Origin of the sequence: Paenibacillus sp. CF095, assembly GCF_900101225.1 — a bacterium.
Taxonomy (GTDB): domain Bacteria; phylum Bacillota; class Bacilli; order Paenibacillales; family Paenibacillaceae; genus Paenibacillus.
In genome coordinates, this window is sequence record NZ_FMZN01000005.1 from 57,672 (window position 1) to 115,342 (window position 57,671).

Genomic DNA, 57,671 nt, shown 5'->3' on the forward strand with positions numbered 1-57,671 from the left:
ACCCAACGGTTTCATCAGGCTGGATTGCAGCACCAAGTCGTTCAGCTTCACTGCTGACCAGTGCGGTGTAATGCTCTATCCAGTCTTCGGCAGCCTGCTCTCGACCTATAATTCGTCCGATGAGTTGAACAGTCTCCAGTCGATTTAACTGGTCCCATGGCAGGACCATAACCGGAGCAATCTGTTCCAGTTGTTCGAGCTTATGGGGCAAATAGTATAGATAATCTGGCGCAATGATCAGATCAGGTGGTTCAGTTCGGAGGACTTCTTCCACACCATGTTCATCCAAATCCAGCACATCATGCAACTCGTCTTGGATCAGCGGTGACATCGCCCAGGGTAGGAATGAGGCGGCAATGGGTTGAACGCCTAAGGCTAACAGATCTCCTGTGTACTGTACGGTAGCAATTCGTCTTGCGCGGGGCTGTAGTCGGTATTCACTTGGGCTAATCCCAGTAAACTGCTTAAATTTTCGACTTAGGTATAAACCATCGGAGTACCCCACAAGCAGAGCAATTTCATTCAAGGTGGCCTGCGTAGACAACAGATATTGCTTCGTCTTGTCCATACGAACTCGGGTCAAGTGAGCCTGGAAGCTGCGTCCAACCTGTTTTTGAAAGAACCTGGAGAAGTAGCTCGCATTAAACCCGGTTAATCTGGCGAGTTCTTCACGGGTGAGATGGCTGTCATAGTGATGGTTAATATAGCGAAGTGCTTCACGAATTATACTGTCTACCATCTCTGTAGAAGGTTTAATCGCCAGCTTGAATAATTCAAGCAATTCACTCAGCAGATAATGGGATCTGGCTTCTTCGGTCTGGGCACTTCCTGTCCTCGTTTCGGAAAGCTCCTGGATGATTGCGAGCATTCGCAGAACCTGTGGACTTGCTCCGGTCTTCGAACCATGTGAGGGCAAGTTCACTGATGTAAGCTGATAAACACGCTTGTCAGGACTCTCTTCCGTTAATGCGTAATCCTGAAAACCGATATGATACAAGGTGAAGGCAGAAGGCGGGATATGGATAAGCTCCAGGGAGCACTGGGAATGTAGAAAAAGTAACTGCCCTTTATGTAAAACACCGTGCTCATTACCATATCTATAGTCCACCGTCGCTGTGCAGGTAACCAATGAAGGCGTTGTTATGGAAATGGTACTGTTGTGCTGTGTGGATTCCCATGGAATAACACTGGCATTTGTCAGTACAAACATATCTGTAGCCTCCTTAGCTGTATATACTATCTATGAATATATGAATGTATGGACTCGATTATATCAATCTGTGTGAGTGACGTCGATGTATACAGATGAGCGAAGACAGGTGAACAGACTAAGGCTTGCTCCGCTGTGAATAACGATAATAAAAAAGCCTTGGTACTCCCCTAAGGAAATAACAAGACTTCTTCCATATGAAAGACAGATGTCGTTATCCATATACGTGCGGCTGAAGATGTAGAGCGACTTGCTCCGTCTGCCGGACCATGTCCGATGAGAAGGTGCAAGGCAGTCTGCTGCCAACGAGCAGCACGGCGCCAGGCACGCTTCCTTCATGGAACACAGGTACCGCTATGGCACTTACCAACCGCTCAGCAAGCATTAACGGGCAACGACCGGGTGTATGCTCCCCGGTGGATTGTGCATCAGATCGGGCTGTGCGTCCAGTCCGAAGGGCTGTGCCCACCAGATCTTGTCCGGGGCGCATTTCCATGCGTTTCACCCGTTCATTACTAGCCCCGGAGGTATACTTCCAGCGTAGCATCGTCCCGTTCAGACAGGCAAGTCCACAGAAGTCGCTGGATGTGTTCAGGCGCAGGCCGTCGATCATCTCCTGAATGCCGGATGGCAGTTCATCATGCATGAGAGGACACTTCCTTTTTCGGAATTATAACGTACGTAAAGTGGAATCATTATCATTAACCTTTTAGGATCATCTTAAAGTAAGGGTATTACGATGTTAGTTCTATTGTAGACCCTTTCTCGTACATTGTAATTCAGGGAATACCCCTATTTCCGTTCCATAATCTACTGAACCTGGGCAGTGAAGGACTCCTGAATCAGGTGCACCAAGGGATTGAAGAAATGCGAAGGATGAGGCATATCGGTGAAATGTGACTTTTCTCACAGCAAATTCAGGGAGTTTCTCGTCAAGGATCAGGTAATCCCCCGATAACCCTCGCGCTACTTTCGCGGTATGATGGATACATAAGGAATCACCGAGGGGGACGAAGGTTATGGGTACAGTATTTGTAGAAAGAACAACCCAAAGAGCAGAGCAGAAACAAGCGGAGGCGGGCAAAATGACACGGGAAACAGGCGGAATCCTTTCGTTCGTTACATCTGAGCAATGGGACCTGATTGAAGCAAAAATGCAACCCAAACGGGTGAAGTCGGGATATAGTCTCTTTCTCGAAGGCGATGAAGCCGGATATCTGTACTACATTCGTTCGGGACGAGTGAAAATGACCAAGTCGACGGAGGATGGCAAGGAAATTATTTTATCCATTCAGCAAAGCGGCGATCTCATCGGTGAATTCGGTGGCATCGGCGGATTGAATCATAGCTACAGTGCAGAGATGGCGGAAAAAGGGGAACTGGCCATTATCTCGCTTAGCGATCTGGAAAGTATACTCAGCAAACATGGCGACCTTGCCTTGAAATTCTTGCAATGGATGGCACTGTCGCAGCGGATTACCCAGTCGAGATTCCGTGATTTGCTGCTCTATGGCAAGGCGGGTGCCCTCGCTTCGACACTGATCCGTGCCAGCAATTCGTATGGCAGGGTTACACCGGATGGTATTGTGCTGGACATGAAGCTGAACCATACCGATCTTGCCGAGATGATTGGAGCTACCCGGGAGAGCGTAACGCGGATGCTGGGGGCATGGAAAGAACAAGGTACGCTGGATATGATGGACGGCAAACTGATGATTCGGGATCTGGCAGCCTTGCGTTGTATGTGTGGATGTCCGACATTCCCGAGCTGTCCGGTAGAGCTGTGCCGACTGTAAATTAGTTTGTTCAGAGGCTTCACCTCCATTGGCGATTGGGGTCGTTACGGAGAAAAAGAAAAGAAAAGAAAAGAAAAGAAAAGAAAAGAAAAGAAAAGAAAAGCTGGCGTCCCATATATGGGAGTCAGCTTTTTGAGTTTCCGTGAAATTGTTCATGTGCATATTCCTTTGCAAGAATCGAATATAGATACGAATCATGATATTCCCCTTTGTAAAACCAATGCTCTCGCATCAGACCTTCACGCTGCATACCGATCTTCTGCATAACGTTCTCTGAAGCCTTGTTGTTCGGGCGGCATTTCGCATAAATTCGGTGTACACCAATTGTATTGAAGCCAAAGCCAAGTATGGCTCGGGCTGCTTCGGCAGCATACCCTTTTCCCTGATAAACGGGATTAAGGACGTAACCGATCTCAGCGTTCGTGTTTTCGATGTGAAGGCCAACACCACCGATCAGTATGCCCTCACTTTTCAAACATATCGCCAGTTCATAGCCTTCTCGTGGTTTTGTCTGCTGCATGTCCAACACAAACTGCACGTATGCTCGAGTATCCTCTTCGGTATTTGGTCCCCATGCCGTGTGCTGAGTAACTTCTGTCATGGATGTGTAGTTATGTATACTTTCCCAGTCTGTATCCAGAATATCCCTGATGATGAGTCGTTCGGTCTCCAGTTGCATCGTTGTTACCCCTCCTATATAAATTGAACTTAAGAATATTACACTTGCCACTCCGATGACAGAACAACCTTCCGATCGCTGTTATCCCCAGATTTTTTGGATACCCTTTTTCAAAGGGAAAATCCGGGGATAAAGGCGAGATGTATGCTTCCGAAGCAGCTTTCTTTCAGAAAGCTTTTAGCTCCGCTTCTTCAGGTTATTTCTGTCCTCTCCGTTTCTCGTGTAAATGTTTAGTTCAATTACATTGTACAACAAAAATAGCCCATAACAGATTCAACGAATGAATCGGTCATGAGCCATAATGTAGATTTATGATGTATGTGGAATGCTATTGTGGTTGTTTACATTGAACTGCGGGATAAGTATAAGCCAGCTTACGGATAATTTCCTTTTGCCATCTCGTATCACCAAGATTGGTTGCCAGGTTCAGAAGATCCAAATAATCGTCAAGCTGCAGATCAGCCTTTTGCAGAGTTGTATTCATTCGATGTTCGTTCCCCTTTATCTATAAAATCGTAAAATCATGTGCAGTAGAAAGTTACAAAGAGACAAGTTCAAGAATGATAATCATTATCACGTTTATATATTCATTATGCAATGAACGCTGGCAAAATGCAATCCCAAGTCCGCAACGAATTTAACTTTTTTCTGAAAATAGGCTCATCCACAGCACATAGGGAATGTATACACCGAGATATGCAGACGGATACAAGAACCAGCCATTCAGCAGGAGCAGAAGAAATATAGAAACTTCATATAGGTCTCCTTTGGGATACTTTTGTTAATCAGTATGGGCCAATAGACTCAACTTCTAAACTTTTTCATAAACTTTACAAAAAGAAAGAGGAATTCAGCATATGAACAATTAAATTAAAGGAGGATAACCCATTATCAGGTAATTTGGAGGAGGAGAAAGGGAATATGAAGAAGGCGTTATGGCAGCACTGGATCGGGGCATTCCTGGTCTTTATCATGATGGCAACCGCACTGCTGGGGCCGGGTTCGCAAAGTCCGGTACAAGCTGCAGCACCACTTACGGTATCTCAGGCCATCGCTGCCCAGAGCGGTGGAGGAACAGCAACGGTTGAAGGAATCATTGTTGGACATGCTACCGGGTCGCTTACCGCGAAGTTTACATCTCCGTACGCCAATGATTTTAATGTTCTGATTGCAGATTCAGCGTCAGAGCGAACTAACGCCAGATTATTGGATGTACAGATTCCCTCATCTTTCCGTTCGCAATATGGATTGGCGTCCAACCCCAGTCTTGTAGGCAAAAAAATCATCGTAACCGGAACCCTCGGTGCCTACAACAGCTATGCAGGAGTCAAAAACCCAACGTCCATTACATTTTCCTCCGGAACAACCAACCCTGATCCAGAACCGAACCCAGGTACAACATTACCGGACGGTACCGGCAAAAAAGTATTGTTTGATAATACCCACGCCCAGACAGCAGGTGCTGCCGACTGGATTATTGACGGGGCATTTTCGGATTTTGCCAATGGTTTGCGAAACGCAGGCTTTGCCGTGGATCAGCTGGAACGCAGCATCCCGTATACATTCGGTGAGCAAGCCATCACCTATAATAAATTGAAAGATTACGACGTCTTTGTCATTGGCGAAGCCAATGTGCCGTTCAAAGCGACAGAGCAGGCTGCGCTGGTGCAGTACGTGCAGAACGGAGGAAGTGTGTTCTTCATCTCCGACCACTATAATGCAGACCGCAACAAAAACCGCTGGGATTCTTCCGAAGTATTCAACGGTTATCGCCGCGGTGCCTTCCTGAATCCGGCCAAAGGCATGTCTTCGGCTGAAGCCGAATCACCAGCGATGCAGAGTGTGACTAGTTCAGACTGGCTGGCGACGAACTTTGGTGTCCGTTTCCGCTACAATGCCCTTGGAGATGTAAATGCATCGGATATCGTTCCATCTGCACAATCCTTCGGCATTACGGCTGGTGTTAATTCTGTAGCCATGCATGCGGGATCGACCATTGCGATTATAGACCCGAACAAAGCCAAAGGCTTGGTGTATGTACCAAGTGGTGTGTCCAAGTGGGGCAATGCCGTGGATCAGGGCGTATATAACGGTGGTGGACGAGCTGAAGGAGCCTATGCAGCCATTGCAAAGGTTGGTGCGGGCAAAGCCGCATTTATCGGTGACTCTTCACCTGTGGAAGACGCGACTCCGAAATATTTGCGTGAAGAGACCGGTGCTACCAAAAAGACCTATGATGGATTCAAAGAAGTGGATGATGCAACGTTCCTTGTGAATACCGTGAAATGGCTTGCGGTCAAAGAGAGCTACACCAGTCTGGCACAAGTGCCAGGACTGACATTGGATACGGCCACAAGCCTGCTTTCGATGGAAGCTCCGGCTGCATCAACCGAGCCGCAACTTGAGCCATGGGCTGCACCTGCGGCAGGGTACAAATGGTATGATCCGACTACATTTAAGGCAGGTTCATACGGAAAAGCACAATAAGTGAAGTAGACATCAAAATCAATGCGAGAATAGGGCCTGCCCGTGGAAAGTTCGTTTCGCGGGCAGGCTCTTTTTCTGCTTGTTATATCAGTTACATTCATGAACATGATTAGTTCATACCGCCCTGCCATTGCATAAATATCTGCTCCAGAGGGGAAGGTATGGGTACTAATGATGTGGCGTGAAGCCCAAGCCAACCAGAGGAGGCGGCGAATGATGACTCAGCAAGCAGACTGTGACAGTTCCTCGATGAGGCAGAAGCTCAAGGCAGACCTCCATCGTGTAGCGGATCGAATGAACATGACGTTATCCCGTTTTGAAAATGACAGTGTCTGTCTGCTAGGGCAATTTGCAGAGATTCGAGCGGAGATCAAGCAGATTGAGGTGCTCGCCTCTTCGTTTTATCTGGATTGTTATCTGTCACCCTTTACCGAGAAGTTTGCCGAATTAACATCGAGCGTACAGCATCTATCTGACCGGAGATATGGTGCGTTGATTGTGATTGAACGGGAGATTCCGTTGGAGTCGATCATTCACTCAGGCGTGACTGTGGATGCAAGAGTGACACATGCGTTGCTGGAATCGCTGTTTATTCCCGGTGCGCCACTTCATGACGGGGCTGTGTTGATTCGTGGCAATCAGATTGTATCCGCTGGTAATGTGCTGCCGTTGTCGCAAGCGGAAGTGCATGAACGAAAAATAGGGACTCGTCATCGGGCAGCACTGGGACTCAGTGAATTGACGGATGCGGTTGTGCTGGTTGTCTCCGAAGAGACGGGGCAGGCCTCATTCGCTGTAGATGGCGATTTGCATCCAATCAATGTGGTTGAGACGCTCCCTTAAATGTGAACGATCAAGTGGCCTACTTGGGGCGATTAAGATGAGGCTGTTGAGGGAAGTGTACCTTTGTCCTGTAAGGGAGAGAGGTTTTTCTATTGATAGACGATAGAATTATAATCTGAAATTCGACAGCTTTGCTCTCGCAATGTCAGAGAAACATCGATCGATGTTTCTCTGACATTGCGATGTGATTTTGCACAAACTGGGTATTCATGGGTACAATAGAGGATGGTCAATGAATAGAGAACAATGCGATTAGATCGCAAAAATGGTTGGAGGAGACGGTTAGCACATGAGTTGGTTTGAAGCAATGGAGCATCACGATTATGAGGAACTGGTTCTGTGCCAGGATCGAAATTCAGGGTTAAAAGCAATTATCGCCATACACGACACAACACTCGGCCCTGCGCTGGGAGGCACACGGATGTGGACTTACGCTTCAGAAGAAGCCGCCATTGAAGATGCCCTGCGCCTTGCCCGTGGTATGACATATAAGAATGCGGTATCCGGACTGAATCTGGGCGGCGGCAAAACCGTTATTATCGGAGATCCAAGGCGCGACAAAAACGAAGCCATGTTTCGAGCGTTTGGACGATATATTCAAGGGTTGAACGGACGTTATATCACGGCCGAAGATGTGGGAACAACGGAAGAGGACATGAACCTGATCTATCAGGAAACGGACTATGTGACAGGCATCTCACCGAGCTATGGTTCATCCGGTAACCCATCACCTGCAACGGCTTGGGGTGTATATCGGGGGATCAAGGCAGCAGCCAAAGAAGCATTTGGTACCGACCTGCTGGAGGGTAAAACGATAGCGGTCCAAGGTGTCGGCAATGTGGCGATGCATCTGTGCAAATATCTATATGAGGAAGGTGCACATCTGATCGTTACGGATATCCATAAGGACTCGGTGAAACAGGCTGTGGATCGCTTCGGCGCGACAGCTGTTGATCCCGCAGACATTACTAGTGTGGAGTGTGATATCTATGCACCATGTGCACTGGGCGGTACGATTAATGACGATACGCTCAAGACACTTAAGGCGAAGGTTGTAGCGGGCTGTGCCAATAATCAGCTGCTGGAGACCCGTCATGGGGATCAGCTGTATGATATGGGCATCGTTTACGCGCCTGACTATGTTATCAATGCAGGTGGTGTAATTAACATTGCGGATGAGCTAAACGGTTATAATGCGGATCGAGCATGGAGCAAGATCGGAGAGATCTATTCCAATCTGGAGAAAATATTCGAAAGCTCACGTACCGAAGGCATCGCAACCTATGTTGCCGCAGATCGTCTGGCTGAACGACGGATTGAACAGATGAAGAATACGCGCAGTACATTCCTGCAGAATGGCCACCACGCGCTAAGTTCTCGGAGATTGCGTAAGTAAACGTAATTGAATCATTACCAAATTTAAAACGGTCTGTTAGGTAACGGCAACATCCATTCCAAAGATGGATAGTCGATCTGACAGGCCATTTTTTTATGTTGCTATCAGAAAAAAAGAAAACAGTGGCAATATCTCCCTAAATGATCAATTCTACTATGGATTTTTCCGATAATGTATGTACATCGTTCAGATGCATATGGTTCAGGGAAGTGGGGAGAAGTGGGAAATGGGGAAAAGAAAAGGGTTAGGGCATAGGATCAAAAATATGTCGCTTAAAATCAAACTGCCTTTCATGATCAGTGTATTGGTTGTTTTGGTTCTGCTTGGTGCAACGACCACAAGTTATATGATTTCATCTGATGTTGTGGTCAGGAAAAGCAAGGATGAGATTAATGTGATGGCTGACCGCCTTGGGGAAGGGCTTTGGACAGCGATGCAACTTCAGCAACAATTGAGTCATGCGATATCCGTACATAATACCTTCAAGGAACTCTTGGAGCTGCGTAATACAACTGACATGACGGATGAAGAATTTTTCTCGGACGAGAACCCGTATTTCAATAAGGCCAATACGATCTTGACCGACAGTATATCGGAAACGGAAGGAAGCAAGCCAGATCTGTTCGTGTTTGATAAGGAAGGAACCATGGTGGCGGGAACCATGCCAGAAGTCATTGGGCAGTCACGGGGAGATCGGGAATATTTCCAGGAGTCTATACAGGGGAAATCCTTCATCAGTGACGCGGTCGTCTCTAAGACTGGCAAGAAGCTCATTATTGTATTCTCGGAGCCTATCATCGATGAACAGGGGAATATCCTGGGTGTGCTTGCTATGTCGGTGGACAGCAGCTTTTTCCTGGGGCAACTGGGAGACATTAAAATCAATGCCCAAGGCAGAGTTGAAGTGCTGAGCCGGAGCGGCATCATCATGTATGATTCACTGGACCCTTCCATTGTGGGACAAACGCTGGAAGAGGACAAGGAAGCCATGGAACTTATGGAGGCCAGAGCTACCGACAAAGTGAAAATCACTTCAATGGATCGAGATGACATCTACTATCGTATTAATCAGATTCCTGGTGCAGATCTCTCCGTGGTGATTATTGACGATTATGATGATATCAAGCGCCCAATAGAGGATATCCAACGTCAAATGCTTATCGTGACCTTGATCGGAGTTGCTCTGGCTATCGGTGTGGGATTGCTGATTTCTCGTAGTATTACAAGACCTATCATTCGTCTGATCGGGCTGTTCCAACAACTTGCTCAAGGCAATCTGACCGTTAAGGCCAATGGCAGATATAACAGTGAATTCAAGGATCTGGCGGAGAGCTTTAATGGTATGGTGGAGCAGAACAGGAACCTCATTACCGATATGAATAATTCAATCCATGTCCTTCAGGCCAGTACTCAGGAATTGGAGGAGACATCCAGACAGACGGCAAGATCCATTGATGAGACCTCGGCGACGTCCATGGGGATTGCAAAAGCGATGGAGGCTCAATCGGAAGATACCGAGCAGATTGCAAGTAAATTCAACACCTTTGGCGATAAAGTGGCTGCCATGAACAGTAGTGCACAGGATGTGAAGGCAAGAGCGGATGAGATCGAAACGGTATTCCACAATGGGAATGAAGTCGTGAATGAACTGATGCGTATTAATGAAGTGAACGAACGGGAAGTGGAGAAAATCTCTGAGATTACCGTCAAACTTCAAACGAGTTCGGGCAGTATTAGTCAGATCACGGAAGCCATCAGCCAGATTGCGAAGCAGACCAATCTGCTTGCATTGAATGCTTCAATTGAAGCATCACGGGCGGGGGAGCATGGCAGAGGATTTGCGGTTGTGGCCGAGGAGATTCGCAATCTGGCAGAGCAGAGTTCCCGCCAGTCCAAGGAAATCTCCAGCATTATCGAGCAGAATCTGGCCGATGTCGCCGAGAACAACCAAAGTGTTGCAGAGATTCACACCATCTCGTCCAGACAGGATGAGCTTGTCTTGCAGACTCGTCAGGCGTTTGATGTGATTCTGGAGAAGGTATCGGTCATTAATCAACAGATCGCTACAATGGCAGGACAGATGCAAGAGATGTTGCAGAACAAGGATGTTGTACTGGAGTCAGCCCATAGTTTGTCGGCTTCAGGAGAGCAGGTATCTGCTTCGGTTGAAGAGGTAACAGCAACCATGATGGAGCAGTCTTCCACGGTGCAGCAGTTGGCAAACATGGTCGATACGATCGATCAATTGACGCAAAAGCTGGCCGAATCGGCTGCGCGATTCAAGGTGGAGTAAGGGTTAATTGAATAGCTATAAAGGGTAAGAAGGCACAAAGTACTCTTAATGAGTACCTTGTGCCTTCTTTTTTTATGGTCTCGATCAATGTGCTCTAGTCCATTTAGTGATCAAGAAGTTCAGCGGTTGAAAGTGGGGGACTAAGTTATCTATATCAAAACGTAATGCACTTCTGGTTCAGCAGCTTCATGAACTGATCCAGCGCACTGCTGACATACCGATCCTCACCGCGGACAAAGGTTGTCGTGGTATGAGTAAAGCGATCTGCCAGATCAAATACGGAGAAATCATCCGGTTTCTTGTGAATAACGTTGCACGGCATAATGGTAAAAGCAATTCCAGACTCCACACAGCTGAGCAGGTTTTCCATCGTACTCACTTCGATGATATTACGTGCGGACAACCTCTCTTCCTGCAAAAATTCTTCGGTCATTTCACGGTACGGGCAGCCCTCGGGGAAAACAACCCACGATACTTGGCACAGGCTTTCGGGTGGTATGTCTGTCTTCTTGGAGATGATATGAACGGTGTCCTGCATCTCGTATTCCACCTTCAAACCTTCTTTCACACAAGCCCCGCTGATAAAAGCACCATCAATCTCATAGTCCTGTATTTTCTTGCGCAGTACTTTGGGTGAAGTGGAGTTGACGAGTGAAATGGACACCTTCGGGTAGGTTATTTGATATTCATTCAGAATTTCCATAAAGCGGCTGGATGCCGCCGTTTCTACAATGCCGATTTTCAGCGTGCCTGAAGGTTCACCGGGATCGGTCATATCCTGCTTCAGATCGTGCAAAAGGTTGTGAATGCGTGTGGCGTACTGGACGAACTGTTCTCCTTTGGAGGTCAGTACAACACCTTTGGGAAAACGGTTGAACAACTGGATTCGATATTCCTGCTCCAGTTTTTTGATGCGCGTAGTGACATTGGATTGCGCGTAATTCAGTTCTTTGGCAGCCTGTGAGATTTTCCCTGAACGTGCCACCGCGAGAACAATATCGATATCGGAAAGTTCCATGCTGTATCCTCCTGAACGTGGATTAACTTACATTGCTTCCGCAGATGTTGATGTCAGGTATCTCTCTGAGAGATACAACTATATATTTCAATCATTTTACGATATATCAGAGCCACCGTACAATATCCCTAATGACAAAGAGAGTAGGGATATGACATGGATAACATGAATACACGTTCAACACTATTAAGCCCGGTAACGATTCATCAGTGGCAATTAAGGAACCGAATGGTGATGGCTCCGTTGACCCGGGGATTTGCTGATGATCGGGAGGGGACCGTGACGGATGAGATGGTGGCGTATTATGAGCAGCGTGCCCGAGATGGCGTGGGACTGATCATTACCGAGGGTATTAACCCGAATCTGGCAGGCAAAGGCACTTACGGCATCCCCGGTTTATATACAGATGAACAGACGACTTCTTGGAAAAGGGTAACGGATGCTGTTCACAGACATGGCGGCACCATTATTGCTCAACTGTGGCATGTCGGCAGGTTGTCCCATTCCGATCTGATCGGAACCACTCCAGTGGCACCTTCCAGCCTTGCGGCAGAGGGAAGAGTGCATAAGCTGCATAAGCCGTATCAGGTGCCCCAAGCGATGAGTACACAGGATATAGCGGATACGATTCAGCATTTTCAGACGGCGGCCCGCAATGCAGTTCTGGCAGGGTTCGACGGGATCGAGCTGCATGCTGCGCATGGGTATCTGATCGACCAGTTTATTAATGAGAAGACCAACCACAGAACAGATGAATATGGAGGAGACACTGAGGGTAGATTGCGGTTCCTGCGGGATATTATTGTGGCTGTAAAAAAAGGGATCCCTGTGGATCGCATATCGGTACGATTTTCAGAGAAAAAGGATGATGATGCATCCTATGCTTGGGCAGATAAAGCTGGGATGATCGATGCATATCTGAACTTGTTCCGTGAGACGGGAATTACGATCTTGCATCCCTCAACAGATCATTATGCAAAAGCGTGGGATGGTGAGCAGTCCTTTCACGAGCGGATTCGAAGTCAGTGGGATGGAATCATCATTGGTGTGGGGGATCTGGATATTCAGACCGCAGAGCACGCGATTGGTAAGGGAAGCATAGATCTGGCTGCATTCGGCAGACCATTTATTGCAAACCCCGATTTGGTGCGTAAATTGCATGCCGGTGAGCCGTTGGTGGAGTATGATGCAGCTACGCATCTGCCTGTGTTGGTGTAAAAGAAAAAAACGAGTAAGAGAAGAAATCGAAAAAAGGTAAAAACACTACTGACATACTGTTGGCAAGAGCGGTCTTGTATGATCAAGATAACCTAAACAACCAACCCCATATATAAAGGAGATCATTACATTATGTCAGTAATCGGACCGGATTTCATTTCACTTCAAGTGAGCAATCTTGAAGGCTCTGCCGAATTTTATCAAAACTATCTTGGCCTGGTACGCTCACAGGCGGGACCACCTCATGCGGTGGTCTTTGAAACCAAGCCTATTGCATTTGCTCTACGTGACCTATTGCCAGGAACAGAACTCGGTTCAGGTGCTCAGCCAGGACTTGGTGTCGCTCTGTGGCTTCATGCTCCTGATACGCAAGAAATCCACGACAAGCTTGTTGCGGCAGGCGTACAAATTACATCTGCACCAATAGATGGACCATTCGGACGAACCTTTACATTTGCCGATCCAGACGGGTACCAAGTTACCCTTCACAGTAAAGCCTAATACGTAGATGAATCCATCTTAATAACAGTGATACCTTCCTGTCACAGGGAGCCAAGTGAGTATTACAACAATAAGGGCAGAGCTAATCTTGATGATTAGCTCTGCCCTTATTCCGTTATTCGGATTCAGCGATATATTCATTCTATTCATTGCTGACAACTACCGCTTTCTTTTCCGTAAAGTAATACACCAAAGCGAGCAGCGGCATGATCAGGCCAATCAGCGTTGTGAGACTCCAGCCTCCGTGAGCATAAGACCAGCTTCCAAGAGATGAACCAATCGCACCGCCGACAAAAAAGATCGACATGAATATACCATTCACACGCCCTCTCGCTTCACTTCCTAAGGAGTAGATGATGCGTTGACCCAGCACCAGATTTCCTGAGACAGCCATATCCAGTGTGATTGCCACGATAACAAGCAGGATCAATGCAAACGTGGAGTGGCTCTGGAACACATAGGCAAGACCGAATGAAGCAGCAGCGATCACCATGGCAGCACCCGTCAGAATACGCGTTAGTCCGCGATCAGCCAGTCTTCCGGCAATGGGAGCGGCAATAGCACCTCCGACACCAGCCAGAGCGAACCAGGCAATGCCTTGCTGTGACATGCCAAAATCGTTAGCCAGTCTCAGCGGAACCGTGGTCCAGAACAAGCTGAAAGCACCAAACAGACTGGCCTGATAAAACGCCCGGCGGCGCAGCAGCGGCATCGTTCTGAACAGTGTGCCCAAGGACACGATTAATTGCCCGTATTTCAAGGTGGGTTCAGGCTGGCGAGCAGGAAGAGCACGTGACAGAAGCAGCATTAGAAGTGTTATGACAATGGCGGAGAATACAAAGACGGTCTGCCATCCGAAGAGGCTGGTGATAAAGCTTGCGACAGGACGAGCCAGCATGATGCCCAGCAACAGACCACTCATTACATTGCCAACAACCCGTCCGCGCTGTTCTTCGGAAGTAAGATATGTCGCATAGGGCACCAGAATTTGAGCGACCACAGAACCTATACCAATGAATAGAGAGGCAGTCAGAAATACAACAGCGGTGGGTGAGAAAGCCGCAGCAATCAGGGCAACGACCAGTGCGATGAGGAAAAGCACGACCAGACGCCGATTCTCGGTAATGTCACTGAGCGGCACGATGAATAACAAACCAATAACATAACCAATCTGAGTCAACGTTACGATCAATCCGGCAGCGGCAGAAGAAAGACCCGTGGTTATGCTGATCGGTCCGATAACGGTCTGAGCATAATACAAGTTTGCCACGATCAATCCACAAGCGGATGCCAACAAAAAAATAATCCATGTGGGCACAGGTGCCTTCTTCACTTGTTGTCTCATATCCATATCCATATCCATGATAATCATCCTCCACAATTCTACATTTGTATTCGCAATAAACAGTTAATATTAAAATCGTCAATTACTAAACGTTGTGTTCATTAATTACAAATATATAATAAACTAAACGTATAGTATTGTAAATAGGCTCTACATATTTTAATGAGAAAGTTAATGAGGATGAAAAGGTGAGCGGAGGATGGAATTGTGTGTACTCATCGCATTTTAGTATAATGAACGTATCGTTTTTATGAATATTACTGATGATTAAATATACTTTATACATCCAGGAGGGCTCAAGATGACTGCCAAAAGAGGACGTCCACGTAACATGGAAACCCAGAATGCCATTCTTACAGCATCGTATGAGTTGTTGTTGGAGCACGGATTCGGGGCGGTTACAATCGAGAAGATTGCTGAACGTGCACAGGTGAGCAAAGCGACCATCTACAAATGGTGGCCGAACAAAGGGGCCGTTATCATGGACGGATATATGTCTGCGGCAACGGCAAGATTGCCAGTGCCGGATACAGGCTCGGTATTGGAGGATATACGTATACATGCGAGTAATCTGGTTCGTTTTTTGACCAGTCGGGAAGGAAAAGTGATTACGCAGATTATTGGGGAAGGGCAGTCGGATGAAGGGCTTGCCGAAGAATACCGCACAAGATATATCCAACCACGTCGGCGTGAAGCTCGGGGAATTCTGGAGAAGGGCGTGGAGCGCGGCGAATTGAAGGCAGGGGTGGACAGTGGACTGTACATTGATCTGATCTATGGGCCGGTGTTCTATCGTATGTTAGTGACGGGGGAAGCGATGGATGATGCGTTTGTAGATGTGTTGCTCCGTTCCTTGTTTGAAGGCATTCAGGCCAAATAGGTACAGAGAGAGCGGCGATACAACTGGGAGGAAGAGGGAAGAGGGCGATTCGTAGGAATCACCCTGGAAGGAGCACGTGTATATTGTACGTGGGAGATTGTTAGACCTGGAATATAGGTGAGATGGCTGTGGGCCATGAATCTGTAGCATTAGAGGAAAGGAAGGATGAGTGCTGGGTTAACACCGGGGGTTCATTCCATACCGAACTGGGCAGTTCGCGGCGTAATACAGGGGCAACTTCCTTGGCAAAACGCTCCACTTGCTCCAACTGCTCGCTATGCGTCAGTCCATCTACGCTGATACTCAGCACCTGATGTCCGTAAGCGGCATGATAGTCCAGAATTTTCTCAATGATCTGCTCCGGACTGCCGATTAACGCAGGGCCTCGTGCAATGTTATCCTCCAGATCGGTGAAGGGAGACTGATTATGCTGTGCGGCGGCAGTGGCATGGAACGCTTCATAATATGGCTTATAACGGCGAATGGCTTCTTCACCCGTATCCGCCAGATAGAGACTGCCGGCACCAGAGCCAATTACGGCTTGCTGCGGATCATGACCATAATAATCGAGGCGCTCCCGATAATGATCAATTAACGCTTTGTATTTGGCCTGAGGGTGAAAAGAATTCGACGTGAAGAGCGGCTCGCCATATTTGGCAGCGAGTTCGGTCGAGACCGTGCTGGACGCGCTACCATGCCAGATCGGGATGGATTGCTGAAGCGGCCTGGGCCACGTGGTCACTCCCTCAAGAGGAGTGCGATACGTTCCCTGCCAGGTTACATTCTCTTCAGACCAAAGTCGTTTTAGCAAATGATAGCGTTCATCAAGTGAATCCCATTGTTCCTCTTCGCTTATGCCGAACAGCGGATAGTGCCGAGGGTCATTGCCTTTCCCGATGATCATCTCCAGCCGTCCGCCCGATAATTGATCCAGCGTGGCATAATCCTCGGCAACCCGGACCGGATCAAGTATACTAAGAACAGTAACGGTGGTTAGTAACCGAATGCGTGTGGTTGCTGCGGCTATTGCGGTTAATACGACAGGTGGCGAGGAAGATAGAAAAGGCGCACCGTGTCGTTCACCGATTCCATAGGCATCGAATCCCAGTCGTTCAGCCAGCTTTGCTTGCTCTAATATATTGTGGAATTTCTGCTGAGTCGTCAGAGCTTCCCCGGTTACGGCATTAGGCAGATTCATCATGAGACTAAACAAGGCAAATTTCATCTGACCTTCTCCTCGAACTGAATTGATAATTCCTGTGTCGTATAATCCTATTGAAATACTAGGATATGTAAGTTGGATTAAATGTATCACGTTCTCACGGATTCTTCTAATGGATTTTTTCTATAAGCAGGAACAATCAGGCATAATTGCATACATGTGAAGGAAATTGCCACGATTTTTATTGACCGCTGTAAAATTTAGGATTAAAATTGTGCTTATCATATAAATTCAAAATTATGGATTTTCATTGTGGAGGTGGGATACATGGAACCTACAACTACGATACGCTCATATATTGAGGATTACATCAGGAAACAGGGGTACACCCTGCAGTATTTTGCCGATATATCGGGAGTTAACGCTGGAACGCTTAGCGCAATTATTAAGGGGACTCGGCCCATCGCTATGGCGCAACTGGATCTGATTACCCAAGGCATGAAGCTGGAAGAGGGGTATTTCTACGAGATTTATGGGGCTGAATGTTTCGTGGAATCGGCACCTCATTGGAGGAGACTGGAACCATTCCTGCAACGCTGTGCTGAATTGGACAAGCTGGAATGTATTCATAAGGTTATCCAGGAAGTGACGGATGATCGCTCGTATATCTCCGAGTTGTTCGAGATGGCGGAAGGCATGCTTGAACGTGGACAGACGAAGGCTGCACGGATGTTGTACGAATGTGTGGCAGAGTGTGAGAAATATCAACATTCGGAACGTCTGGCTCTGTGCCAGTATCGCATCTTCACCCTCTCGCTTGGTCAGAATCAACATGATAACCTGCGGGCCGCTGTGCACTTTGAGCCATATATTAATCGGCTGGATGAGGAACGGCAACTGGATGCGATAAAAGACTTGGCGAATACGTATGCTTCACTTCGATATCGGGACAAGGTTTTTAATCTGGCTGAAGAATTAGATCAGAAAACAAAAATTTTACAATCGTATACAAAGAAGAAAATAGATAAAAGCGATAGACTCACTGCCTATCCTTTATTCGTATATAGAGCTTATTCCAATTTGCTTAAATCATCGGCATGTGAGAAGCAGGGACGTTATGAAGAAGCTTTGCTCTATACAGAAGTCTATGCCAAGCTTGCTAAAGTCTCTGAACCGGATGAAGAGGATCAAATTTTTATTGATAAATTCGCTGGTTGGGCAGAAGCCAATACTTATTTATATAGATTAATGATGGGTAATCGAAATGCTTTACCTGCATATGTGGAATTTATTGAAAAAAATGAAGAGGAAATTTTACCTGCAATCATTAATATTTTGGAGGCGGCTAATAAGTTTGATCAAAATATTGATGATATTTTGAATAGGTTCAGCGATCGAATTAACTCGGAAATTAACTGTTTAAAAGGGTACACTGAGCAGATGAAAAATGAAATTTATGCAGCATTCTTGTTGGAACGTTCTCTCTATCACTTAAATCGCCATGAATATCCAGAGGGTTTGAAGCAACTTATGCACTGTCTGAGAGAGTCTGTACGATTTAACAATCAAACAGATATCATTCATTGTATTTCCCTGTATGAGAAGTACAAAAACATGGGTACGGCTGAAATCGAGCATCAGTACAAACTTATCATGATGGAGGTTCAGAAATCTTATGAAAAAAAAGAAGATCTTCTATGTAATCTTGCTTAGCATAATGATTATTAATATAAATCAATTAGCTAATTTGGATAGTGATGTTATTACACAAATAATGTCTGTAACGCATGGCGAAGGAAGACTATAACAGCTAAGATATATTAAATCCTTTCATTAACATGCGTCTTATTTCCGGGATATGGAGATGGGGCGCTTATTTGTACTATCCATTAGATCATCCATAACGAAAAGAGGATTTATCATTGCAGATTGATATTCAGAAGCTTTACGACAAATATATAACGTTAAACATCCCTAATCCATTCACTTTAGAGCAAATTCATGATCGACTAACCAAGAAATACTACGCTGAGAAGGTAGATTTAGAAGAGTTTTCCGACTTGCGCAACGACCCTCATGCGGGATTTGATCAGGCGGTTGCAGCTTATGTATTTAAGGATGAAAGGGGAACCAAGCAATTAATTAGCCTGAACAAGGATGAAGATATCCATGAGCCACTGGAATTTGCATGGATAATCAATTCCACTGTGCGAGGATTTTCTCTTCTATTAACTCTTGAAATCGATGTATTTTATGGGATGGAAGAGAGTGAGATGACTCTTGGCAATAAACGTTTTGAGGAATATCTGATCCTACTCTATTTAACAGGTTACATTGAGTTTGAGAATGACTCCTTCATTAATCCATTGCGTGCTCGTTATCGAGAGGGCTACAGACTTCGTTATTTTGGTATGCAGAACGGTGATGAAAATTATCTATACAAATAGATTACTTTTCAATAAATTTATTAACTTCTCGCGTGAGAAAGGTGCAAGAGATACTTAGGATAAAATGGATAATATGTCCATAAAGCACTTTAACGGTAAAGGATTCGTGTATTCTCAAATACGATATGTAGACATGTTATAATTTTCTTTGCCCACATCTTGTAGAAAAGAAGAGACGTCAACTCTCTATGCAAATTGCTTGATGTTGAAAGTATCTCTATGTAAATAAATATTTTATTCTGCAAAGGAATATAATATGAATTTTTTGGCAATGTATCCTAAAATGTTATACAAAGAGGGGGTGCATGCTGTGAGTGAACCGGTACAGATCACAGATAAAATCGAACGGAACAGGCAAGAGTTGAGTCGTTTGGCGGAGAATCATGGCATGCAGGACAACCAAGTCCTCCGACAGTCCATGGTACTGGACGAGCTTATTAATGAATATAATCGATTCAAATATAAAAGCCATCTCAGGAACAGACAACCGATTGCATAATGCAGTCGGTTTTTTGGTCTAATTAGTGTTCTATAGAAATAGCGTAGTCGACTGTAGCGATACAGTCGGCTTTTTTGCGTTCATCTGAAACTAATGCGGATAACTTGAAATTCCGTACCAATTCTAGGGTTGGCAGGATAGCGAATGATCATTAAAACTGGATATGATGCCCCCAGTTATATCCAGGTTGATCTGTGAAGGGGGCTCATACAATGATCGGGAGAGGGAGGGATGAACGGAAATGATGGACAAGGTACACAGTTATTTCGGGAAAAACGTAAACCTGCGCACCAAGTTGCTCCTGTTGTTCCTGGCGCTGACGTTGCTGCCGCTAAGCTTGCAGGGAATGATGAACTACAAGCATTTCTCGCAGACGATGGATCGCAAGACCGAGCAGTTCACCATTGATATGGTTCGCCAGATTAACGCCAATCTGAATCGGTTGCTGAAGGACTTTGAGCGGTTGTCGCTCTTGCCGCTTTACGATCAGATGGTGCTTAGCATTCTAGGGAAATACAACGCTTCAATGGGGTCGGGTACATGGGCGAGGTCTGAGGATTATCTGAAAATGAAGCTTTACACATCGGGTCAAGCTTATGACCGGCCGGAGATTCGGGGAATACATCTGATCAGCAACAGCGGCATTTTGTTCTCCAATCTCGATTCCCTGGCGGTCAAGCCGGTATGGGACAGTAGGCAGGATGATTGGTTTGCAGAGCTTGAAGGCTCGGAAGGGACATGGCGCCTGCTTCCTCCGCATCAACCCAGCTATTACACGGGTGGTCAGCAAGAATCGTATATATCGGTGGGCAGAGTGCTTCGAGATCCGGGTACGCTCCAGCGATTGGGTTACATTCTGATTGATATCCGTCTGGAGGCCTTCGGTCAACTGTTATCCCATCTGAATTATGAGCAAGATGCAAGTCTGATGATTGTAGACAGCAAGCAGCGTCTGCTGTTCGAACGGACCTCAATCGGAGGAATGTCTGCGTACGACCAGTTGCTAATGCAGGGACAGCTTCAAAGCTATGCAGGAAACCAAAAAGTTGTTCTGGATGGGCAGGCCTATCTCTATGTACAACACCATTCCAGTTATTCCGGGCTTTCGGTAATCAGCCTTACACCTATTGCCGTGATTCAAAAGGAGTCAGGTGAGATGCTCACCTTCACGATATGGTTCGCAGTGTTGTGTATGGCGGGGATAGCGATTCTGGCGGTTCTGTTATCCTATCGTATCACCCGGCCGCTGATTCGACTGAAGCACCACATGATTCGGGTGGAGCAGGGAGATTTTAGCCAGCGGGTAGCACACTTCAGCAGTGATGAATTCGGACAGATAAGCCGGGGCTTTAACCGAATGATGGAAGAGATTCATCGGCTGTTCAATGAGGTATTTCTGCTGGGCATTCAAGAGCGGGAGGCAGAGTTGTCAGCGTTGCAAAGCCAGATGAACCCCCATTTTATATACAACACGCTGGAGTCCATTAACATGATGGCCATTCGCCAGAAGCACGCAGAGGTGTCGGACATGGTGACAGCGCTTGGCAAGCTGCTGCGTTATACGATTGATAAGGTGGACCGGATGGTTCCACTTGGGGAAGAACTGGCTTTTGTACAATCCTATGTACGCATTCAGCAGGTACGTTACGACGGTAAGTTGGAGATTATCTATGACATCGAAGAAGGGATAACCGAGTATTTGATTCCCAAGCTGGTACTGCAACCGCTGGTGGAGAATGCAGTCTACCATGGCATTGAAGGGCAGGAAAATGGAGGAGTAATCTGGGTATCTGCCTTGAAATTCGACCAGGAGCTGCTGATTAGCGTACGAGACAACGGTAAGGGTATGACTCAGGCAAAGATTGACGAGTTAAACGAATCCATATCGAAACAGCCTTCCAGTCAGGCATTACGTTGCCATGCCGGGGACAGTCTGGGGCTTAACAATATCGCCCAGAGGCTTCGCCTCATGTATGGAGAAGGCGGCAGCCTAAGTATTGATGGAAGTCCAGGGCAGGGCCTGGTGGTCACGATATCCATTCATCTTCTACCGAAAGGGGATTAAAGCGCATGTATAAAGTATTGCTTGTAGAGGATGAGATGGTCATCCGTCAGGGACTAAGGGAGCTGATCGTACAAGCGTCTTCTCAGTTTCAGGTAACGGGCGAAGCGTCGAGCGGTACCGAGGCATTGGATTTTCTGAGATGTGAGGTGCCGGATGTGTTAATCACGGATATCCGCATGCGTGAAATGGACGGATTAACTTTGGTAAGCAAAGCCAGAGACATGTACCCTGAATTGTTAATGCTCATCATTAGCGGCTACGGCGAGTTTGAATATGCACGCAGAGCGATGGAGTTCGGGGTGTTGAACTACCTGTTGAAGCCAATCGATCGTTATGAACTGGCATTATGCATACAAAAGATTCAGTTGCTGCTGGATCGCAGATACGGTATAACAACCCTTTCTATCCCTGAGCCATCTGGGAAAACAGAACACGCTGGTGGAGATACGCGGAAGATTATCCGAGATGTGAAGGAGCACATCAAGCAACATCCCGATGGAGATCTGCGACTTCAGACGATAGCAGACCTCGTTAACTTGAACCCTACTTATTTAAGCCAGTTGTTCAAGAACGAAATAGGCATCAATTATTCCGAATACATCACGGAGGCACGTATGGAGCGGGCCAAGTGGTTGCTGATCAACACGGGTCTCAAAATCTATGATGTGGCACGGTTATCCGGGCATCAGAGCCCCAAACACTTCATGTTGGTGTTCAAGCAGCAGGTGGGATGGACCGCGGGAGAATATCGAGACCGATTCAGTATCTCTTGAAAAACCATACCATTTCTGTAGTTGACGTGATTTAAGGGGGAACGTTGCTTTCGTTATACTTTGGTTGCACCTGTATACCACGATGTCCATAAGGGGGATTTCCATGAAAAAAGCAGGACTGATACTGATGCTTGTACTTATGATGATGGCTTCAATCGCGTGCACAAGCTCCAATTCCAGCAGTGAACCTGGCAGTGCAGGCGGGGAGAATGGAGAGGTGGAGCTGAAGTTCATGATGTGGGGCAATCAGGCGCATATGGATGTGTACAACAAGTTGATCGATGACTTCACAAAGGAAAATCCAGGCATCAAAGTAACGATGGAATCCGTACCTTTCGCAGAATACCAGCAAAAAATTTCGGTGCTTGCCGCCGGAGGCTCCCTTCCCGATCTCGCCTGGGTATCGGAGCGAATGGTACCACAATTCAAGTCCAATCACATTCTGGCCGATGTATCCGAGTTCAAGGATGATGCACAGTTTAAGCTGGATGATTATATTCCAAGTACATTGGATTTGTTCCGTGATGGCGACCAACTGCTGGGGCTACCTTTTTCTACACCTCCGGTAGTCATGTTTTACAATAAAACGCTGTTCGACAAGGCCGGTCTGACTGATCCAAACACACTTGCCACCCAAGGACAATGGACATGGGAACAGTTCGAAGAGTCCGCCAAAGCCATTACCAGTAAGGATGCGACCAACCGAGTCTATGGTGCCAACTTTTTTCGCGACTGGAAGACATGGGCGGTGCTTTCCTCCTACTCCTGGTCCAATGGAAGCGGTCCATTCGACGAAGGCATGACAACGTTCACTTGGAACGATGCCTATGGCGTACAGACCTTTGAATTGCTGGAACGCATGATGTTCACCGATGAATCACACCCAAAGGCGGGGGAACAGGTCAGCTTCGATGCGGGTAATGTGGGCATGTTCTTTGATAATTACAGCTATGTTTCCAAAGCAAGAGAAATTACGGATTTTGAATGGAGCATCGCTCCTATGCCTTCCGGTTCTCAAGGCAGTGTGCCGATGCTAGGGCAGGCCGGATATGCCATGTTCAACGACAGCAAACATCCAGAGGAAACGAAGAAACTGTTGAAGTATTTTGCCAGTGAGCAGGGGATTCAGGCGACAGCCACCTACTTTGTGCCTCCGCGTACCTCTGTTCTGAACTCAGATGCATTCATTCTTCAGCCGAATAATCCGAGCAAAGAGCATATCGTGCAGGCCGTTATTGATGAAATGCCCAAAGCGCGCTTAATCCCCGGTCATATCCGTTGGCAGGATATCGACAATGCGGTATTGCAGGGATTTGACCGACTGTTTGCAAAGACAGCGACAGCTGAGGATAACCTGAAACAAATGCAGGAAGAGATCCAAAGTGTGTTGCAACCCTAAAACATTCGATCGAAACCGGAGGTGAGAACGATGGGCAAATTCAAAGAATTACTTGAACGGAAACCGCTGTCGCTGGTGGTCAGTCTGCCTGAGAATGATATTGGTTTGGCTCGGGCAGCCATGGAAGAGGGCGCTGATGCACTGAAGGTGCATTATAATGTCGGTCATCGCGCCAGCGGGAATCATTTTGGTCCATTAGACATGTATGCCGAGGTGTTTCGGGCGATCCGAAGTGAGTTTGGTGGTCCGCTTGGGGTCGTACCTTCTGGCAGTATTGATGGAGCAAGGCGAGAGGATGTGGAGGGGCTTTCCGGGCTGGGTTTTGATTTCTATTCCATCTATGCACATCACTTGCCATCCTTCATGTTGAATGACTTGGGGCTGGACCCAACGTTTGCGATCAATGAAGAATATGATGCTTCCCTCGTAACATCGGCAGCGTACTTCGGCTTCACCGCTCTGGAGGCATCCATTGTACCTGGAAAAGAATATGGTACACCGCTCAGCTTCGCGGATGTGCTTAAGTATCGCCGTCTGGTCCTGCAAGCCCAGATACCGGTATTGGTTCCTTCCCAGCGAAGGCTGGTGCCGGAGGATGTTCGGGTGCTGCGCGATACCGGGGTAAAGGCGATTATGCTTGGAGCGGTCGTGACTGGCAACACGGAGGAACAGCTGCGAAGGGCTGTGAACGGGTTTCGCAATGCGGTGGACTGTCTGAACCGTCCGGACTATATAAGTTGAACTAAAGAATATTTACACTTGCCACTCCGATGCCAGAACAACCCCAGCTTCAGAGGAAAAGTCTAATAAAGGAGGGCTGATTGTGACCCATTCACGCAAGCGCAAAAGAGGGGGGCCGCTCGCCAGAGAGGCCCAGATCGCGGGGTGGCTTTTTGTATCGCCGATGGTGCTTGGGTTTACCCTGCTGCTGTTATTTCCCATGGGTCTCGCGTTATACATGAGTCTAACCGATTGGCCGCTGCTGGGGGATCATCATTTTATTGGAATGGATAATTACCGGAATATTATGACAGACGCCATGTTCTGGAAAGTGCTTGCCAATACGGTCTATTTCACAGCGGGGCTGGTACCGCTTAATATTGTGCTCGCCCTGCTGCTCGCATTGCTGCTATCCAGAAGTATTCGCGGCATCGGAATTTTCCGAACAGCGATCTTTGTTCCGGTCATGACTTCGTTGATCGTGTGGGCCATCGTGTGGAAGCTGATGTATGCAACAGAGTCAGGATTGATTAATCAGCTTCTGTTGATGGCCGGCATCAAGGGTCCGGCCTGGCTATACAATGAAGATTTGGCAATGCCGGCGGTGATTGTGACAAGTGTACTGAAAAATGTAGGTCTGAATATGGTGCTGTTCATTGCAGCCATTCAGCAGGTACCGCGTTCACTGTACGAAGCAGCAACATTGGACGGTGCGGGCAGAAGGGGAACCTTCTTTCACGTCACGCTGCCCATGATCACACCGACAGTGTTTTTGACAGTAGTCATGACCGTGATTGGTTCACTCAAAGTATTCGGGCAGATCTATGTGATGACACAGGGCGGGCCGAGCAACAGCACAAAGGTATTGGTTTATTATATCTGGGAAAAAGCATTCAAATTATTTCAGTTTGGCTACGCTTCTGCTCTTGCGTATGTACTGTTCTTTATCGTGCTAATTCTGACGCTGCTGCAATGGCAGCTCCGAAAGAGGTGGGTATTCAATGAAGGCGATGCCTAGTCCCTCGGGGCGGAAGATAGGAAGTACTCTGGGGACGTATTTGTTGCTGACTCTGATTTCCCTCATTATGATTGTGCCATTTATCTGGATGATATCGACATCATTCAAGGAACCCCAGAGCATATTCACCTATCCACCGCAGTGGATACCGGAAACATTCCGATTTCAGAACTATATCGATGTCTTTCGATTGATTCCGTTTCACCGTTTTTATTGGAACAGTATCTACATTTCTACGTTGGTTGTGCTAGGAACAGTATTCTTTGCCTCTCTCGCCGGTTATGCATTTGCCAAAATTCCGTTTAAGGGACGTAATGTGGTATTTCTCATCCTGCTGAGTGCAATGATGATTCCCCATGAGGTGACTGCGATACCGATGTTTCTGTTCATGCGGCAGCTGGGGTGGATTGATACCCATCTTCCGCTGATATTATTGCCGATCTTTGGCGCGGGTGGTGTGTTTGGCATCTTTGTGATGCGGCAGTTCTTCATTACGGTGCCAACGGAACTGGAAGAAGCGGCGATGATTGACGGCTGCAACCGATTCCGGATATATGCGCGAATTATGCTGCCCATTGCCAAGCCGGGTATGGCTACGCTGACGATCTTCACATTTGTGACGATCTGGAATGAGTTTTTTGATCCGTTGATCTTCATTAACTCGCGTGATCTAATGACGCTGCCGCTTGGATTATCCCTGTTTACAGATGAAGTGGGTACAGCCTGGCAATATCTGATGAGCGCCACCGTCATGGCAACCTTGCCACTGTTAATTGTTTTTTTCCTGGCACAACGGCGCTTCATTGAGGGAGTTGCCATGACGGGACTGAAAGAGTAAACCGTGCAATACGTGCAATAGAACGGAAGGAGGGACAACATTTGCGTGAACAGAAGAGTATGAAAAAGGAAGAAGCAGATGTCGTTATTGTGGGAGGGGGCCCTGCGGGTATAGCGGCAGCCATTGCGGCTGGAAGGCAGGGTATACGAACAGTGCTGGTGGAACGATATGGATTCGTGGGCGGGATGTCAACTGCCGCTATGGTTTATCCCTGGATGACTTTCCATACGGAGCGCGGTGAGCAGGTTATTAAAGGTATTGCGCAGGAGATCGTGGATCGTTTGCAGGCACGTGGCGGCTCTCCGGGGCATCTGCGCGATACAGTTGGATTTGTGCATACCGTCACGCCGTACCATCCAGCCATCTTTCAGGTGGTTGCAGCAGAGATGTTGCAGGAGGCTGGTGTCCGGCTTCTGTTGCACAGCTTTGTGGACGAGGTGGTCGTTGTAGATGATCGGGTGGAAGCGGTGCGAGTGACCAACAAGTCTGGAAGAAAGGAGTTCCGGGCGGACGTATTTGTGGATGCAAGCGGCGATGCGGATCTGGCTTATCTTGCGGGTGCTTCTGTGGCAAAGGGACGAGACGGCGACCATCAGTCGCAGCCGATGACCATGAAATTCCGCATGCGTGGTGTCGATCTTGGACGAGTGAAACAATACATGCTGGAGCACCCGGAGGATTTCTATGTGAAAACTCCCTCTGCTGAACTGCACAGCATTCCATTAACCGGGGTGAGTGGTTTCTACTCCCAGTGGAAAAAAGCAGGTGTGCCGATTAATCGCGACCAGGTATTGTTTTTTACCGGACCGGCAGAAGATGAAGTGCTGATTAATTGTACCCGGGTACAGGGACTTGATGCGACAGATGCCGAGGATCTGACCTCTGCGGAACAGGAAGGCCGGAAGCAGGTGCTGATGATCGCTGAGTTTTTGCAGCGTGATGTGCCTGGCTTCGAACGAGCTTCGATCTCGGCAGTAGCGCCGCAGATTGGCATTCGTGAATCGAGACGAATCATAGGTCATTACGCATTGACCCGGACGGATGTAGTTGCAGGACAAAAGTTTGACGATGTAATTGCCAGAAGTGGTTATCCGATTGATATCCATGACCCTTCGGGTCAAGGTGTGGTGGCTGCCTTTATAGAGGGGGATGGGGCGTATGATATTCCGTATCGCTGTCTGATCTCTAGCAATATCCGCAATCTGCTGGCGGCAGGACGCTGCATCTCTACCACACATGAGGCGCATGCAACGACAAGGCTGACTCCAAGCTGCATGGCTACCGGGGAGGCCGCGGGGACAGCGGCTGCACTAACAGTGAAGATGAAGCTGGACCCGGTGGAACTGCCGATCGAGCTGCTACAGGCGGAATTACGTCACAACGGAGCGGCGATCTAGCGGATGAGCTGAGTCTGGGCTAAAAGGCGAATCGGGCGAATCATTAATAGTGGGAGTGGGTGTTTATTTAATTCGCGGTGGCTTAAGTTTTAACGAACCTGAGACGACTAATGTGGGGCTATAAGCTGAAATGAAAAATGTAACGAATCTCAGTGAAGTTATTTTACTCAAAACTCTGAAATAGGGGGTAAAAGTGGGGGGAATCGGAAGAATAGAGCGTCTACGATTCGTTAGATTAGAAACTATCCCAAAAATAGCTAAATAAGCTTCCTTCAGTTCGTTAGAGATTGATGGGGAGCTTGTACATTGATGAGCATAACTGTAGCCCCAAAGACTCCAATTCCACTGCATGGGTGGATTTAGAGTCTTTGGGGCGCTTTCATTTTTTTCATCCATTTGGTTCTTTCCTTCATGCCTAATCATATCTGATCAATCACGGGGTCTCGGTTCGTTCATGTTCCATCATGTTTCGTATTCTTTCATGCCTTATTCTCTCCGATTATCAATTCATCCGTGCCTCAAGTCGCCTTGCGACAATGGACAGCGCGTAGTTGATGACAAAATACAATACGGCTGCGAGCAGCAGGGCCGGGATAATGTAATCGAAACTTTGACCGCCAAGGATCTGCACGTTGTGCATCAACTCCGGCAGAGAGATGATGATCGCCAGTGAAGTATCCTTCAGGAGTGAGATGAATTGGCTGACCATCGGCGGGGACATGCGGCGTAGCGCCTGTGGCATGATAATGCCACTTAGGGTCTGCATGTAGCTCAGGCCCGAGGAGCGGGCAGCTTCCACCTGACCGCGCTCAACGGACTTCAGACCGCTACGGACGATCTCGGCGATCATCGCGCCTTCAAACAGACTCAGTCCAACAACTGTGGACCAGAAGACGGACATTTTAATCCCGAGCTGTGGAAGTACCATGTGAATGAAGAAAATGATGAGCAGCAGCGGCAGATTCCGGATCGTATCCACAATCACTGCCACGATCTGTGACAGAACAGGGATACGAGTAAACCGGATCGTACCCAGCACAGTGCCAAGCACAAAGCTGAATATAATGGATAGCCCTGCTACCTGCAGGGTAATCAGGAATCCATGAAGCAGGAAACGAAGGTTGGGCCACGCATAGGCCCCGCTAAAGTCCATATTTTATTAGCCTCCTTCTGTATGCAGGAATAGAATATTGAAGATCAATAGATGGGGCATGGACTGTGTATAAAGCAACTCAAGCACTGTAGCAGTGAATTACAATATGCACTGTGACATGATCACCAATGCCAGTAAAACACAGACGATCCAGTACTCATTTAAACCACTTGGACAAGCCAATATATTTCCCTAAAAACCTGCGCAGGTACAAGTCGATCTGTTACATGGTGACCTGACCTGCCGGTTTGTTCTTTTTCGGTTTGCCTTTGATGCTGCGCGCCTCTGCATCGCTCTGTCCAAACCTGCGCTCCATATAATGCACCAGGAAGCTAAGTGGTAGTGTCATTACCAGATAGAACAGCGCAACAATGGTGTACACACTTAGCGGTTGGAACGTATCCGAGTTAACCAGGTCGGCAAAATACATAAGATCCATACCGGCGACAACGGCAAGAATGGATGAGTTTTTGACCAAATTGATGAACTGGTTGCCGATGGACGGCAGTACAATCTTGATGGCCTGGGGCAGAATGATCAGGTTCATGGCCTGTACATAGGACAAGCCGGAAGACCTTGCTGCTTCCAGTTGTCCACGCGGCACCGTCTGAATACCCGCTCGGATCGCTTCGGCAATGAAAGCGGCGGTGTAGATGGTCAGACCCAGAGTACCGGAGACAAATCCATCCAGCGAGATACCTAGTGCAGGCAGTCCAAGATAGAAGAAAAACACAACCAACAGCAATGGGATGTTTCGGATAAATTCCACAAAAGCCGTGCCGATCCAGTTCAGCGGTTTCACAGGGGATATCCGAAAGATAGCCAGGATCGCGCCAAGGATAAAGCTGCCAATGAGAGCCATAATGCTCACTTGAATCGTATTCAGGAACCCTTCCAGAAAACGATCCGAGTGTCGCATTAGTACGCTGAAATCCAATGTGCCCATATAGGCGAAGCCTCCGTTCTCCAGATGTAGAAACGGCGATTACGTCTGCTCATGCTTCGCATCCAGCAGACGAATTCGCCGCTTACCTATCTTAATTCGGGTTACTCGGGCTTGGAGCCCAGCCATTTCTCATGTAAAGTGTCATATTCCCCGCTGTCTTTCATGCTTTTGAGCAGCGTGTTGACTTCCTCCACGAAGGCAGTGTCGCCTTTGCGAATGGCCATACCATAAGGTTCGCTTGTGAAATTGCCACCAACCAATTGGAAGCTGTTATCCGTCTGTTGCATGCCGATGAGGATGATGTTATCTGTGGTCAGCGCTTCGCCTTTACCTGCTTTGAGAGCAGTGAATGCATCCTGATAGTTATCGAATTCAAGCACCTCAGCATCCGGGGCTTTCTCGCGAATATTCTGAGCGGATGTGGAGCCTTTCACCGCGAGTACTTTCACCCCGCTGAGGCTTTCCAGGCCGGTAATCGCACTGTCGTTTTTCACCAGCAGGGATTGGCCTGCTTCAAAATAAACATCACTGAAATCTACCTGTTCCTTACGCTCATCCGTAATTGTCATTGTGGCGATGATGATGTCGATGTCTCCATTTTGCAGCATGGGAATACGTGTCTTGGAAGTGACCTCTTTCAGTTCAACCTTTGTCTCATCTCCAAGGATCTGTTTGGCGAGTGCCTTGGCGATATCAATATCGAATCCTTCAACGTTGCCACTTGCGGGATCTTTCAAGCCAAACAGCTTCGTATCGTATTTCACACCGGCGATGAGCTTACCGCGTTCCTTAATCCGCTCAATCGTGCCTTTTGCCTCGGCATCGCCACCACCGCTCGCTGAAGGTGTATCTGTACCTGTACTACAACCTGACAATACAAGGGAGAGAATGAGGACAAGCATAAATGATGGCCATTTCAATAATTTCTTCATGAATAAAGACCCCTTTCAAAATGGAATAGTGGATTATTCTCAATGATGAATCAGACGGCTCAGGAATTGCTGTGCTCGTTCTTCTCTGGGGTTGTCAAAAAATTCGGCAGCGTTGGCCTCTTCTACAATTCGGCCTTCGTCCATGAAGATGACCCGGTCCGCAACTTCGCGGGCGAATCCCATCTCATGGGTAACAACGACCATAGTCATGCCATTATGGGCAAGGGAACGCATAACATCGAGGACTTCCCCGATCATCTCGGGATCGAGAGCAGAGGTAGGTTCGTCAAAAAGCATGATTTTGGGCTCCATGGCGAGTCCTCTGGCGATGGCTACCCGTTGTTGCTGTCCACCGGACAACTGGGAGGGATAACTGTCTGCTTTGTCGGCAATGCCCACTCGGGTCAGATACTTCATTGCTGTTGCGGCTGCTTGTTCTTTGGGTTGTTTGCGCACCTTCATGGGTGCAAGGGTAATGTTATCGATGACTTTTTTGTGAGGATAAAGATTGAAGTGTTGAAATACCATGCCGATGTCACGGCGGAAGAGGTTAATGTCCACCTTTTTCTGATGTAGAGGAATCCCACTGACGACAAGTTCACCTTCGGTAATGGTCTCCAGGCGGTTAATACAGCGGAGTAACGTGCTTTTGCCGGAGCCGGAAGGTCCGATAATGACGACGACCTCTCCTTCTTCAATGTGAAGATGGATATCCTTGAGGACATGAAAATGACCGAAATGTTTCTGGACACCCCTAAATTCAATCAAGAGTACACCCCATCCTTTCTGCAACGTCTGTGTGTAAAAGGAATAATAAGGAATAAATTGAAACTAGTTATTTAATCATACATAGTCATCCTGCTTATGGCAATTGGTTTGTGATAAAACATGACATAAGTAATGGGTTTTCTAGGGCTATAGCCAGTAAATGTGTTACATATCTGTCATGTTATTAAATGTCTTGTGACGAATCCTGACAGAAAAATGAATCTATTCTCCTAGTTATTTACCAACCTTTGGAATAGTTGTATAGAGTATACTGAAAGTGATGTTTGATTTATGACTCTGATTAACAAAACAAATAGCATCAAGTTCCAGGTGTACATGGCAAGAAAGCTCAACCCTACACGTCATGCCATTGATATGATGGAGTGAGAGAGCGTCCGTTTGAACGTAAGTAAGGAAAGTAAAAGCGATGTATTGATCCCATAACCATTCCATTACATGTAGAGAGGATGATTCTGCACGATGAATACATATCACTCCCCAATATCGACAGGAGCAAGTGCCCAGTCCGATGTTCGAGCTTATGAAGCCGATTTGCCTGTCATTCCTGCTCAGGATTTTCAGCTTACAGACTATGGAGCTGTTGGAGACGGCGTAACAGATAATACGGAGATGTTCCGACTTGCCATCTCTTCATGTGCTGAAGCAGGAGGTGGAAGAATCGTAATTCCTGCCGGGGTATGGCTCACAGGTCCGATTGTAATGCGCAGCCGTATCGAACTACATGTGGAAGCAGGGGCACTGGTTACGTTTAGCCGAGATTTTGATCAATACCCATTAATTGCATCAAGCTTCGAAGGCTGGCAGGTGGTACGTTGCCAATCCCCGATCGATGGTGATCAACTGGAGGATATTGCGATTACTGGTGAGGGGATATGGGATGGGGGCGGTGAGGCATGGCGTCCGGTAAAACGCTCCAAAATGACCACTTCACAATGGAACCGATTAGTCGCTTCTGGTGGTGTTGTAGAGCAATCCGGTGGAGATGAAGAAATCTGGTGGCCTACCACAGCTGCACTTGAGGGCGGTACTATCGCGAATCGGTTGCATCAGGAGCAGGTACGTGATGTCTCTGCCTATGAAGAAGTCAGAGACTTTTTGCGTCCCAACATGGTCAGCTTGCGCAGATGCAAACGGGTATTGCTGGACGGTCCAACGTTCCAGAACTCGCCTGCATGGAATCTGCACCCCTGGGCATCTGAGCATGTCACCATTCGTAACGTGAGTGTGCGAAATCCGTGGTTTTCTCAGAATGGAGATGGGCTGGACATTGAATCCTGTCGTCATGTAGTGGTGGAGAAGAGTGTATTCGATGTCGGTGATGATGCGATCTGTCTGAAATCAGGCAAGGATGCCGAAGGCCGTGAACTGGGTCTTCCATCGGAGTACATCACCATTCGGGATTCCACGGTGTATCACGGTCATGGCGGGTTTGTAATTGGCAGTGAAATGTCCGGTGGTGTGCGGCATGTGCGTGTGTCGGATTGTACGTTTATCGGCACGGACATTGGACTTCGCTTCAAAAGCGCACGTGGGCGCGGCGGAGTGGTTGAGGACATTCAGATTGAGCGCATATATATGAAAGATATCATTATGGAAGCGATCTCGTTTTCCTTTTTCTATGCAAATCAGGAAGGGTCTGCCCGGGGCAGTGATCTATCTCAGGACATTAGCGAAGAGACGCCAGTGTTCCGGGATATTCGAATATCGGATGTGGTCTGTGCCGGTGCCGACACTGCGTTGCTTGTGAGTGGATTGCCGGAACTGCCTTTGGATGGGGTGATCATCCAGCGTTACAACGTGCAAGCTCGCAGTGGTATCCAATGTGCTCATGCAAAACATCTGCATATCGCTGAATTGCAGGCGCAGATCACTGAAGGTCCGCTGGTTCATTTGCACCAGTGCAAAGGGGCAGAATTAGAGAGCATTCAGGGCAAAGGCGCAGATGGCCGACTTCTGATGGTGACCGGACACGAGTCCGCAGGCATTGTATGTCGTGAAGGCGATGCTGACACAGATGGTCGTCAGATCTCTGTGGGTCCTGAAGTACGAAGTGGCGTGATCATTCGCAGGTAAAAAGTATGTAGTAGGGTTTAGACAAGTTGGTCCAATTCAGCCGTAGTGGTGCAGCCATAGATCCAGTAATCGCGATGCCTTTTGATATAAGGAGTACGTAATCTCTGGAGCTAGGCTACCCACTCGGCTTTTATATGAAGTGATCTGATGATCTACCGGTGTTCCTTGCGATAGCGCAGCGGTGTTGTACCGGTAACCTGTTTGAATGTTTTGTTAAAATGAGCCGTATGCTCAAATCCTACCTTCTCTGCGATCATCTGGACACGCTCTTGTGTGGACAGCAATCTTCGTTGTGCTTCCCGGACACGAACAACTCGCAAATATTCGCTAAATCGAAACCCGGTAAACCGGCTGAACATTCGGCTCAGATAAGATGGACTGATATAAAAACGATTGGCTGCACCCTCCAGCGTAAGTGGTTCGGTATAGTTTTTATTCACATAAGTGACGATTTCACTGATTTTGTCCTGCATTGGATGCAAGGGACCTGGGCATGACTGCCGGATGTTCTCCTCTACCCGATGAATACGGATCAAAAGTTGGGCAAGCAGACTTCTTACGGCGATCTCATAGTGAGGGCGTCGCTCTTTGCATTCTTGCAACATCTGCCACAATATACGCTCCATCTCGGGCTGTTCCGCTTCAGGCAAGCGAAGGAGTCTTGAACAATTAAAAGGCAGCAGACCACATATGCCGAGTTCCATCCCCGTTGCAAAAGCAGGCGAAAAACCGATTAGAATTCGTTCGAAGCCGGGAATGCTTCCTTTGGAGGTGGTATGTACATCGTGTGGATTAATCAGAATGAAATCACCCTTGCGGGCGGACAGAATCTGACCATTCATGGAATACACTCGTTCGCCTTCAAGTAAGTAATACAGTTCGTAGAATGGATGAGCGTGAGGTTGTGGCATACCGTTCCCATCATGTCTTCGCATATGTTCAATGGTAAATGAATGTTCACCGATTCGATATTTGGGTCCAATCCGATCCTCTATGAGACTCATGGTACAGCTCCCCTCTGCTTCACGGATTAACAACGATATCCATATCATAACGGAAAATCCATCTTTTTGTAAACGCTATCATTGGGAATGAAATATTTCTTTAATCCTATCGTTAAATACCGAGAGAACGAATCTGGCATGATCCATATGTGCTGTCAAGGTGACAAAACTTGAATGATGTTTTAGAGTAGGGGGAGAGAGGCGAAACTCTGGTTAAGGAGTGTCTCCAATATGATTTGGAAGGAAGGAAACAGGTTATGACGACACATGAATTATCGCCATTGGTTGCTGCGCTCAATATGCAACCTCACGTTGAAGGCGGTTGGTATAAGGAAGAATGGAAGGCATCTTATCAGATTCCACAGTCCGTTCTGCCGGATACATACTCCGGCCCACGATTCTCGGCAAGTTCCACGTATTTCCTGCTGCACGCACATGAAATCTCCGAGTGGCATACGGTTCTGTCCGATGAACTTTGGCTGTGGCACAGCGGCAGTCCGGTTGAACTGAAGCTGGGTGGCAACGGGGAGAACCCGGAGAACGAGGAAGTTCTTGTTCTGGGGATGGATATTGCTGCGGGGCAATCACCACAGGTGCTCGTTCCTGCCGGCGTATGGCAGACAGCGCGCCCGCTGGGCGATGAGCCTGTACTGGTTACATGCGTAGTAGCGCCAGGTTTCCACTTTGATGATTTCAAGCTTGTATCCAAAAGCGAATAGGTTTTGATATGTAAAAATCCCGATCCGAGATGCTCAGGGCATCCGAATCGGGATTTTTTTGGATTGAGCGTATTAAGTATGCTGAGGTCTATGCCTAGTTCAGGGATAGATCATTCCCTTTTGAATAAGCATCACTTTTGGCAATGACTAATCACTTCGGATTCTCGTTACTCATCCAGCTGTCCACATAAAACTCCTCATGATAATCCGGTTGCTGAGCGAGTTCTTTGAGCTTCTGTTCAGCTTCTTCAGCGGTAAGATATTCTCCAATAACTGCTGTAAACTCACCAGTGGACGTTTTGAGGAAAGAGATGTCCTCATCCGGATAGGATTCTTCAATTATACCCATCGATTCTCCAAAAGGCATTGATTCTGTGCGGAGAGAGTATACCTTCCGAGGTGTGACCGGTTTGCCGTCGGAAGTCAGTTTCACTTCCAGGTATCCAGGGTTCTTGAATTCCGTTACGGCATACTGTACCCCTTCTTTTAAAACAACTACGAATCCGACGGAAGAGTCGTCTAAAATCATGGAACCATAAACATCTTTCACTAAAGGCTGGGTCATGAAGTCGGCTTTGACTTTCTCTATATCCATGTAACGTGCACCGCTAAAAGTAAAGAGGATACGATTCGGTGCTTCTTTGTGTACTACATTATAATGGGGTGCATCATTAGTCTGATCTTGCTCGTCGGTGCTAAAATTGATTTTAAGCGTATTTTCGGTTGCTTCCGATCCCACAGTTACTCCATCGGTAATCTTGCCGCCATCGCCGAATTGAAGTACCTGAACAATCGTTCCGACCACAGGTATTTTGACCATGGCGTTTGCGACAGTAGGAATGTTGACTATGAACAGAAAAGCGGCACATGCTGCCAGAATGGAAGCGTAGCGAATGATACGGGAGGAGCTTTTGCGAGCGGCAGCCTTTTGCTGGGCTTGACGAATAACATCTGTAAGTTGAGCTGGAATTTCAATGTTTTCATAACGTTCTTTACCTGTCATAGATCTCCAACCTCTCCTTCGATTAAATCCATTTTTAATTTGTTGATAATCCGATAGAATTTTGACTTAACGGTATTCTCCGACAGGGAGAGCACTTCAGCCATCTCTCGAAAAGGCAGATTCCCAAAGAATTTTAATATAATATAGGCTCTTTCCTCGGGGATAAGCCGATCCAGTGCATCATACAGATCCATTTTCTCTTCCACGGATGCCCCTCGCTCTGGAGCCACAAACTCCTGCACATGATCCTCCATATAGGTCACTCGCTGGTTGCGTCGTATATGATCTATCGCTGTGTTAATCACAATTCGTGACATCCAGGAATCAAAATAAGTCATGGACTCCATCTTTCCATAAGCGACGTACCCTTTATAGACCGCTTCGGATACGATATCCAGCGCTTCTTGTTCATTTTTAACATAGCAGTATGCCAGTCGATACAATTTATTTTGAATCACTGTTATTTTTTCGCTGAACTGTTCTTCTTTTGTTTTTCTATGGTTCAGTCTAACCACTCCTGATCCCCCCTGATAAACCTAAATATTCAAGTCACCGCTCGTTCCAGGCCTGGATTCTATATAAGTGCTTGAGTTCGCTTGACACTCGTTAGACTGATGAGGAGACGAAATAGTTCTAAACGGTCAAAAAAACTTTTTTTCTTTCGGCCCTGAATAGGATAACGAGCCTCGCCTCCATTCTTAACAACGAATAGTTGGCCTATAACATCACATACCAAAACACCCGCTCTTCTAAGATCGAAGGCGGGTGTAATCGAATTAATCTGCTTATATTAGAAGTTAAAGTTGTCTGGATCAGAACCAAAGCGTTTGTTCTCGTTCAGGCCGTTAATCTGCTCTAATTCTTCCGAAGTTAACTCAAAATCGTAGAGATCGGCATTCGCGCGAATACGCTCAGGCGTGACGGATTTCGGTATGGTCACGATGCCGTTCTGCAGATCCCAGCGCAGAATCACTTGTGCGGGGGACTTGCTGTATTTGGCGGCGATATCCTTCAGCAACGGATGATCCATCAGATGACCTTGTCCGAGCGGAGACCAGGCTTCGATCTGAATCTGATGTTTGTTGCAGTACTCACGAAGCTCTGACTGAATCAATAGTGGGTGAAGCTCCACCTGATTAACTGCTGGTTTGATCGTGGCATCGATCATCAAGTCTTCCAGATGGTGAATCTGGAAGTTGCTCACACCGATCGCCCGGATGCGTCCTTCTTTATGGAGTTTCTCCAGCGCTCTCCATGTATCTTTGTACTTGCCCTTAACCGGCCAGTGGATGAGATAGAGATCCAGATACTCCAGTTCGAGTCGTTCCATGCTTGCTTCGAAGGCAGCTAGCGTGGATTCATATCCCTGATCACTATTCCATACTTTAGTGGTAATGAACAGATCCTCACGAGCTACTCCAGATTCACGAATACCCTGAGCGACACCTGCTTCGTTGTTATACGCTTTGGCTGTGTCGATGCTACGATAACCAGCTTGAATGGCTGTTTTGACAGCATGAACGACTTCGTCTCCGTCTTTAACTTTGAATACCCCAAAACCCAGCCATGGCATTTTGACTCCGTTATAGAGCGTGGTTGTGTCCTGCACGTGTTTCATGGTCCGAAATTCCTCCTCTTAATTGATTCATTGTTCCACTATGTAATTACCCTGCTGTTCAGCAGCCAATCGATATCGAAGGGCCGTCTTAATTGATTATACTAAAATCTTCCTGGTCTTGGAAAAGGGAGCGATCCATTTTACGAAGTAAACGCCGTTATTATCCTTTTTCTTCAACCAGAGGTTTGGTTTTGACGCTTGTGGGTGATAAGATGAAGTATACGAAATATGGAAGTTAAGACTTCGCTAGTGGAGAGTTTACATAAGAAACGAAGAAGTGCGGGATCGGGTACAGTCCAGACCGTACGATTAACGATAAAGGAGCAAGAATACAATGGCTAAACCTAAACAAACCAAAAAAGCAGCTGCCTGGTCTCTCGTAGTAATGGGAGCGGGATTTGCTGCATCCTTGCCGTTCCAGGGCGTTCCTGTGGGCAAGTTGCTGGTAGGATCATTTGAAGCGGGACTCGTGGGTGGACTTGCGGACTGGTTCGCAGTTACCGCACTATTCCGTCACCCGCTCGGCATTCCAATTCCTCATACGGCATTGCTGCCGAAAAATCGCGATAAAATGACGGAAGGTCTGGTCTCCGCAGTAGAGAATAACTTACTCAACAAAGACAGCATTACCGAGAAAATTGCAGACTTCAAAGCAGCAGAGACGGTGCTCGATACGTTGACACGTGAGCTTCACAGTGACGGGATCAAGATCATGATTGATACGCTCTGCAAACGAATTCTGGCTGGTCTGCCGTTAGAGCAGATTGCTCCGCTCGTAGCACGTGAGATCAAGTCACAAGCGGGCGCCTATGATCTGGGTCCGATTCTGGAACGAGCTGCCCACCAGATGACAGAGCGGGGTTACGACGCCAAAGCGCTGGACTACGGACTGAAGCAAGCCGAGGAGTGGCTAGTTAAGCCCGAGACGATTATGTTTTTAGGTGAAAGCGGCATGAAAGCCATCAGTGGCATTCAGATGAACGGATTGATGCAGTTTGCGATGAATGCATTCCTTGGTTATATGAACGAGGAGCGTCTGGGTGGCATTTTACAAGGATATCTCTTCGATCGGGTAGAGGATATGAAACGTGAAGGCAGCGCTCTAAGGTACAAGGTGCTTGATATGGTACGTACCCAGACGGTGCGTCTGGCAATGAGCGAGGCTATGCAAGATGGAATCAACAGCTGGAAGAACAATATGCTGGAGGGCTGGAACGCAGAGGAAACGGTGCTGAACAAACTCACCGAACTGAGAGACAAGGCGCTCGCCGCGATGGAAGATGGACAGTATGTAGATACGTATGCACTGCCTGCCATTGAGCGGGTATTGGTTGATCTGCGGACAGATGAAGAGTTGATGACAGGCATGAATGCCAAGATCGTAAATGGCGTCACAACACTGCTGGAGAAAAACCATTCCAAAATCGGTAAACTGGTACGCGAAAATGTGGACAAAATGGACAATGCCACTTTGGTTTCGATGATTGAGGATAAGGTTGGACAGGATCTGCAATGGATTCGGATCAACGGAGCGGTTACCGGATTTGTTATCGGGATTGCGCTGACTGCGCTGCAGATGGCATTGGCATAACCTAAAAGAGCCACCCTTGAAGTAATGGGCAAGGCTCTTTTTGTTATGCAAATATCAATGGAGATATAGAGACGCATCTTTTTTTCTATTTAGAGGTTAACTGCTTGGCTTGCCCTGGCAGATCGTCCGCTGTGACCTCTTCCCAGTGTGTAACACCACGCAGCGTGGATACATATAGTTTCAGATAGGCCCCATTTTTGAGTAGCTTACTGGTAGAGAAGCTGAGTGTTTTGGATTTTCCTTCGTCTGTATAGCCGATCAGTTCATAAGCATATCTGCCATTGTCATCCTTGTTGACTGTAGTCTGATTCACAATGGTATAGTAGGTTGTTTTGCCGGCAGGGTTATCGGGAGTCAATTTAGCAGGGTCCATGAAGAAGAGCCACAGGCAAGTTAGAATAACAAGTACCAATGCGAGAATGGTGAATGCTTTTTTCATGTTTTTGTCCTCCTTTGATCTCGGTAAATTTAGGACGATGCGATGTCTTTATATTTCAGGCGGCGGATCGACCAGGTAGCAAACAGAAGGATAAAGAGACTGTTCATGAACAGAAAGACGATATTCTCTGAGGATGTCAGTCCCTTTTGACTCAGAACGCCCATGCCTATAGTTAACAAGGAGTAGGGGAATAACATGCCGATTTTCAGCACATACATGCCTAGTCCCAGAAAGACTGCACAAAGGCTGATGCCAATTGGCGTGGCAAAGCTTCTTATCCGGATCGACAACCCTAGTTGCAGTGCAGCAATAGAGATAGAAGCAAACCATCCTCGCAGGCTCCATACGACGGTCTCCATCGGGAACGGACCTGGAATGACGAACAGTTGGCCTGCTGCCCAGTACATGAGCATGAAGAAGGTTTGGGCCGAGAAGATCAATATGCCGACAATGACCAACTTGGCAACAAACAGGCTGGTGACCGAAACCGGAGAAGCCAGAATCATGTTCCAGTTGCGATTGCTGTGTTCCAGGCGGCATACAAAGGCACAACAGATAGCGATCAGGATAGGTAGAAAGAATTCCCCGTAAAATAAACTGACCTGTGTCCACAGGCTGTACCACCCGTTTTGTAAAGCCGCTTGATTGAAATAAAAGTTAAAGCATCCGATAAGCAGGCTGATAATAGGCAGAATGGCCAATACCAGACTGATCCGGGAATGCCGAAGTTTAAGCCATTCGGCGGAAATGCTCCTCAGCATGTGTTTCCCTCCTCAAATCTCTTTTCTTGAAGCATGAATATTCCCTGCAAAATAGAAGATGGCAGCCATCAACAAGGCGGCTAAGAAAAGACCGACAGGCAGCATACCCGATACATAGGTACCCGAAGTTGCGCTGTAAATGTAAGTGACTGGATTCAGATCCATGTAGTAAGACCAGATGAAAAGGTGACGTACACCTGCTGGAAACAACCCCGATGTTGTTCCAATGAATCCGCCCAGCATACCCAGACATAACGCAAAAGCCTGATTGCGTACCGTAAGAGACAGCCATTGCTGAAGAGCGGTTATCGCGAGTGTAGTTAGCAGTGTGCCTATAACGAACTGCACCAGCAGAGAGAATGGTAGCGGGCCGGAAATGTTTTTGGATAGACCGAAACCGACAATGAACACAGCTTGCGCAAGAATACCATACAGAATCAGGCTGTTCGCACATATGTACTTGGCTGTGTAGACATGATTACGTCCGATGTTGGTCGTCATCAGCATCTTCCATGTGTTCCCCTTATGCTCCATGTCACAGATGCGGGACACAACGATAGCCGATATAATGGGCAGGAACAGTCCGTTCATGGAAGCGATGCTGAAGATCAAGGCTTCCCAACTCGCATTGGCTGCACTTCGGGAGATGGAGATGCTCATAGACATGGAGGCCCAGATCATTTCTGCGGCCAGAAAAAGGGATAGCATGACCCAGATCCTTTTGCGGCGGATTTTATAATACTCCAGGGATAGAGCTTTCATTACAGGCTCCGCTCCTTTCCGGTCAAATCCAAGAATATGTCTTCCAGACTTTTCTTGTGTTCCTCGATCCGGATCACGGGGATATCGTGTTCTACCAGCACCTTGTTCATCTGAGAGACTTCCTCGTCACGAAGATAGTTGAACACCAACTGTTTTCCATGAACTGTGGGCATGTAGCCTTGAGTCAAAAGGATTTTCTCTGCCCTTGTCGTGTCTGTTGTCTGAAAACGAATGGTGGTCTTGTTATTGGCTTGAAGGCTCTGCATGGTTCCCTGAAACAGCAGCTTGCCATCACTGATAATCCCGACCGAGGTAGCAATCTGTTCGATCTCGGACAACAGGTGGCTGGATAACAGGACTGTTATGCCATATTGACCCGGAAGGGACTTGATTAATTCCCGGATCTCACCGATTCCGGCCGGATCAAGTCCGTTTGTAGGCTCATCCAGAATAAGCAGTCTTGGGAAGGCAAGCAGGGCCATGGCAATACCGAGTCGTTGCTTCATCCCTAGGGAATACTGATCGGCCTGCTTATGTTTTTGATTTTCGAGCCGGACAATTTTGAGAGCTTCATCAATATTTTTGTTCGGTACGTTCCGCAGTCGCTGCATGACTTTCATATTCTCAAGTCCAGTCAAGTGGCCGTAATAAGATGGGGATTCGATCAGTGAACCTGTCTGATTCAGAATGGAAGGGCGATGTTTATTCAGATCTTTGCCGAACACCTTCACAGTGCCTTCGGTGGGTTTGATCAAACCCAACAGCATTTTTAATGTGGTTGTTTTGCCTGCTCCGTTTGGACCCAGGAAGCCAAAAATCTGTCCCGTCTCAACTGCCAGATTAACCTGGTGTACGCGGTTAGTACCGCCATAAGATTTGGACAGGTTATGCGTTTCCACGATGGGGGAAGAATTTATCATTGATCTCAACTCCATTTCACTAATATCTCAGTTGCTCTAAATATAGATCAGGCTTCTTGCTCGTGGCTGAAGATAACCTTACAATTACCTTAAATGGAAATGGAAAATATCGGATGAATGCCTTTGTGATGTATAATAAAAAGGGTGATATCAATGGAATTATTGAAGAATAAGAAAATATTGATCGTAGATGATGAACCTGAGATACGGGAAATGATTGAACGTTTTTTACGTAAAGAAGGTTTTTTTCGGGTCTATACGGCCGATAACTTCGTGAATGCGTTGGCAGTATGCAGGCTTGAAAAGCCGGATGCAGCAATCCTGGACGTGATGCTTCCAGATGGGGATGGGTTCTCTCTGCTCTCTTCGATCCGGTCATTCTCGGACATGCCTGTTCTGTTTCTGTCGGCACGTGGTGAAGATGAGGATCGATTGCTCGGTCTGGGGCTGGGAGCGGATGATTATATGGTCAAGCCCTTTCTGCCAAGAGAGTTGATTCTCAGGCTGATGGCTATTCTGAAGCGGGTATATGCCTCCAATACGGTGGAGAGATTGCCTGTATTCCGTTTAGGTGAACAAACCATTGATCTGGAGAGTGCTGTTGTGCAGGGGACAGACAGGGAGCTTCCATTGACAGCTAAGGAGCACGCCATACTGATCAAGTTGTATGAGAATCAAGGCCGGATTGTAACCAGCGATGCCCTGTGTCAAGCCGTATGGGGAGACGAGAGTTATGGTTATGAAAATACACTGATGGTGCATGTTCGGCGAATCCGGGAGAAGATTGAGGAAGACCCATCCAAACCGGTATTTTTGCTAACCGTTCGGGGCCTTGGTTACAAACTGATGGCTCAGGAGTCTAGGTGATGGATGGCGTTGTTCGAATTCTAAGAAAGTTTGTAGGATCTACCATTCTGGTATCTGTGGTGCTGTTATTGTTCAATCTAATTCTGCTAGGTTCGCTGATCTTCAAGGAAATTCATGAGGGTCCTTCCCCCGGTGCGGTTGTGAAACAGATGGCCAGTGGTCTGAGTAAGGGCGAGCAGGGGGACTATGCGCTAAACAGCGATGGAATGCAACTGCTGGATACATATCAGGCTTGGGCGATGCTGCTCGATCCCCAGGGCAAGGTACAGTGGAGCGAACGGCTTCCGGCTGAAGTCCCGCGCTCTTATGACGTGACGGATGTTGCGAAGTTCTCGCGATACTATCTTAAGGAATACCCGGTGTACGTATGGGAACGTGAAGATGGATTATTGGTCGTAGGCTACCCTAAGAATACGTACGGAAAATACCAGTTCGACTTTCTGGCAGAGTGGCTCAAGTCATTGCCTATTCGGATCATACTATTGTTGGTGTGTAATGTGGCTCTTGCTCTACTAGTATCCATACTCATTGGAACGCGGGTGATCCGTAGTATTCGACCGTTAATCCATGGCATTCACGCATTGGCAAAGGAAGAGCCTGTTCACGTCGAAACCAAAGGTATATTTAATGACCTGTCACAAAGCATCAATTCAACATCCCGTATGCTTCAGGACAAGGATGATGCTCTAAAAGCGAGAGATGAAGCGCGATCCAACTGGATCGCAGGCATTTCTCATGATATACGGACACCTTTGTCCATGATTCTGGGCTACGCGAGTGAGTTGGAGGAGCAATCGGATTTGTCAGCCGAGCACAAACAGCAGGCCTCCATTATTCGTCGCCAGGGTGAACGCCTGCGGTCACTGGTCAGCGATCTAAACCTGGTATCCATGCTGGAGTATGAGATGCAGCCTCTACAGTTGAAGTCGATTCGACTCTCGGTACTAGCAAGGCAGGCTGTGTCGGATTTTTTGAATAATGGACTGGATGAGCGTTATCCAATCTCGCTTCATGTTCAGGACGAGAGTCTTCATGTTATGGGGGATGAACGATTATTGTATCGTGCAGTAACGAATTTGGTACAAAACAGTATCACGCATAACCCGGAGGGGTGTGCAATTGTGTTGGAAACGATGCGTGCAGCAGAGGATGTATGTTGTGAATTTGTGGTGTCAGATGATGGAAAAGGAATTCCAAAAGAGTATCTGGACGATGTGGTGGTTCTCCCCTATGCGGCAGGGCGCGTACGGCCTTCCCGTCAGGGACATGGCTTAGGGCTTCCAATGGTATCAAGGATTGCGCAGGCTCATCGGGGAAAGCTTATTCTTGAGAGTGATAGTGGGGAAGGGCTTAGAGCTGCTTTGCAGTTGCCTGCTACTTAGAAAAACACCTGTCTTGGACAGGTGTTTAAAATTTTGTGCATTTAACAACGAAATAACACAATTTTGTTGTGATTCTAGTAAAAGCGATTTATTTTGTCAAATGGTGGTAAAATCCCGAAAATGGATTTACAAAAACTAGCAAATTATGCTAGAATGAATATATAGAAAATAATTACATAATTTAAATATTTTACAATATCCTGCAGTTGAGTTCAACATTGGTGTTTAGCTTTTTATAAGCTATACATATAAAAAAATTCGAATGGAGGTTTTTTCAATGAAACAATTCAATCTCGAAGCATTGCGAGCAATCGAGGACATCAGTGATGACGAGCTTATGGTCATTACAGGGGCGGTATCTGTAATTGATGCTCAAGCTAGTGGCGGTGTATTTTGTACGGTAAGTCATGAATGTCATTATAATTCGGTTTCACCTTCTTCCTGGCTTACTTGTTGTTAAATTTTACTCTCATCTTCAAGCACATAGCTGATTTCAGTTATGTGCTTGATTTTTTTATGTGAGATTTTGGACACCAAACCATCCAATAGAAGGGGAATGAAATGATGAGCATACAGGAGCGATTACATGACTCCCGCTGGAGTGATGCACTCTACTTAACAGAGAAATACAAACAGTTTGTGCAGCGATATACTGCACAAGTTCCCAACGTTCCGAATGTGGACAAGCCTGTAGAGCAAACGGATTCAGGAAGAATGCAGCAATGGCTTGACAAGTTTTTTCAGGACCAGGAGCAATTGTCGAATCGCTTCCAGGCTGAATCCATGAATGTGGATACGGTGCAGGTTATGTTTAATGATGCAGGTTTTATGTACGACTTTGCTGAAATGACTTGGCATCAGGAACTCCGCAGAACATTTCTTGAGAATGAGCATCTGGAGATCGAATACTTTATTGAGGGCGATACGGATGAAATTCCGTTCTTTGAGTTTTCCAAACCCTTTCTGCAACGATCCATTCAGATCATGACCGATGGCCTGAATGAAGGATATGACTGGTTGGACAAACGGCGTGTTACAGGGCTTGTTCTGAAGACGGTCTCGGATAAAGTTTTCCACATGTCTGCCAAGACACTAATCTATGAGTTAAACAAAGCGAGATTACAAGATGAATTGAGAGGTGAGGATTCCCGGCAGCGGTATCAGTACTTTGTGAGCCAGAACATCCAGTCCAGAGAACAGATTCTCGCCTTACTGCTGGAATATCCTGTTCTTGCCCGAGGACTTGTTGAGCACACTCTTCGGATCAGTCTTAATATGATGCGTGTTCTGGAGCGCCTGACGAGAGATCGTCGTGAACTGGAGTCTTTTTTTGGTTTCGAGCTGGATAAGCTGGAGGATATCGTATTTCTCGGGGATTCACATAATGGTGGAGCCAGTGTATTGCGGTTAGCGTTTGCGGGAGGGGGCAATGTCATGTACAAACCAAGGAACATGGCCATCGACACCGCTTTTGCCAGACTGTTGCAATGGTTTAACGATCAGCAAACGGGGTTGCCGTTCCGTATTGCCAAATCGCTGGATCGCTCCGAATATGGCTGGCAGCAATTTATACCCTATGAGGAAGTCACCAGTCTGGAGGCAGCGGAACGTTTTTTTGAACGGCAGGGGCAGTATCTCGCTATTCTATATGCCGTTAACGCAACGGACATGCATATGGAGAACATCGTTGCCCAAGGTGAGCATCCATTCTTTGTCGATCTGGAATCACTGCTGCACAATCAGCCCTTCAAATATGTGGAGGACAAGGAATACTATACGGCGCTGGAGAAGACCCTTTCGATATTGAATGACTCCGTGTTAAAAACGAGCATGCTGCCCACGCTGGACTCCAATGCCTTGTATCACAGTGATCTAAGCGGGCTTGCGGGGGACGTAGATCAGGTACTCAACACGTATGAGATTCACGATAAGAATACAGATACCATGAGAATACAAAGAAGCAAAGTAAGTGTGAGTCGGTTCAGTCATTTGCCTTCATATGAACAGACCCCCATCAAACCTGAACGATATATCCAAAGTTTGAAGAAGGGTTTCTATCGTATATACAACGCCATCATGGAGCAAAAGGAGTCGTTTATCTCCATCGTTTGCAATTATTTTTATGGTTGTGCTGTACGAACGATCGTTCGTCCGACTGTTACATATTTTACGCTGATTGAAGCCAGCTCCCATCCCAAATATCTCAGAAACGGGCTGGATAAGAGCTTGTTGTTCGACATGATGTGGATGATTGTACGACAGGATCGTATGCGTGAAAAGCTCGTGAAATATGAATGCTACGATCTATTGCACGGAGACGTACCTATGTTCCAGACCTGTATCGGCCAGGACATGTTGTTTCACCACCACGACAACCAAGCCATTGCCGGCGTATTTTCCTCTGATATTTTAACGCAGACTGCGGATAAAGTGCGGGCAATGAACCCAAAAGACATGGACATGCAGTGGGAATTTACCGAAAGGACACTTCAGACCAAGTATGTGCTGGAACGTTCATTCGCTATGGAGAAGAGTACCGCAAGTGTGCAACCGGCACAGTTGAATGAACTTCGAATACCCATGACAAAGGAAGAATATTTGCATGAAGCCGTAAGGATCGGGGATTACATAAAGGATATTGCCATTATGGGAGATGAAGGTCTTTCGGTGTCATGGATCAGCATGGGTATGGATGCAGACGAGAAGTTAATCTACAAATCTTCGGAATTGGGGTTATATAACGGGGTAACGGGCATTGCCTATTTCTATCTGTATCTGAGTCAGGAGACAGGTGACCACAAATATATGCAGATGGTTCATCTGTGTATTCAGACAGCCTGGGAGATGATCCGCAAAAAAATCGATAAAAACATCTCATTGTTCACTGGCTATGGATCACTTCTCTATTTACTGGTTCATAAAGCCAACGTATGTTCTGAACCGGGGATTAACCCGGATACGCTGGAATTGCTCGATATCCTGGACGATATGGTCGATAATGATCAGCAATTGGATGTGATCTCAGGTTGTGCAGGTACATTGATGGCTTGTGTGGACATGTATATGAACTTTCAATCGCAAAAAGCGCTGGACGTGGCTGTGCGATGCGGAGATCGTTTGCTGAAGCTTGCGCAGCCGATGGATCAAGGTATGGCTTGGGTGACGTCAGCGATTAATAAAACGCCACTTAGCGGCATTGCACACGGGAACGCAGGCATCTGTCTGAGTTTGGCCCGTCTATACAGTGCTACAGGCAACAAAGCCTATCTTGAAACCTGTATGGAAGGACTGAAGTATGAGGAAGCCCTCTACAGTCCTGAAGTGAACAATTGGAAAGATCTGCGGTTCACCGATGGCAGCATGCCGGAAGAACATTATGTCATGTACTGGTGTAATGGCGCACCTGGTCTAGGGATCGCCCGTATAGGGTTAGCGCAGCAATTGAGGTCATTAGGAGCTATGGATACAGTTGAGAAGGATATTCGCAGAGCGTTAGCCAAGACGATGGAAGAAGGGTTCACAGAAGTTAGCTATTCGCTCTGCCATGGGGATATGGGCAATCTGGAGTTGTTCCTACTCGCAGCCGAATATTTGCAGGATGAAGAGTTGAAGGAGTACTCAGTTCAGATAGCAAATTACATTGTGACACAGGTGAGACATGATAACCATCATTGGAGATGCGGCATTCCGGGTCGTCAGCAAATCCCAGGACTGATGCTAGGGCTTGCCGGCATTGGATATCAATTGCTCCGACTTTACAATCGTGACCTGCCTTCGGTACTCATGATGGAGGGACCAAAAGGCAAGGAAATAAGGGATATGGCGCAGACATACGCTATGGAAACGGCATCCGCTCAGCAGCAGATGGACACAATGGAACAGTCACCCCATATGGGGCAGCATTATGCCTGAACGGCCTGTATTCCGTCTGCGCGGAAAGAGACAACGCAAAGTCCCTGTCAAACTGCAAATGAATCAATATGATTGTGGCCCTAGTTGCCTACATATGTTACTCGCATATCACGGCTACGAAGCGGATTTCACGGATCTGAAGGAACGTTTTGCAATGCTGGGGAACGGTCGGGATGGCAGTTCCATGCTCAAAATGAAAGAGGTTGCCCAGACCTATCATTTGAAAGGGATAGCTAAAAAAGCGCCTGTTGAATCACTCAACAATGACTTTCTGCCAATCATTTGTTTCTGGGAAGACAGCCATTTTGTCGTGCTTGAGCGGATCAAGACGGGTGGTCAGTTCATTATTGTCGATCCGGCTTTGGGCAGGCTGGTTATCAGTACGCAGGAGTTTGCGGAGAAATATTCAGGTATTTTTTTGCTCGTATATCCGGATGATGGCTTTGTACCTTTGTCCGAGAAAAAGATTAGTAAAGTGGCGTACTTCAAGGATTTGATTCGCAGTAACAAAAAATATTTTGTTTGGACCATTCTACTTGCTCTGGGGTTGCAGTTGGTTTCGGTGGCCTTTCCGTTCCTGATGCAAGTTTCAATTGATGCGGCTACTAGCGGTGAGGGTTACTCGTTATTTCCTGTCCTAATCACCAGCATTGTGCTGTTAACCCTGTTTCAGATCGGCTTCAGTTATATGAAGGATATGTGCATTGTACGGCTTCAGGAATTGCTGGATTCCCAACTGACGACAAACTTTGTCTCACATATGCTCAGACTGCCTTATCAATATTTTGAAATTCGTTCACGTGGGGATCTGATGCTGCGAATTAATAGCAACACAACCATTCGGGAAATTTTGTCCCAGAAGATGATCTCTACGCTGATCAATCTATTTTTAATTGTTGTTACATTCACATATATTATAATCCAGTCCCGTTTGATCGCTTTCACACTGCTTGGTGTAGGGCTGATACAAATTCTTGTTTTTGTATACACACGCAGCAGATTCAAGAAGCTGACACAAACTCAGATTGTCGCCCAAAGTCTGGCTGGATCATTCATGACGGAAGTGTTGGAAGGCATCTCGACCATCAAATCACTAGGGATTGAAGAGCGTACCGCGGAGAAATGGAGAGCGTTGTTCAAGCGTCAACTCGCAACAGTCAAGGAAAAAGCGATTTTTCAGACGAGAGTGAATACCGTGACCAATACGCTGAACTTTATGACTCCGATGCTCATTCTACTGGTGGGATTATATCAGATTATGCAGGGGAATATGACCCTCGGTATGCTCGTTTCATTCCAGTCTCTTGCCGCGCTGTTTCTGGGGCCGTTGAACTCGCTTGCTTTGATGCTCAATGAGTTCGTGATGGCGGATGCGCTACTGGATCGAATCTATGATGTCATTCAAGCCGAGGAAAGTAATAAATTCAAGAAAAAATCAACGCCACCCCTTCATGGCGTGAAGCTAAATGGGGATATTACAATTGATCAGATCAGCTTCAGGTATACGGACTATGGTGAAGATGTGCTTAAAAATATCAATATTGCAATCAAAGCGGGGCAAAGGATCGCTCTGGTTGGCAAATCAGGATCAGGAAAGAGCACCTTGGCAAAATTGCTGGTAGGGCTGTACACGCCGACCCAGGGCAATATCTATTTTGACGGAATGAATGTAGAAGAACTGGAACAGCAGGATATTCGCAGCCAGATCAGTATCGTGCTTCAGGATAACTTTGTTTTTAACAATACTGTTCATGACAACATTAGGCTGCACGCAGCGGATTCAACGCTGGAGGATGTGATGATCGCAGCGAAGCTGGCTGATATTCATGCCGATATTGAGAAGATGCCAATGAAGTATAATACACTGATCTCTGAGGCGGGATCGAACCTGTCTGGAGGGCAGAAGCAACGGGTAGCTCTCGCACGAGCATTGGTGAGCAGACCCAAAGTTCTTCTGTTGGATGAGGCAACCAGTGCTTTGGATACCGTTACAGAGGCGACCATTGCCCATAATCTGAACATGTTGAAATGTACCCAGATTATCATTGCCCACAGGCTAAGTACGATCCGAAGCGCGGACACCATATATGTGCTGGACCAAGGTGAACTCGTTGATGCTGGAACACATGATGAATTGATTGGGCGGTGTAAATCCTACAATGATCTCGTGTGTGAACAACTGGACGAAACCGGGGCCAGACAGTATGGATGAGGCTAGTGAGGATGATGTTCGCGGAAGACAAAAGGCTTTCTTTTCTACACAATATGTGTAGAAAAGGATGCTTTTTTGTTATATATGGAAAGCCGAGAAGCTAAACTGATGCAAGAATTAGGAAAGTGGGTAATGTACACCAAAGTGTCCTATTTGAATCATATAGGAAGAAAGTTACATGAAAACGATCCTGTTAGCCGATATGGCTCATGTTGATTTTGTACTATGATGCAGGTAACAGATGAATAGGGTGTACTTCACATATAGTGAATGCCTCGATTCTACCAAGAGGGGGGATTCGTATTAAACGTGCAGGATGGTTGAAGGGTTTATTCACACTAATGATAGTGTTTACTATATTTCTGGGAGGTTGTCAGAACATGAATGCAAGTGAGAAGGAAGCTTTATACCAAGAAGCTGAAGCAACCGTAATTCAGCACTTCAAGCAGAAGTTTGAACTGGATGTTGTGATTACAAGCAAAGAGTTGTTGCCGGAAATGGCAGTGTCCCAGATTGGTCTGAAAGGCCATGTGAAAGATCATGAAGATCAGAGCTTTGGCATTTCGTACGACTACAAAAAGAAGGTAACCAAGAACCTGGTCATTAGCCCTGAGATTGAGAAAGTGATGATGGCCAAGGGACACGATCCATACGCCAAATAAAGGGAGGTGTAGTTATTGAGTAACGGGTCCAATATTGATGATGAAACGTATAAAACGATGTCTGATCTGGCCTACCAGGATCAAAAGGCTGGAGACAAATTAACGGAACTCCCCGGATGGGAGGTCCTTGAGGGGACGGAAAGCAACAAACTTTCCGGTTTTGATGCCGTAACCTTTTATAATCCCGAGACCAAGGAAGCGGTCATTGCTTATCGTGGTACAGAAGGAAGTGCGTCCTTGGATCGGTCTGTACCTGACTTTGTCATGGATGGCCGTATTGGGGGCGGAGAGTTGATTCGTAAGGGTCAGCAGGAGGCTGGGAATTTTGTTAATAATCTTACGCCGGATTGGCTCGACAAAGGGGTCCAAGGCGTCAAGGACTTCACAGGCATATCCAAAGTGGAGAATTGGGCTGGTGACAGGGTAAGAGACGTGGAGAACTGGACGGGTGATCGCGTAAAGGATATTGAAAAGACCGTTTCCCCTACAGGCTGGGCCAATCAGATGTATCAATCCGAAGACTACGCAAATCACATGCAGAACAAGCATAAGGACCTGAATTTCTCGATGACCGGACATTCCTTGGGCGGGGGAAATGCACAATATGCGTCTGCTTATACAGGAATTCCAGCCGTGACGTTCAGTGCACCATCGGTAATGGGGAATTTGACTCCAGAAATGCGGCGCCGGGCTGAATCGGGTGAGTTTGACGGGCAGGTTGTGAACTATGCCAATCCCAGTGATCTGGTAGCCAGCGGAACATTGGGAGGATATGACCGGCATGTAGGATCGACCTTCTACATTAATTCCAATTATGAGGATGCCAATGATGGAGTGGGCATTATCGATAAGGCCAAGAACTCATTTGGCGGGGAAAACTATCACAGTCTGGATCAATATGATTTCAAAAATGGTTACATATCCAATGACCTGTATGATCCGATCACCGGAGAGAGAATCCGCTATTCACCGCGCCTTATGGATCACATGGGACCGTTCAGCAAGAACTTCGGTCCGTTACGTTCCAAGTCTGGCGGCGGTATGGCTGCAGTGGGAGGCGCTTCCGGTTTGATTCAGGTAACGCCCGAAGAACTGAAAAGTGTCGCTTCCCGGTGGAAACAAAATGCACAGCAATGCAATGCTGAGCTGAATCAGGTAAGGAGCCGCATGGCTCAATACCTGCATACAAGCCGTAGTCGCAGGCTGGAGCCAATTGTCACCCAACTGGACGCGTCGATTCAAGAACTTAGCACATGGCATATGAAACATACCAGCCAGTTCCTGAGCTTTATTGATGAGAAAGCAGATGCCTTCCGGCAGGCGGACGAGAGTCCGGTTCATTTTAATTAGGAATCAGGTTGGTTAAATGTCGCTATCACGTACATGGGGGAGGGGAACGCAAGTGGGTGGACAATTGCTGGTGGAATTGAATGATCTTCGAATTGCGGAAAAAGAACTGACACAGCTGCTTGCCCGTCTGCAAGCCGATGAACAGGAAGCGAGGGCGCTATACAGTCGCCTGAACGATTGGAAAGGGCAGTCTGCTGATTATACAAGGCAGCAGATTGAAGAGTTTTTTGCGGGCCTGTCCAAACGTATTCAATCCATCGAAATGCAGAAGAAAAGCTTGCTGCAATATATCGAGATCATGATCCAGACGGATCAGGAACGCTAAAGAGTGGTAAGGCTGATGCCATATTGCGGATGGTAATCAGCGTGGATATTAATGTGACCGTGGAGCGGCATGATTAGTGCCTAAACCACGATTGTAAAGAACATGGATAGCCAATCAAGATGATGATAGCTAAAAAAGCCTATGGCATATCGGGTTTGATCCCGACACCATAGGCTTTTTTCTAATCTCAACTTGTCTCAGGTTTTCGTAAAAATGTAAGTTAGTTCTTAACGTTTTTTGCGACGTGTAGCCAACGCGATTCCCAGGAAGGACAGAATCAGAGCCAGAATGGATACGATCAATGTTGCTTGTTGAAGTTTCAGTGTACCCGGGTCTGTATCCGTGTTGTTTGGCTCACCTGTAACGGTGTCATTGAGTGCATCGCCCAGCGTGGTGTCATCGTTTGCTTTACTATCGTCGTTAGCTGCGTTATCACCAGTGCCTGCTTCTGTACCTGCACTATCATGCCCTTCATTGGCATGACCTCCACCTGCCGCAGCATTACCAGCAGCAGCCGGATCTTCACTAATCGTCGTGATACTGTGCGGATTGGCGTCACTTGGTTGGCCTGTCCATTCTACGATGCTGCCATCACTGTAGTATTGGAAGGCATCCCAAGCTACTTCAGCTTCCGCCTTAGGGTTCTGTGCAACGAAGTTGAACTGCTGGAATTGTCCTGCCAGAATGCCTTCATTATCGCCGTCAATTTCCCACGTAATCGATGTTACTTCATTGGAATCGTTCTTCTCTGTAGTGATTTTCCAGCCCGCCAGTGGTTGATATTGCTTGAATGCAACACCTTCTGGAACTTTCATGGTGATCTTGGTTGTAGGCAGTTCTTTCTCGGATGGAATCTTAATCGTGTACGTCTGCCATGCGCTTGTCTGTGCAACGGATGGGCTAACGGTAACGTGAGCGCTCGCGAATCCGGCGAATAACATGAATGCTGCGGTACCTGTTGCGATAGTGGATGTCAGTTTGGAAATCCATGATGTTTTCTTCAAAATAAATAACCCCTCTCAGTTCTTATCATATATGATGCGGCCCATTTTCTTAAATGAGTGTCTACGTTCTGCAAAGGCACCGTTCGGTTACGAATGGTTCTTTCGATCACCGTTATTCCCGGATTTTTTTGATTCAACAAATTGAACAAAAGATGGTTTACACATACATTCCGATGACAGAATAACCCTCCAATCGCTGTTATCCCCAGATTTTTTTGATTCCCTTTTCTCAAAGGGAAAATCCGGTGATAGCATATGCTTCCGAAGCAGCTTTCTTTCAGAAAGCTTTTAGGCGAACGCTTCGCTTTTTCAGGTTTTTTCTGTCCTCTCCGTTTCAGTGCAAACATTAGTTCAATTTATATTTAGTAAGATGAAATCCGGGAATAAAGGCGAGTGCTTCGCTTCTCCAGAATCAATTTCGTTCCCTTCACTACATTTGCAGTTTGTAGAAACACTAATTTTAGATTGGGTCACTTTTCAATATAAACGTTGTGTAACTATGGGTTGGCGGTGTCGATCTCAAATTCGGCATCCAGTGCATCCAGCGTTTTGGTCAGAAGATGTACCTTGATTTTCCAACGTCCAGGCATGGAGATGTAATCTTCAGCCTTGTACACACCAGTGTCGTTTTTCGGAATGGTAATCTCATAGATCCCCATATCCATGTCCAGATGTGTGAGTGACAGTGTGATCTGTTCCAGATCGTTAACGATACTGCCATCTGCACGTTTCACATCGACTTCAAATTGGTTCTCTCCCGTCACATTGGGACTCACCTGAAGTGTGATCGCTGAGCCATCTTCCGTAGTCTTTGTCTCCTGATACGGACCGACTGCTGCTGGTTGTCCCGGAGACAGGTGTGTTAGTACGGCAGCAAGGGCGAGAATCACAGCACCAGTAGCAAGCTCGGCTTTCAGGCTGCCGGATAATCTGCTCCCCGTTGCTGCTCTTGCTAATCTGGCATGACGCCATGCAAAGAGAACCATCACAATAAGCAGGACGATCTTGCCGATCAGGACAAGGCCATAAGCTGTAGTGAACAAGGAAGTCAGCAGAGGTGCTGGTAGAATAATCAGACTGCTGTATATTCCTGTAGCAACCAGAGCGGCTACGGCGCCAATTCCCCAGGCGGTAAACCTGCGAATAGCAACCCAGTAGACCTCTCCCCGCACCTTCGATGGCAGCTTATCCGCCAGTGGAGGCAGACATATCGCCATGGCGGTTAGTGCGCCAATCCAGAAAGCAGCACCAATTAGATGTATGAAATCCATGGCAATCGCCAGCGCACGTTGATCCGCCGCAGCCGGATGTCCCGTCATGGCATGAGTGAACAGCCATCCAAGCACGAGCACGAGTGACCCGTAAGAAGACCAGATGCGAGCACGGATGGATCGATCGCGATCATATCCGGAGAGAATCGTGACGGCCAGCAGCATTACAAGGAGTATCTGTAACATCCAGATCTGGCCAAAAGACGTTAGTTTGAGCGCACTTCCAATAAGTGCCCAGCTTAGTTCGCTCAGAGCCACACCAGATTCATATAACGTATTCAGTGGCAGGCTGACCAGAGCGGCAAAGGAAGCAGCAGCATAGCTGATCCATAACAATCTGTAGCTGCCCGGAACGTCCATAGGTTCTCTTGTCATGGATGTCGGTGCAATTCGTAGCAGTAAGAATGCAAGTGCCCCCAGAATAACAGACAATCCGAGATACTGAATCCAGTCTGTCAGGGATACGATCCATTTCAGCGGCCCGCCTGTTGAACCGGAACCGGATGTTAGATCACTTAGCCCAGCAGGCGATCCGGAAGGTTCACCGATATGAAAAACATATGCCCCTTGAATTGGGTGCCCATCGGCAGACACAGCTTTCCAGTTAACGGCATAAGTCCCGTTCCCGAGTCCAGCCCGCAGGCCAGTCTCCAGAATATGAGGGCGATCCACATCAATTTGAACTTTTCCATCGTCTGCTTGAGTACCGTCAGGACCGGTAATTTTGATATCATAAAAAGCCGTCTGCAAGGATTCGTTGAACTCCAGCGTCAGCCGTTCCGGAGCAGCTACGAGGATCTCATTTTCTCCTGGCGAAGCCTTAACAATATAAGCATGGGCAGATGCCCACTGTGGCATAACAAGGCAGCACACGAGCAACAGACAGGTGACCAATGCCCAGTGCCGTTTGCCCCAATTCAGGGTAAAGCGTGTAAAAATCAAAAAATCATCACCCTCAGGTTATAGATTTGTAGTCATTCATGGTCCTTTAAACACAATCTAACCCATTATAACTTTGTCCAAAATGACTGCGTATGACTACATTGGGCTATAAAAAAACGATTTGGTCTACATAATTGTGACAAAAGCATGAATGCTATGTCATTTCTCACCTATGTCTGAGGCGTCTGTGAATCCGAAGCAACAATGTTTATTTGCGAAGTTTACGTCCTGCAAGCCCGCTCTCTAGCGCATAGCGGGTGAGTTGTACCCGGTTTTCAAGCTGGAGCTTCTGCAAAATGTTTTTGAGATGATTCTTCACCGTCTGGTCTGAAATACCGAGTTGATCGGCGATCTCTCGATTGGTATATCCCGCGGATACCCATTGCAGAATCTCAAGTTCCCGCGCTGTTAGCGGGTTATCTTGCACATCTTCACTGCGTGGTGCGGGAAACTCCTGCAAAATCCGGTAGGCCAGTTCCTTACTGAGCGGTGCATCGTCACTGACGATGGCGCGCAGGTATTCAAGCCAGGTGGAAGGCGTTAGATTTTTGAGCAAATAGCCTTGAGCGCCTTGTTTCAATGCTTCGAACAGAAAGGTCACATCATCCGATACCGTGACCATAACAACAATAACATAAGGGAATCGCAGCTTGATCTGACGGGTGGCTTCCAGCCCATCCATATCCGGCATCTGCACGTCCATCAGGATTAGGTCAGGCATCCATTGCCCGGTGAGCTCCAGCGCTTCCTGTCCATTCGAAGCTGTACCAATCACTTCAAACAGGCTGTCCTCGGATAAAATGCTACAGATCGCTTCACGCGCATGCGCATGATCATCAACCACCAGTACACGTACATGTTCCATATTAAGAATGCTCCTTTCCTATCGTCATTCGTGTATGCCCCGGTCTTGAATCGAGGGTAAAAGACCAACCCATCTCGGCAGCACGCTCCTTCGTAATTCGCAGTCCGTACCGATCCTTCAGATGAATAGGATCTCCACTTAGTCCATTCCCATTATCCTGAATATAAATGAACCAAGCAATTGGG

Annotated in this window: 52 protein-coding genes (2 of these 52 cut by a window edge); 29 read left to right on the plus strand and 23 right to left on the minus strand. The window is 47.1% G+C overall.

Annotated features, from left to right (window positions below; genetic code table 11):
- Both BLS69_RS26440 and BLS69_RS26445 read right to left on the minus strand, forming a co-directional pair.
- Positions 1 to 1,210 carry the 5' portion of an AraC family transcriptional regulator gene (locus BLS69_RS26440; protein ID WP_091038063.1) on the minus strand. The gene continues 401 nt to the left of window position 1, outside the view, so 1,210 of the gene's 1,611 nt are visible here — the first part of the coding sequence; the start codon lies at positions 1,208 to 1,210; the stop codon falls past the left edge of the window.
- Between the two features lie 214 nt (positions 1,211 to 1,424).
- Complete coding sequence (locus tag BLS69_RS26445) at positions 1,425 to 1,856, minus strand: GAF domain-containing protein (protein ID WP_091038065.1); 432 nt, start codon at positions 1,854 to 1,856, stop codon at positions 1,425 to 1,427.
- Between the two features lie 373 nt (positions 1,857 to 2,229).
- Here BLS69_RS26445 and BLS69_RS26450 point away from each other — a divergent pair, with 373 nt between their 5' ends.
- Complete coding sequence (locus tag BLS69_RS26450) at positions 2,230 to 3,006, plus strand: Crp/Fnr family transcriptional regulator (RefSeq protein WP_240768291.1); 777 nt, start codon at positions 2,230 to 2,232, stop codon at positions 3,004 to 3,006.
- 124 nt (positions 3,007 to 3,130) lie between these two features.
- Here the strand turns inward: BLS69_RS26450 and BLS69_RS26455 are convergent, their stop codons facing one another.
- Both BLS69_RS26455 and BLS69_RS32330 read right to left on the minus strand, forming a co-directional pair.
- On the minus strand, positions 3,131 to 3,685 hold the full coding sequence (locus BLS69_RS26455) for a GNAT family N-acetyltransferase (protein WP_091038066.1): 555 nt from the start codon (positions 3,683 to 3,685) through the stop codon (positions 3,131 to 3,133).
- A gap of 328 nt (positions 3,686 to 4,013) precedes the next feature.
- Entirely contained in the window at positions 4,014 to 4,169 is a 156-nt protein-coding gene (locus BLS69_RS32330; protein WP_017691064.1) for a hypothetical protein, read from the minus strand.
- Positions 4,170 to 4,657: 488 nt separating this feature from the next.
- On the opposite strand from BLS69_RS32330, the gene BLS69_RS26460 reads away from it, so the two are divergent.
- The 4 genes from BLS69_RS26460 (at position 4,658) to BLS69_RS26475 (ending at position 10,704) form a co-directional block, all read left to right on the plus strand.
- Positions 4,658 to 6,172, plus strand: coding sequence for a DUF6359 domain-containing protein (locus tag BLS69_RS26460; protein ID WP_240768295.1), 1,515 nt, complete (start codon positions 4,658 to 4,660; stop codon positions 6,170 to 6,172).
- Positions 6,173 to 6,385: 213 nt separating this feature from the next.
- Positions 6,386 to 7,015 (plus strand): sporulation-specific diadenylate cyclase CdaS, encoded by a 630-nt coding sequence (gene cdaS / locus BLS69_RS26465; protein ID WP_091038069.1) that lies wholly within the window; start codon positions 6,386 to 6,388, stop codon positions 7,013 to 7,015.
- A gap of 289 nt (positions 7,016 to 7,304) precedes the next feature.
- Positions 7,305 to 8,411, plus strand: a complete 1,107-nt coding sequence (locus BLS69_RS26470) for a Glu/Leu/Phe/Val family dehydrogenase (protein WP_091038071.1) — start codon at positions 7,305 to 7,307, stop codon at positions 8,409 to 8,411.
- Between the two features lie 226 nt (positions 8,412 to 8,637).
- On the plus strand, positions 8,638 to 10,704 hold the full coding sequence (locus tag BLS69_RS26475; protein WP_091038072.1) for a methyl-accepting chemotaxis protein: 2,067 nt from the start codon (positions 8,638 to 8,640) through the stop codon (positions 10,702 to 10,704).
- Between the two features lie 154 nt (positions 10,705 to 10,858).
- Here BLS69_RS26475 and BLS69_RS26480 read toward each other — a convergent pair whose 3' ends face one another.
- A complete protein-coding gene (locus BLS69_RS26480) occupies positions 10,859 to 11,722 on the minus strand; it encodes a LysR family transcriptional regulator (protein WP_091038074.1) in 864 nt (287 codons plus the stop codon).
- Between the two features lie 156 nt (positions 11,723 to 11,878).
- On the opposite strand from BLS69_RS26480, the gene BLS69_RS26485 reads away from it, so the two are divergent.
- Entirely contained in the window at positions 11,879 to 12,940 is a 1,062-nt protein-coding gene (locus BLS69_RS26485; protein ID WP_091038076.1) for an oxidoreductase, read from the plus strand.
- Positions 12,941 to 13,072: 132 nt separating this feature from the next.
- Positions 13,073 to 13,441, plus strand: coding sequence for a VOC family protein (locus BLS69_RS26490; protein ID WP_091038078.1), 369 nt, complete (start codon positions 13,073 to 13,075; stop codon positions 13,439 to 13,441).
- Positions 13,442 to 13,583: 142 nt separating this feature from the next.
- Here BLS69_RS26490 and BLS69_RS26495 read toward each other — a convergent pair whose 3' ends face one another.
- Complete coding sequence (locus BLS69_RS26495) at positions 13,584 to 14,792, minus strand: MFS transporter (protein WP_091038356.1); 1,209 nt, start codon at positions 14,790 to 14,792, stop codon at positions 13,584 to 13,586.
- A 295-nt stretch (positions 14,793 to 15,087) separates the two neighbouring features.
- On the opposite strand from BLS69_RS26495, the gene BLS69_RS26500 reads away from it, so the two are divergent.
- Positions 15,088 to 15,666 carry a TetR/AcrR family transcriptional regulator gene (locus tag BLS69_RS26500; protein WP_091038080.1) on the plus strand — a complete coding sequence of 193 codons (579 nt, stop codon included), beginning with the start codon at positions 15,088 to 15,090 and terminating at the stop codon, positions 15,664 to 15,666.
- Positions 15,667 to 15,766: 100 nt separating this feature from the next.
- On the opposite strand, the gene BLS69_RS26505 is transcribed toward BLS69_RS26500, so the two are convergent.
- Positions 15,767 to 16,891: an LLM class flavin-dependent oxidoreductase gene (locus BLS69_RS26505; protein ID WP_091038082.1), complete on the minus strand. Its 1,125-nt coding sequence runs from the start codon at positions 16,889 to 16,891 to the stop codon at positions 15,767 to 15,769.
- Between the two features lie 264 nt (positions 16,892 to 17,155).
- Between BLS69_RS26505 and BLS69_RS26510 the strand changes: the two genes are divergently transcribed.
- The 10 genes from BLS69_RS26510 to BLS69_RS26555 all read left to right on the plus strand — a co-directional run bounded on the left by BLS69_RS26510 (position 17,156) and on the right by BLS69_RS26555 (position 27,984).
- Positions 17,156 to 18,541, plus strand: a complete 1,386-nt coding sequence (locus tag BLS69_RS26510) for a hypothetical protein (protein ID WP_091038084.1) — start codon at positions 17,156 to 17,158, stop codon at positions 18,539 to 18,541.
- Between the two features lie 209 nt (positions 18,542 to 18,750).
- Positions 18,751 to 19,275, plus strand: coding sequence for a pyruvate kinase (locus BLS69_RS26515; RefSeq protein ID WP_091038086.1), 525 nt, complete (start codon positions 18,751 to 18,753; stop codon positions 19,273 to 19,275).
- Positions 19,276 to 19,585: 310 nt separating this feature from the next.
- A complete protein-coding gene (locus tag BLS69_RS26520) occupies positions 19,586 to 19,774 on the plus strand; it encodes an aspartyl-phosphate phosphatase Spo0E family protein (RefSeq protein WP_223868875.1) in 189 nt (62 codons plus the stop codon).
- A 241-nt stretch (positions 19,775 to 20,015) separates the two neighbouring features.
- Positions 20,016 to 21,839: a sensor histidine kinase gene (locus BLS69_RS26525; RefSeq protein WP_091038088.1), complete on the plus strand. Its 1,824-nt coding sequence runs from the start codon at positions 20,016 to 20,018 to the stop codon at positions 21,837 to 21,839.
- 5 nt (positions 21,840 to 21,844) lie between these two features.
- Positions 21,845 to 22,612, plus strand: coding sequence for a response regulator transcription factor (locus BLS69_RS26530; protein ID WP_091038090.1), 768 nt, complete (start codon positions 21,845 to 21,847; stop codon positions 22,610 to 22,612).
- A 103-nt stretch (positions 22,613 to 22,715) separates the two neighbouring features.
- A complete protein-coding gene (locus tag BLS69_RS26535) occupies positions 22,716 to 24,011 on the plus strand; it encodes an ABC transporter substrate-binding protein (protein WP_091038091.1) in 1,296 nt (431 codons plus the stop codon).
- 30 nt (positions 24,012 to 24,041) lie between these two features.
- The gene (locus tag BLS69_RS26540; RefSeq protein ID WP_091038093.1) at positions 24,042 to 24,752 is read left to right on the plus strand and encodes a hypothetical protein; all 711 of its coding nucleotides are present in this window, start codon (positions 24,042 to 24,044) and stop codon (positions 24,750 to 24,752) included.
- 82 nt (positions 24,753 to 24,834) lie between these two features.
- A complete protein-coding gene (locus BLS69_RS26545) occupies positions 24,835 to 25,749 on the plus strand; it encodes a carbohydrate ABC transporter permease (protein WP_091038094.1) in 915 nt (304 codons plus the stop codon).
- The gene (locus tag BLS69_RS26550; protein WP_091038096.1) at positions 25,733 to 26,587 is read left to right on the plus strand and encodes a carbohydrate ABC transporter permease; all 855 of its coding nucleotides are present in this window, start codon (positions 25,733 to 25,735) and stop codon (positions 26,585 to 26,587) included. The genes BLS69_RS26545 and BLS69_RS26550 overlap by 17 nt, the downstream gene beginning before the upstream one ends.
- A 59-nt stretch (positions 26,588 to 26,646) precedes the next feature.
- A complete protein-coding gene (locus tag BLS69_RS26555; protein WP_091038360.1) occupies positions 26,647 to 27,984 on the plus strand; it encodes an FAD-dependent oxidoreductase in 1,338 nt (445 codons plus the stop codon).
- Positions 27,985 to 28,486: 502 nt separating this feature from the next.
- Here BLS69_RS26555 and BLS69_RS26560 read toward each other — a convergent pair.
- The 4 genes from BLS69_RS26560 to BLS69_RS26575 form a co-directional block, all read right to left on the minus strand.
- Positions 28,487 to 29,137, minus strand: coding sequence for an amino acid ABC transporter permease (locus BLS69_RS26560; protein ID WP_091038098.1), 651 nt, complete (start codon positions 29,135 to 29,137; stop codon positions 28,487 to 28,489).
- Between the two features lie 223 nt (positions 29,138 to 29,360).
- Positions 29,361 to 30,083 (minus strand): amino acid ABC transporter permease, encoded by a 723-nt coding sequence (locus tag BLS69_RS26565; RefSeq protein ID WP_091038099.1) that lies wholly within the window; start codon positions 30,081 to 30,083, stop codon positions 29,361 to 29,363.
- A gap of 101 nt (positions 30,084 to 30,184) precedes the next feature.
- Complete coding sequence (locus tag BLS69_RS26570; protein WP_017691036.1) at positions 30,185 to 31,015, minus strand: transporter substrate-binding domain-containing protein; 831 nt, start codon at positions 31,013 to 31,015, stop codon at positions 30,185 to 30,187.
- A 39-nt stretch (positions 31,016 to 31,054) separates the two neighbouring features.
- Positions 31,055 to 31,783: an amino acid ABC transporter ATP-binding protein gene (locus BLS69_RS26575; protein ID WP_051449904.1), complete on the minus strand. Its 729-nt coding sequence runs from the start codon at positions 31,781 to 31,783 to the stop codon at positions 31,055 to 31,057.
- 480 nt (positions 31,784 to 32,263) lie between these two features.
- Here BLS69_RS26575 and BLS69_RS26580 point away from each other — a divergent pair, with 480 nt between their 5' ends.
- On the plus strand, positions 32,264 to 33,877 hold the full coding sequence (locus BLS69_RS26580; RefSeq protein ID WP_091038101.1) for a glycoside hydrolase family 28 protein: 1,614 nt from the start codon (positions 32,264 to 32,266) through the stop codon (positions 33,875 to 33,877).
- Between the two features lie 152 nt (positions 33,878 to 34,029).
- On the opposite strand, the gene BLS69_RS26585 is transcribed toward BLS69_RS26580, so the two are convergent.
- Positions 34,030 to 34,881, minus strand: coding sequence for an AraC family transcriptional regulator (locus tag BLS69_RS26585; protein ID WP_017691033.1), 852 nt, complete (start codon positions 34,879 to 34,881; stop codon positions 34,030 to 34,032).
- Positions 34,882 to 35,138: 257 nt separating this feature from the next.
- Here BLS69_RS26585 and BLS69_RS26590 point away from each other — a divergent pair, with 257 nt between their 5' ends.
- Entirely contained in the window at positions 35,139 to 35,600 is a 462-nt protein-coding gene (locus BLS69_RS26590) for a cupin domain-containing protein (RefSeq protein ID WP_017691032.1), read from the plus strand.
- A gap of 151 nt (positions 35,601 to 35,751) precedes the next feature.
- On the opposite strand, the gene BLS69_RS26595 is transcribed toward BLS69_RS26590, so the two are convergent.
- The 3 genes from BLS69_RS26595 to BLS69_RS26605 all read right to left on the minus strand — a co-directional run bounded on the left by BLS69_RS26595 (position 35,752) and on the right by BLS69_RS26605 (position 38,221).
- Complete coding sequence (locus BLS69_RS26595) at positions 35,752 to 36,603, minus strand: DUF4179 domain-containing protein (RefSeq protein WP_091038102.1); 852 nt, start codon at positions 36,601 to 36,603, stop codon at positions 35,752 to 35,754.
- Complete coding sequence (locus BLS69_RS26600) at positions 36,600 to 37,118, minus strand: sigma-70 family RNA polymerase sigma factor (protein WP_091038104.1); 519 nt, start codon at positions 37,116 to 37,118, stop codon at positions 36,600 to 36,602. Before BLS69_RS26600 ends, BLS69_RS26595 begins: the two co-directional genes overlap by 4 nt.
- A gap of 275 nt (positions 37,119 to 37,393) precedes the next feature.
- A complete protein-coding gene (locus BLS69_RS26605; protein WP_091038106.1) occupies positions 37,394 to 38,221 on the minus strand; it encodes an aldo/keto reductase in 828 nt (275 codons plus the stop codon).
- Between the two features lie 334 nt (positions 38,222 to 38,555).
- On the opposite strand from BLS69_RS26605, the gene BLS69_RS26610 reads away from it, so the two are divergent.
- Complete coding sequence (locus BLS69_RS26610) at positions 38,556 to 39,812, plus strand: DUF445 domain-containing protein (protein ID WP_091038108.1); 1,257 nt, start codon at positions 38,556 to 38,558, stop codon at positions 39,810 to 39,812.
- A gap of 85 nt (positions 39,813 to 39,897) precedes the next feature.
- On the opposite strand, the gene BLS69_RS26615 is transcribed toward BLS69_RS26610, so the two are convergent.
- Genes BLS69_RS26615 through BLS69_RS26630 form a run of 4 tightly spaced genes read right to left on the minus strand, consistent with a single transcriptional unit; the run spans position 39,898 to position 42,691 of the window.
- Positions 39,898 to 40,251 (minus strand): YxeA family protein, encoded by a 354-nt coding sequence (locus tag BLS69_RS26615; protein WP_091038110.1) that lies wholly within the window; start codon positions 40,249 to 40,251, stop codon positions 39,898 to 39,900.
- Positions 40,252 to 40,280: 29 nt separating this feature from the next.
- Complete coding sequence (locus BLS69_RS26620) at positions 40,281 to 41,012, minus strand: ABC transporter permease (RefSeq protein ID WP_091038112.1); 732 nt, start codon at positions 41,010 to 41,012, stop codon at positions 40,281 to 40,283.
- Between the two features lie 12 nt (positions 41,013 to 41,024).
- Positions 41,025 to 41,774 carry an ABC transporter permease gene (locus BLS69_RS26625; protein WP_091038114.1) on the minus strand — a complete coding sequence of 250 codons (750 nt, stop codon included), beginning with the start codon at positions 41,772 to 41,774 and terminating at the stop codon, positions 41,025 to 41,027.
- A complete protein-coding gene (locus tag BLS69_RS26630) occupies positions 41,774 to 42,691 on the minus strand; it encodes an ABC transporter ATP-binding protein (protein WP_091038361.1) in 918 nt (305 codons plus the stop codon). Before BLS69_RS26630 ends, BLS69_RS26625 begins: the two co-directional genes overlap by 1 nt.
- A 156-nt stretch (positions 42,692 to 42,847) precedes the next feature.
- On the opposite strand from BLS69_RS26630, the gene BLS69_RS26635 reads away from it, so the two are divergent.
- From BLS69_RS26635 to BLS69_RS26670, 8 genes are all read left to right on the plus strand, one after another.
- Positions 42,848 to 43,561, plus strand: coding sequence for a response regulator transcription factor (locus BLS69_RS26635; protein WP_074093207.1), 714 nt, complete (start codon positions 42,848 to 42,850; stop codon positions 43,559 to 43,561).
- Positions 43,561 to 44,943, plus strand: coding sequence for a sensor histidine kinase (locus tag BLS69_RS26640; RefSeq protein WP_091038116.1), 1,383 nt, complete (start codon positions 43,561 to 43,563; stop codon positions 44,941 to 44,943). Before BLS69_RS26635 ends, BLS69_RS26640 begins: the two co-directional genes overlap by 1 nt.
- Positions 44,944 to 45,220: 277 nt before the next feature.
- Positions 45,221 to 45,403, plus strand: a complete 183-nt coding sequence (locus tag BLS69_RS26645; RefSeq protein WP_074093209.1) for a type A2 lanthipeptide — start codon at positions 45,221 to 45,223, stop codon at positions 45,401 to 45,403.
- Between the two features lie 101 nt (positions 45,404 to 45,504).
- Entirely contained in the window at positions 45,505 to 48,855 is a 3,351-nt protein-coding gene (locus tag BLS69_RS26650; protein ID WP_091038118.1) for a type 2 lanthipeptide synthetase LanM family protein, read from the plus strand.
- On the plus strand, positions 48,848 to 51,067 hold the full coding sequence (locus tag BLS69_RS26655; RefSeq protein WP_091038119.1) for a peptidase domain-containing ABC transporter: 2,220 nt from the start codon (positions 48,848 to 48,850) through the stop codon (positions 51,065 to 51,067). The genes BLS69_RS26650 and BLS69_RS26655 overlap by 8 nt, the downstream gene beginning before the upstream one ends.
- A 380-nt stretch (positions 51,068 to 51,447) precedes the next feature.
- Positions 51,448 to 51,729 (plus strand): hypothetical protein, encoded by a 282-nt coding sequence (locus BLS69_RS26660; RefSeq protein ID WP_091038121.1) that lies wholly within the window; start codon positions 51,448 to 51,450, stop codon positions 51,727 to 51,729.
- Positions 51,730 to 51,744: 15 nt separating this feature from the next.
- Positions 51,745 to 53,079, plus strand: a complete 1,335-nt coding sequence (locus BLS69_RS26665; RefSeq protein ID WP_256332434.1) for a Tle-like phospholipase domain-containing protein — start codon at positions 51,745 to 51,747, stop codon at positions 53,077 to 53,079.
- Positions 53,080 to 53,131: 52 nt separating this feature from the next.
- The gene (locus BLS69_RS26670; RefSeq protein WP_091018402.1) at positions 53,132 to 53,404 is read left to right on the plus strand and encodes a hypothetical protein; all 273 of its coding nucleotides are present in this window, start codon (positions 53,132 to 53,134) and stop codon (positions 53,402 to 53,404) included.
- 227 nt (positions 53,405 to 53,631) lie between these two features.
- On the opposite strand, the gene BLS69_RS26675 is transcribed toward BLS69_RS26670, so the two are convergent.
- The 4 genes from BLS69_RS26675 to BLS69_RS26690 all read right to left on the minus strand — a co-directional run.
- Positions 53,632 to 54,408 (minus strand): YcnI family copper-binding membrane protein, encoded by a 777-nt coding sequence (locus tag BLS69_RS26675; RefSeq protein WP_240768287.1) that lies wholly within the window; start codon positions 54,406 to 54,408, stop codon positions 53,632 to 53,634.
- Positions 54,409 to 54,905: 497 nt separating this feature from the next.
- The gene (locus BLS69_RS26680; protein WP_091038123.1) at positions 54,906 to 56,621 is read right to left on the minus strand and encodes a copper resistance CopC/CopD family protein; all 1,716 of its coding nucleotides are present in this window, start codon (positions 56,619 to 56,621) and stop codon (positions 54,906 to 54,908) included.
- Between the two features lie 208 nt (positions 56,622 to 56,829).
- Complete coding sequence (locus tag BLS69_RS26685; RefSeq protein WP_017691021.1) at positions 56,830 to 57,486, minus strand: response regulator; 657 nt, start codon at positions 57,484 to 57,486, stop codon at positions 56,830 to 56,832.
- A 1-nt stretch (position 57,487) separates the two neighbouring features.
- Positions 57,488 to 57,671, minus strand: the final stretch of a protein-coding gene (locus BLS69_RS26690; protein WP_091038125.1) for a sensor histidine kinase. The gene runs 647 nt beyond the window's last position; only the last 184 of its 831 coding nucleotides appear in the window; the start codon falls outside the window, past its right edge; its stop codon occupies positions 57,488 to 57,490.

Bases quoted from the DNA above. Each gene is read 5' to 3' on its own strand.
- BLS69_RS26445 (WP_091038065.1), bottom strand. From the start codon at position 1,856: ATGCATGATGAACTGCCATCCGGCATTCAGGAGATGATCGACGGCCTG.
- BLS69_RS26450 (WP_240768291.1), top strand. From the start codon at position 2,230: ATGGGTACAGTATTTGTAGAAAGAACAACCCAAAGAGCAGAGCAGAAA.
- BLS69_RS26455 (WP_091038066.1), bottom strand. From the start codon at position 3,685: ATGCAACTGGAGACCGAACGACTCATCATCAGGGATATTCTGGATACA.
- BLS69_RS32330 (WP_017691064.1), bottom strand. From the start codon at position 4,169: ATGAATACAACTCTGCAAAAGGCTGATCTGCAGCTTGACGATTATTTG.
- BLS69_RS26460 (WP_240768295.1), top strand. From the start codon at position 4,658: ATGATGGCAACCGCACTGCTGGGGCCGGGTTCGCAAAGTCCGGTACAA.
- cdaS (WP_091038069.1), top strand. From the start codon at position 6,386: ATGATGACTCAGCAAGCAGACTGTGACAGTTCCTCGATGAGGCAGAAG.
- BLS69_RS26470 (WP_091038071.1), top strand. From the start codon at position 7,305: ATGAGTTGGTTTGAAGCAATGGAGCATCACGATTATGAGGAACTGGTT.
- BLS69_RS26475 (WP_091038072.1), top strand. From the start codon at position 8,638: ATGGGGAAAAGAAAAGGGTTAGGGCATAGGATCAAAAATATGTCGCTT.
- BLS69_RS26480 (WP_091038074.1), bottom strand. From the start codon at position 11,722: ATGGAACTTTCCGATATCGATATTGTTCTCGCGGTGGCACGTTCAGGG.
- BLS69_RS26485 (WP_091038076.1), top strand. From the start codon at position 11,879: ATGGATAACATGAATACACGTTCAACACTATTAAGCCCGGTAACGATT.
- BLS69_RS26490 (WP_091038078.1), top strand. From the start codon at position 13,073: ATGTCAGTAATCGGACCGGATTTCATTTCACTTCAAGTGAGCAATCTT.
- BLS69_RS26495 (WP_091038356.1), bottom strand. From the start codon at position 14,792: ATGGATATGAGACAACAAGTGAAGAAGGCACCTGTGCCCACATGGATT.
- BLS69_RS26500 (WP_091038080.1), top strand. From the start codon at position 15,088: ATGACTGCCAAAAGAGGACGTCCACGTAACATGGAAACCCAGAATGCC.
- BLS69_RS26505 (WP_091038082.1), bottom strand. From the start codon at position 16,891: ATGAAATTTGCCTTGTTTAGTCTCATGATGAATCTGCCTAATGCCGTA.
- BLS69_RS26510 (WP_091038084.1), top strand. From the start codon at position 17,156: ATGGAACCTACAACTACGATACGCTCATATATTGAGGATTACATCAGG.
- BLS69_RS26525 (WP_091038088.1), top strand. From the start codon at position 20,016: ATGATGGACAAGGTACACAGTTATTTCGGGAAAAACGTAAACCTGCGC.
- BLS69_RS26530 (WP_091038090.1), top strand. From the start codon at position 21,845: ATGTATAAAGTATTGCTTGTAGAGGATGAGATGGTCATCCGTCAGGGA.
- BLS69_RS26535 (WP_091038091.1), top strand. From the start codon at position 22,716: ATGAAAAAAGCAGGACTGATACTGATGCTTGTACTTATGATGATGGCT.
- BLS69_RS26540 (WP_091038093.1), top strand. From the start codon at position 24,042: ATGGGCAAATTCAAAGAATTACTTGAACGGAAACCGCTGTCGCTGGTG.
- BLS69_RS26550 (WP_091038096.1), top strand. From the start codon at position 25,733: ATGAAGGCGATGCCTAGTCCCTCGGGGCGGAAGATAGGAAGTACTCTG.
- BLS69_RS26555 (WP_091038360.1), top strand. From the start codon at position 26,647: ATGAAAAAGGAAGAAGCAGATGTCGTTATTGTGGGAGGGGGCCCTGCG.
- BLS69_RS26560 (WP_091038098.1), bottom strand. From the start codon at position 29,137: ATGGACTTTAGCGGGGCCTATGCGTGGCCCAACCTTCGTTTCCTGCTT.
- BLS69_RS26565 (WP_091038099.1), bottom strand. From the start codon at position 30,083: ATGGGCACATTGGATTTCAGCGTACTAATGCGACACTCGGATCGTTTT.
- BLS69_RS26570 (WP_017691036.1), bottom strand. From the start codon at position 31,015: ATGAAGAAATTATTGAAATGGCCATCATTTATGCTTGTCCTCATTCTC.
- BLS69_RS26580 (WP_091038101.1), top strand. From the start codon at position 32,264: ATGAATACATATCACTCCCCAATATCGACAGGAGCAAGTGCCCAGTCC.
- BLS69_RS26585 (WP_017691033.1), bottom strand. From the start codon at position 34,881: ATGAGTCTCATAGAGGATCGGATTGGACCCAAATATCGAATCGGTGAA.
- BLS69_RS26590 (WP_017691032.1), top strand. From the start codon at position 35,139: ATGACGACACATGAATTATCGCCATTGGTTGCTGCGCTCAATATGCAA.
- BLS69_RS26595 (WP_091038102.1), bottom strand. From the start codon at position 36,603: ATGACAGGTAAAGAACGTTATGAAAACATTGAAATTCCAGCTCAACTT.
- BLS69_RS26605 (WP_091038106.1), bottom strand. From the start codon at position 38,221: ATGAAACACGTGCAGGACACAACCACGCTCTATAACGGAGTCAAAATG.
- BLS69_RS26610 (WP_091038108.1), top strand. From the start codon at position 38,556: ATGGCTAAACCTAAACAAACCAAAAAAGCAGCTGCCTGGTCTCTCGTA.
- BLS69_RS26615 (WP_091038110.1), bottom strand. From the start codon at position 40,251: ATGAAAAAAGCATTCACCATTCTCGCATTGGTACTTGTTATTCTAACT.
- BLS69_RS26620 (WP_091038112.1), bottom strand. From the start codon at position 41,012: ATGCTGAGGAGCATTTCCGCCGAATGGCTTAAACTTCGGCATTCCCGG.
- BLS69_RS26625 (WP_091038114.1), bottom strand. From the start codon at position 41,774: ATGAAAGCTCTATCCCTGGAGTATTATAAAATCCGCCGCAAAAGGATC.
- BLS69_RS26635 (WP_074093207.1), top strand. From the start codon at position 42,848: ATGGAATTATTGAAGAATAAGAAAATATTGATCGTAGATGATGAACCT.
- BLS69_RS26640 (WP_091038116.1), top strand. From the start codon at position 43,561: ATGGATGGCGTTGTTCGAATTCTAAGAAAGTTTGTAGGATCTACCATT.
- BLS69_RS26645 (WP_074093209.1), top strand. From the start codon at position 45,221: ATGAAACAATTCAATCTCGAAGCATTGCGAGCAATCGAGGACATCAGT.
- BLS69_RS26650 (WP_091038118.1), top strand. From the start codon at position 45,505: ATGATGAGCATACAGGAGCGATTACATGACTCCCGCTGGAGTGATGCA.
- BLS69_RS26655 (WP_091038119.1), top strand. From the start codon at position 48,848: ATGCCTGAACGGCCTGTATTCCGTCTGCGCGGAAAGAGACAACGCAAA.
- BLS69_RS26660 (WP_091038121.1), top strand. From the start codon at position 51,448: ATGAATGCAAGTGAGAAGGAAGCTTTATACCAAGAAGCTGAAGCAACC.
- BLS69_RS26685 (WP_017691021.1), bottom strand. From the start codon at position 57,486: ATGGAACATGTACGTGTACTGGTGGTTGATGATCATGCGCATGCGCGT.